Origin of the sequence: Rhizobium sp. GR12, from assembly GCF_036596185.1 — a bacterium.
Lineage (GTDB): Bacteria > Pseudomonadota > Alphaproteobacteria > Rhizobiales > Rhizobiaceae > Agrobacterium > Agrobacterium nepotum.
Genome location: NZ_JASXTH010000001.1, coordinates 343,061 through 397,978, shown reverse-complemented (window position 1 = coordinate 397,978; position 54,918 = coordinate 343,061). Strand labels below are relative to the sequence as shown.

Annotated in this window: 58 protein-coding genes and 2 pseudogenes (2 of these 60 only partly in view); 24 read left to right on the top strand and 36 right to left on the bottom strand. The window is 59.3% G+C overall.

The features are described 5' to 3' along the window. The 3 genes from QSK43_RS01925 to QSK43_RS01915 form a co-directional block, all read right to left on the bottom strand. Nucleotides 1-1,038, bottom strand: partial view of an aminopeptidase gene (locus QSK43_RS01925; protein WP_332302096.1) — the 5' portion only. It extends 201 nt beyond the left edge of the window; only the first 1,038 of its 1,239 coding nucleotides appear in the window; it begins with the start codon at nt 1,036-1,038; the stop codon falls past the left edge of the window. An 88-nt stretch (nt 1,039-1,126) separates the two neighbouring features. Next, nucleotides 1,127-1,603, bottom strand: coding sequence for a Cys-tRNA(Pro) deacylase (gene ybaK / locus QSK43_RS01920; RefSeq protein ID WP_332302095.1), 477 nt, complete (start codon nt 1,601-1,603; stop codon nt 1,127-1,129). 12 nt (nt 1,604-1,615) lie between these two features. Then, nucleotides 1,616-1,963, bottom strand: coding sequence for an ArsC family reductase (locus QSK43_RS01915; protein WP_332302094.1), 348 nt, complete (start codon nt 1,961-1,963; stop codon nt 1,616-1,618). Nucleotides 1,964-2,173: 210 nt separating this feature from the next. On the opposite strand from QSK43_RS01915, the gene QSK43_RS01910 reads away from it, so the two are divergent. After that, nucleotides 2,174-2,341, top strand: a complete 168-nt coding sequence (locus QSK43_RS01910; RefSeq protein WP_003503889.1) for a hypothetical protein — start codon at nt 2,174-2,176, stop codon at nt 2,339-2,341. Between the two features lie 59 nt (nt 2,342-2,400). Here QSK43_RS01910 and QSK43_RS01905 read toward each other — a convergent pair whose 3' ends face one another. From QSK43_RS01905 to QSK43_RS01840, 14 genes are all read right to left on the bottom strand, one after another. Next, nucleotides 2,401-3,117 carry a 2'-5' RNA ligase family protein gene (locus QSK43_RS01905; RefSeq protein WP_332302093.1) on the bottom strand — a complete coding sequence of 239 codons (717 nt, stop codon included), beginning with the start codon at nt 3,115-3,117 and terminating at the stop codon, nt 2,401-2,403. 104 nt (nt 3,118-3,221) lie between these two features. Next, nucleotides 3,222-4,799: a glutamine-hydrolyzing GMP synthase gene (guaA, locus tag QSK43_RS01900; protein ID WP_332302092.1), complete on the bottom strand. Its 1,578-nt coding sequence runs from the start codon at nt 4,797-4,799 to the stop codon at nt 3,222-3,224. Between the two features lie 83 nt (nt 4,800-4,882). Beyond that, nucleotides 4,883-5,521, bottom strand: a complete 639-nt coding sequence (locus QSK43_RS01895) for a 5'-methylthioadenosine/S-adenosylhomocysteine nucleosidase (RefSeq protein ID WP_332302091.1) — start codon at nt 5,519-5,521, stop codon at nt 4,883-4,885. Beyond that, on the bottom strand, nt 5,518-5,967 hold the full coding sequence (locus tag QSK43_RS01890) for a PaaI family thioesterase (protein ID WP_003493408.1): 450 nt from the start codon (nt 5,965-5,967) through the stop codon (nt 5,518-5,520). Before QSK43_RS01890 ends, QSK43_RS01895 begins: the two co-directional genes overlap by 4 nt. Nucleotides 5,968-6,050: 83 nt before the next feature. Next, complete coding sequence (locus QSK43_RS01885) at nt 6,051-6,503, bottom strand: TspO/MBR family protein (protein WP_332302090.1); 453 nt, start codon at nt 6,501-6,503, stop codon at nt 6,051-6,053. A 51-nt stretch (nt 6,504-6,554) separates the two neighbouring features. After that, complete coding sequence (locus QSK43_RS01880) at nt 6,555-7,649, bottom strand: DUF1513 domain-containing protein (RefSeq protein WP_332302089.1); 1,095 nt, start codon at nt 7,647-7,649, stop codon at nt 6,555-6,557. 4 nt (nt 7,650-7,653) lie between these two features. Further along, nucleotides 7,654-8,775, bottom strand: a complete 1,122-nt coding sequence (locus QSK43_RS01875) for an imelysin family protein (RefSeq protein ID WP_332302088.1) — start codon at nt 8,773-8,775, stop codon at nt 7,654-7,656. After that, a complete protein-coding gene (locus tag QSK43_RS01870) occupies nt 8,775-10,298 on the bottom strand; it encodes a di-heme oxidoreductase family protein (protein ID WP_442967767.1) in 1,524 nt (507 codons plus the stop codon). The genes QSK43_RS01875 and QSK43_RS01870 overlap by 1 nt, the downstream gene beginning before the upstream one ends. A 40-nt stretch (nt 10,299-10,338) precedes the next feature. After that, nucleotides 10,339-11,616: an imelysin family protein gene (locus QSK43_RS01865; protein WP_332302087.1), complete on the bottom strand. Its 1,278-nt coding sequence runs from the start codon at nt 11,614-11,616 to the stop codon at nt 10,339-10,341. 154 nt (nt 11,617-11,770) lie between these two features. Beyond that, nucleotides 11,771-13,060 (bottom strand): RsmB/NOP family class I SAM-dependent RNA methyltransferase, encoded by a 1,290-nt coding sequence (locus QSK43_RS01860; protein ID WP_332302086.1) that lies wholly within the window; start codon nt 13,058-13,060, stop codon nt 11,771-11,773. A 60-nt stretch (nt 13,061-13,120) separates the two neighbouring features. Continuing rightward, nucleotides 13,121-13,489 carry a septal ring lytic transglycosylase RlpA family protein gene (locus QSK43_RS01855; RefSeq protein WP_332302085.1) on the bottom strand — a complete coding sequence of 123 codons (369 nt, stop codon included), beginning with the start codon at nt 13,487-13,489 and terminating at the stop codon, nt 13,121-13,123. Nucleotides 13,490-13,917: 428 nt separating this feature from the next. Further along, nucleotides 13,918-14,790, bottom strand: coding sequence for an SDR family oxidoreductase (locus QSK43_RS01850; RefSeq protein WP_332302084.1), 873 nt, complete (start codon nt 14,788-14,790; stop codon nt 13,918-13,920). A 3-nt stretch (nt 14,791-14,793) separates the two neighbouring features. Further along, nucleotides 14,794-15,945 (bottom strand): tRNA epoxyqueuosine(34) reductase QueG, encoded by a 1,152-nt coding sequence (gene queG, locus QSK43_RS01845; RefSeq protein ID WP_332302233.1) that lies wholly within the window; start codon nt 15,943-15,945, stop codon nt 14,794-14,796. 79 nt (nt 15,946-16,024) lie between these two features. Next, entirely contained in the window at nt 16,025-16,717 is a 693-nt protein-coding gene (locus QSK43_RS01840; RefSeq protein ID WP_045018274.1) for a glutathione S-transferase family protein, read from the bottom strand. Nucleotides 16,718-16,875: 158 nt separating this feature from the next. Here QSK43_RS01840 and QSK43_RS01835 point away from each other — a divergent pair, with 158 nt between their 5' ends. Beyond that, entirely contained in the window at nt 16,876-17,682 is an 807-nt protein-coding gene (locus QSK43_RS01835; protein ID WP_332302083.1) for an undecaprenyl-diphosphate phosphatase, read from the top strand. A 607-nt stretch (nt 17,683-18,289) separates the two neighbouring features. Here QSK43_RS01835 and QSK43_RS01830 read toward each other — a convergent pair. From QSK43_RS01830 to dnaN, 6 genes are all read right to left on the bottom strand, one after another. Then, nucleotides 18,290-19,270: a complex I NDUFA9 subunit family protein gene (locus QSK43_RS01830; RefSeq protein WP_332302082.1), complete on the bottom strand. Its 981-nt coding sequence runs from the start codon at nt 19,268-19,270 to the stop codon at nt 18,290-18,292. Nucleotides 19,271-19,403: 133 nt separating this feature from the next. Continuing rightward, complete coding sequence (locus QSK43_RS01825; protein ID WP_045018281.1) at nt 19,404-19,691, bottom strand: DUF1330 domain-containing protein; 288 nt, start codon at nt 19,689-19,691, stop codon at nt 19,404-19,406. Between the two features lie 21 nt (nt 19,692-19,712). After that, on the bottom strand, nt 19,713-20,420 hold the full coding sequence (gene pyrF, locus QSK43_RS01820; protein WP_045018283.1) for an orotidine-5'-phosphate decarboxylase: 708 nt from the start codon (nt 20,418-20,420) through the stop codon (nt 19,713-19,715). A 4-nt stretch (nt 20,421-20,424) separates the two neighbouring features. Beyond that, complete coding sequence (locus tag QSK43_RS01815) at nt 20,425-21,021, bottom strand: histidine phosphatase family protein (protein WP_332302081.1); 597 nt, start codon at nt 21,019-21,021, stop codon at nt 20,425-20,427. A 92-nt stretch (nt 21,022-21,113) separates the two neighbouring features. After that, nucleotides 21,114-21,707 (bottom strand): phospholipid N-methyltransferase PmtA, encoded by a 594-nt coding sequence (gene pmtA, locus QSK43_RS01810; protein WP_045018287.1) that lies wholly within the window; start codon nt 21,705-21,707, stop codon nt 21,114-21,116. A 192-nt stretch (nt 21,708-21,899) separates the two neighbouring features. Further along, a complete protein-coding gene (dnaN, locus tag QSK43_RS01805) occupies nt 21,900-23,018 on the bottom strand; it encodes a DNA polymerase III subunit beta (RefSeq protein WP_045018289.1) in 1,119 nt (372 codons plus the stop codon). A 268-nt stretch (nt 23,019-23,286) separates the two neighbouring features. On the opposite strand from dnaN, the gene rsmI reads away from it, so the two are divergent. The 7 genes from rsmI (at nt 23,287) to QSK43_RS01770 (ending at nt 29,617) form a co-directional block, all read left to right on the top strand. Then, nucleotides 23,287-24,228: a 16S rRNA (cytidine(1402)-2'-O)-methyltransferase gene (gene rsmI / locus QSK43_RS01800; RefSeq protein WP_332302080.1), complete on the top strand. Its 942-nt coding sequence runs from the start codon at nt 23,287-23,289 to the stop codon at nt 24,226-24,228. Further along, nucleotides 24,218-24,586, top strand: a complete 369-nt coding sequence (locus tag QSK43_RS01795; RefSeq protein WP_332302079.1) for a YraN family protein — start codon at nt 24,218-24,220, stop codon at nt 24,584-24,586. Before rsmI ends, QSK43_RS01795 begins: the two co-directional genes overlap by 11 nt. Before the next feature lie 14 nt (nt 24,587-24,600). Further along, nucleotides 24,601-25,161: a sugar O-acetyltransferase gene (locus QSK43_RS01790; protein ID WP_332302078.1), complete on the top strand. Its 561-nt coding sequence runs from the start codon at nt 24,601-24,603 to the stop codon at nt 25,159-25,161. A 133-nt stretch (nt 25,162-25,294) separates the two neighbouring features. Further along, nucleotides 25,295-26,593 carry an extracellular solute-binding protein gene (locus QSK43_RS01785; RefSeq protein ID WP_332302077.1) on the top strand — a complete coding sequence of 433 codons (1,299 nt, stop codon included), beginning with the start codon at nt 25,295-25,297 and terminating at the stop codon, nt 26,591-26,593. Between the two features lie 84 nt (nt 26,594-26,677). Then, nucleotides 26,678-27,652 (top strand): ABC transporter permease subunit, encoded by a 975-nt coding sequence (locus QSK43_RS01780; protein WP_200893616.1) that lies wholly within the window; start codon nt 26,678-26,680, stop codon nt 27,650-27,652. An 11-nt stretch (nt 27,653-27,663) separates the two neighbouring features. Beyond that, nucleotides 27,664-28,506 (top strand): sn-glycerol-3-phosphate ABC transporter permease UgpE, encoded by an 843-nt coding sequence (gene ugpE, locus QSK43_RS01775; RefSeq protein WP_332302076.1) that lies wholly within the window; start codon nt 27,664-27,666, stop codon nt 28,504-28,506. 10 nt (nt 28,507-28,516) lie between these two features. Continuing rightward, on the top strand, nt 28,517-29,617 hold the full coding sequence (locus QSK43_RS01770) for a sn-glycerol-3-phosphate import ATP-binding protein UgpC (protein WP_045018301.1): 1,101 nt from the start codon (nt 28,517-28,519) through the stop codon (nt 29,615-29,617). Here the strand turns inward: QSK43_RS01770 and QSK43_RS01765 are convergent. Then, on the bottom strand, nt 29,597-29,785 hold the full coding sequence (locus QSK43_RS01765) for a hypothetical protein (protein WP_332302245.1): 189 nt from the start codon (nt 29,783-29,785) through the stop codon (nt 29,597-29,599). The genes QSK43_RS01770 and QSK43_RS01765 overlap by 21 nt on opposite strands. Between QSK43_RS01765 and QSK43_RS01760 the strand changes: the two genes are divergently transcribed. From QSK43_RS01760 to QSK43_RS01710, 11 genes and pseudogenes are all read left to right on the top strand, one after another. After that, the gene (locus QSK43_RS01760) at nt 29,727-30,239 is read left to right on the top strand and encodes a cupin domain-containing protein (protein ID WP_045018302.1); all 513 of its coding nucleotides are present in this window, start codon (nt 29,727-29,729) and stop codon (nt 30,237-30,239) included. The two genes, QSK43_RS01765 and QSK43_RS01760, sit on opposite strands and share 59 nt — an antisense overlap. A 243-nt stretch (nt 30,240-30,482) precedes the next feature. Continuing rightward, nucleotides 30,483-31,442: a glutathione synthase gene (gene gshB, locus QSK43_RS01755; protein WP_045018356.1), complete on the top strand. Its 960-nt coding sequence runs from the start codon at nt 30,483-30,485 to the stop codon at nt 31,440-31,442. 186 nt (nt 31,443-31,628) lie between these two features. Beyond that, nucleotides 31,629-32,270, top strand: a pseudogene (locus QSK43_RS01750) (magnesium chelatase domain-containing protein); the annotation flags it as partial. A gap of 176 nt (nt 32,271-32,446) precedes the next feature. Continuing rightward, a complete protein-coding gene (locus QSK43_RS01745) occupies nt 32,447-34,717 on the top strand; it encodes an ATP-dependent nuclease (RefSeq protein ID WP_319322442.1) in 2,271 nt (756 codons plus the stop codon). Further along, complete coding sequence (locus tag QSK43_RS01740; protein WP_319322445.1) at nt 34,710-36,449, top strand: UvrD-helicase domain-containing protein; 1,740 nt, start codon at nt 34,710-34,712, stop codon at nt 36,447-36,449. The genes QSK43_RS01745 and QSK43_RS01740 overlap by 8 nt, the downstream gene beginning before the upstream one ends. Nucleotides 36,450-37,398: 949 nt before the next feature. Next, on the top strand, nt 37,399-38,556 hold the full coding sequence (locus QSK43_RS01735; RefSeq protein WP_332302075.1) for a hypothetical protein: 1,158 nt from the start codon (nt 37,399-37,401) through the stop codon (nt 38,554-38,556). Further along, nucleotides 38,553-39,239 (top strand): hypothetical protein, encoded by a 687-nt coding sequence (locus QSK43_RS01730; protein WP_332302074.1) that lies wholly within the window; start codon nt 38,553-38,555, stop codon nt 39,237-39,239. The genes QSK43_RS01735 and QSK43_RS01730 overlap by 4 nt, the downstream gene beginning before the upstream one ends. Then, nucleotides 39,236-41,203 (top strand): DotA/TraY family protein, encoded by a 1,968-nt coding sequence (locus QSK43_RS01725; RefSeq protein WP_332302073.1) that lies wholly within the window; start codon nt 39,236-39,238, stop codon nt 41,201-41,203. Before QSK43_RS01730 ends, QSK43_RS01725 begins: the two co-directional genes overlap by 4 nt. After that, nucleotides 41,200-41,373, top strand: a complete 174-nt coding sequence (locus QSK43_RS01720; protein WP_332302072.1) for a hypothetical protein — start codon at nt 41,200-41,202, stop codon at nt 41,371-41,373. The genes QSK43_RS01725 and QSK43_RS01720 overlap by 4 nt, the downstream gene beginning before the upstream one ends. Next, nucleotides 41,370-41,648 carry a hypothetical protein gene (locus QSK43_RS01715; protein WP_332302071.1) on the top strand — a complete coding sequence of 93 codons (279 nt, stop codon included), beginning with the start codon at nt 41,370-41,372 and terminating at the stop codon, nt 41,646-41,648. The genes QSK43_RS01720 and QSK43_RS01715 overlap by 4 nt, the downstream gene beginning before the upstream one ends. A 349-nt stretch (nt 41,649-41,997) precedes the next feature. Further along, entirely contained in the window at nt 41,998-42,357 is a 360-nt protein-coding gene (locus QSK43_RS01710) for a putative Ig domain-containing protein (protein WP_332302070.1), read from the top strand. Between the two features lie 299 nt (nt 42,358-42,656). Here QSK43_RS01710 and QSK43_RS01705 read toward each other — a convergent pair whose 3' ends face one another. The 7 genes from QSK43_RS01705 to QSK43_RS01675 form a co-directional block, all read right to left on the bottom strand. Beyond that, entirely contained in the window at nt 42,657-42,968 is a 312-nt protein-coding gene (locus QSK43_RS01705) for a hypothetical protein (RefSeq protein WP_332302069.1), read from the bottom strand. Nucleotides 42,969-42,972: 4 nt separating this feature from the next. Next, complete coding sequence (locus QSK43_RS01700) at nt 42,973-43,302, bottom strand: hypothetical protein (protein ID WP_332302068.1); 330 nt, start codon at nt 43,300-43,302, stop codon at nt 42,973-42,975. A gap of 87 nt (nt 43,303-43,389) precedes the next feature. Further along, entirely contained in the window at nt 43,390-43,626 is a 237-nt protein-coding gene (locus QSK43_RS01695) for a hypothetical protein (RefSeq protein WP_332302067.1), read from the bottom strand. A 31-nt stretch (nt 43,627-43,657) separates the two neighbouring features. Then, nucleotides 43,658-43,954 (bottom strand): hypothetical protein, encoded by a 297-nt coding sequence (locus QSK43_RS01690; protein ID WP_332302066.1) that lies wholly within the window; start codon nt 43,952-43,954, stop codon nt 43,658-43,660. 3 nt (nt 43,955-43,957) lie between these two features. Then, nucleotides 43,958-44,203, bottom strand: a complete 246-nt coding sequence (locus QSK43_RS01685) for a hypothetical protein (protein WP_332302065.1) — start codon at nt 44,201-44,203, stop codon at nt 43,958-43,960. Between the two features lie 249 nt (nt 44,204-44,452). After that, nucleotides 44,453-44,620, bottom strand: coding sequence for a hypothetical protein (locus QSK43_RS01680; RefSeq protein WP_332302064.1), 168 nt, complete (start codon nt 44,618-44,620; stop codon nt 44,453-44,455). A gap of 15 nt (nt 44,621-44,635) precedes the next feature. Further along, nucleotides 44,636-44,878: a hypothetical protein gene (locus QSK43_RS01675; RefSeq protein WP_332302063.1), complete on the bottom strand. Its 243-nt coding sequence runs from the start codon at nt 44,876-44,878 to the stop codon at nt 44,636-44,638. A 719-nt stretch (nt 44,879-45,597) separates the two neighbouring features. On the opposite strand from QSK43_RS01675, the gene QSK43_RS01670 reads away from it, so the two are divergent. Next, complete coding sequence (locus QSK43_RS01670; RefSeq protein ID WP_319323747.1) at nt 45,598-47,049, top strand: hypothetical protein; 1,452 nt, start codon at nt 45,598-45,600, stop codon at nt 47,047-47,049. Nucleotides 47,050-47,248: 199 nt separating this feature from the next. On the opposite strand, the gene QSK43_RS01665 is transcribed toward QSK43_RS01670, so the two are convergent. Next, a complete protein-coding gene (locus tag QSK43_RS01665; protein WP_319323748.1) occupies nt 47,249-48,262 on the bottom strand; it encodes a hypothetical protein in 1,014 nt (337 codons plus the stop codon). Nucleotides 48,263-48,337: 75 nt separating this feature from the next. Between QSK43_RS01665 and QSK43_RS01660 the strand changes: the two genes are divergently transcribed. Then, on the top strand, nt 48,338-48,814 hold the full coding sequence (locus QSK43_RS01660) for a hypothetical protein (RefSeq protein WP_319323749.1): 477 nt from the start codon (nt 48,338-48,340) through the stop codon (nt 48,812-48,814). Between the two features lie 249 nt (nt 48,815-49,063). On the opposite strand, the gene QSK43_RS01655 is transcribed toward QSK43_RS01660, so the two are convergent. Next, nucleotides 49,064-50,818: a recombinase family protein gene (locus tag QSK43_RS01655; RefSeq protein WP_332302062.1), complete on the bottom strand. Its 1,755-nt coding sequence runs from the start codon at nt 50,816-50,818 to the stop codon at nt 49,064-49,066. A gap of 40 nt (nt 50,819-50,858) precedes the next feature. Here QSK43_RS01655 and QSK43_RS01650 point away from each other — a divergent pair. Further along, nucleotides 50,859-51,758 (top strand): annotated as a pseudogene (locus tag QSK43_RS01650) (YifB family Mg chelatase-like AAA ATPase); the annotation flags it as partial. A gap of 116 nt (nt 51,759-51,874) precedes the next feature. Here QSK43_RS01650 and cysK read toward each other — a convergent pair. From cysK to dut, 3 genes are all read right to left on the bottom strand, one after another. Then, nucleotides 51,875-52,843 (bottom strand): cysteine synthase A, encoded by a 969-nt coding sequence (gene cysK / locus QSK43_RS01645; protein WP_045018306.1) that lies wholly within the window; start codon nt 52,841-52,843, stop codon nt 51,875-51,877. Between the two features lie 156 nt (nt 52,844-52,999). Next, nucleotides 53,000-53,617, bottom strand: coding sequence for a LysE family translocator (locus QSK43_RS01640; protein WP_046799448.1), 618 nt, complete (start codon nt 53,615-53,617; stop codon nt 53,000-53,002). 77 nt (nt 53,618-53,694) lie between these two features. Next, nucleotides 53,695-54,165, bottom strand: a complete 471-nt coding sequence (gene dut / locus QSK43_RS01635; protein ID WP_332302061.1) for a dUTP diphosphatase — start codon at nt 54,163-54,165, stop codon at nt 53,695-53,697. Between the two features lie 90 nt (nt 54,166-54,255). On the opposite strand from dut, the gene QSK43_RS01630 reads away from it, so the two are divergent. Then, nucleotides 54,256-54,918 carry the 5' end (the start) of a peptide chain release factor 3 gene (locus QSK43_RS01630; protein WP_332302060.1) on the top strand. 921 nt of this gene lie beyond the right edge of the window, so 663 of the gene's 1,584 nt are visible here — the first part of the coding sequence; the start codon lies at nt 54,256-54,258; its stop codon lies beyond the right edge, outside the window.

Sequence of the window (54,918 nt, the reverse complement as noted above, 5' to 3'; positions counted from 1 at the left end):
GGAGGCGTTTTCGTCGAATAGCGTGTTGTAGAACAGGATGCCGCTTGCCGAGATCGGTGAGGAATGCGGCACAAGCGCCACTTCCCCCAGACGCCGCGCGCCCTCGTCGGTATCGAGCACCTTGTTCAGCACGGCTTCGCCCTTCGAAGCCTTGGCTTCCACGATGCGGCCGGCCTCGAACTTCACCTGGATATCGTCGATCAGCGTTCCCTGATGTGAAAGCGGCTTCGTGCTGGACACGTAACCATCCACGCGCAGCGCATGCGGCGTGGTGAACACTTCTTCCGTCGGGATGTTGGGGTTGCAGGTCACGCCGTTCTTGGCGGTGGATGCGCCGCCATGCCATTCGTGGCCGTCCGCCAGCCCGATTTTCACATCCGTGCCGGGACCGGTGAAATGCAGCGAAGCGAAGTGTTCTCCGTTCAACCATGCCGAACGCTTGGCGAGATTGGCATTGTGCTTCGCCCATGCCGCGACCGGATCCGCCAGATCCACCCGCGAGGCGGCAAAGATGGCGTCCGCGAGTTTGCGGACCGCTTCGTCTTCCGTCACATCGGGAAAGACCTGCCTCGCCCAGGACGGGTTCGGATAGGAGATGATGTTCCAGTTGATGTCGAAGTTGGAGATCTTCTCCAGCGCCGGCTTGTAGGCCGTGGAATTGGCCTTGTTGGCGCGCGCCACCTTGGCAGGGTCCTGTTCGGCCAGCAGCATCGGGTTGTCGCCCGCGATCGCAAGACGTGCCGCACCATTGGCATAGGCCTCCGCCATGCCTTCATAAAGCCAGCCGGAAGCCCGGTCGAAATTCGCGTCACTGGCGTGGCGGTAGCGGGAAAGCGTGGTTTCCTCGTCGGAATAGAAGGTGGTGACCAGCCCGCCACCGGCAAGATAGGCGTGTTTGGTCAAGAACCGCACCAGCGGCAATGCCGCCAGTGGAGCAGTAATCACCAGATCCTGATCTTTCTGTAATTGCAGGCCGACCTTGACGGCGACTTCGGCAAGTTTTTCGAGTTTGACGGGATCGATGGGGGAAACGGTCATGATCTGCCTTCGTATATGTCAATCTGAGGCGCCGACCATAGCCCATTCTTTTCGAAAGCCAAATGCTTTCAAAAGCGGTCTGAGAGCATCAGTCGGCCACAAGCGGCGCGGCGACGGCCTTCAGCGCCGCCTGCGCATCGAGAGGGGAAAGTCTTACCTGCAGGCCACGCTGCCCGCCGTTTATATATACATATTCATGGGCCATGGCCTGCGTTTCGATGGCCGTCGGCACCTGCTTCTTCTGCCCGAAAGGGCTGATGCCGCCGACATGATAACCGGTTGCCCGTTCCGCATCGGCAGGCTTCATCATGCTGGCGGATTTGCCGCCGAATGCTGCTGCGAGCTTCTTCATGCTCACCTCGCGGTCGGAGGGCACGACGACGCAGATCGGCTTGCCGTCCAGCTCCGCCATCAGCGTTTTCAAGACCAGATGCGGCGCCTCACCGATTGCCTCGGCCGCCTGCAAGCCGATCCGGTCCGCATTCGGGTCATAGTCATAGGTGACTGTGGTGAAGCTTATGCCGGCCTTGGTCAGCATCTGTGTCGCGCGGGTTGTCCTGGACATGGCGGGCGGCGCTCACGCAAAGAGGGTCTGATAGGTGTCCGGCTTGAAACCGACGGTTATCTTGTCCCTGGCCTCCAGCACGGGGCGCTTGATCATGGAGGGCTGCTCCAGCATCAGCCCGATGGCCTTTTCACGACCCAGATCGGCTTTCTTGCCGTCATCCAGCTTCTTGAAGGTGGTGCCGGCGCGGTTGAGAACCGTTTCCCAGCCTGCGGCATCGCACCATGTCTCAAGCTGAGCCCGGTCGATACCCGCTGACTTATAGTCATGGAAAGAATAGTCGATGCCGGTGGCTTCCAGCCAGCTTCTCGCCTTTTTCATCGTGTCGCAGTTCTTGATGCCGTAAATGGTGACCGTCATGTTGTCCGCCTCTTTGCCTTGGCCCACCGGCATAACAAAATATGCGTCTTATTCAAGCCGCCGCCTGAGGGTGCGCTTTAAGCTATGCAAAAACGCAAAAGCTGACATCCAAACGAGCGCGAGCAAAGCTGCATGGCTTCCTTGCTACATCATGAGTTGTAGAACAGGCCGAAAATACCCACTATTTGGCTATCAAATATGGAGAGAAAAATGCGTCAGGTTGCAAAGACATCGCGTAACTTCTTCGGCGAAACTTTCGCCGTTCTCGGTGCAGCACTGTCGGTTTCGGCCGCTGTTCGCGCGCATCGCAAGCCGGCCCGCGCCGACCTCGAAGCCCTTGGCATCGACGGCAAGGCTTTCGACAAGGTCCAGCTCTAAGCTGGTTATCGTTTGCAGCGAGGCGACACCGCCTCGCTCGTGCATGAGTTCTGGTGGCGTTACCGTACCGCCAGCTTTCGATTGGACCGTTTTTTGGGGCCGATCACTTTTTCCGGTAAAGGTATCTGGCTTTCAAGCGGCTCGTAACGATCGGCTTTCGCCGAAAGCGCGAAGCGTCCAAGTGACTCGTGCCGTGTTTCGCCATTGTGGCTGAAAATCAGCTCAAAATTGCCAGCCAACCAGCTATAGGGTTTTCCTTCCGGCATCGGCTCTATCTTCCCGCAGCCGTAAATCATGGTGATGTGCGGCGTGAAAGACGATGCGGCGATATAGGGAAGATTTGCCCGCCAAAGCGCGCGCTGTAACATCTTCACCAGAGCGCTCATCTCCGGCATGTCACGATTGCTTCGCAGCACCAGGCTGTTTCGATTGCCGAAAAGCGAGCTTGCATCCAGCGTGATCGGAACGGGCCGTGCCCTGACTTCCCCCAATGCCGCCTTCAGCCTGTTTGTCAGGCCGTGAGGGACGGTATCGAAACATCCGATACACATCAGCGTTATATGCAGAAGCTCCGCAGGATAGGCCTCACGCAGCGTGCGTCCTTCCGCGTGGTGTGATGCATCGGCAAAAATTCTCGCCGCGAGGGTCGGCGGCGGCTTCAAGACCAGCAACAGCTTGCTGAGAAATCGCGGACTGAAGCGCCGTATTTTCTGCGGCTCCAGCCCATCAAAATAGAGCTGCCTTAAAGCTCCTCCATCCGTCAACTCGCAACCCATGACGATGCTCCACAGCCTTATGCCAAGGCCGGGAACCTATCATCGTGCGGCGACGAAATAAAGAACAAAAGAAGAACGAAAGGCGAAATTGCTCCGCCTCGGTTTTATTCCCACTCGATCGTGCCGGGCGGCTTGCTCGTAACATCATAGACGACACGGTTGATGCCGCGGACTTCGTTGATGATGCGGGTTGCCGCGCGGCCGAGGAAATTCATGTCGTAGGGATAGAAATCCGCCGTCATGCCGTCCACGGAGGTCACGGCACGCAACGCACAGACGAAGTCATAGGTGCGGTAGTCGCCCATCACGCCAACCGTCTGCACCGGCAGCAGCACGGCGAAGGCCTGCCAGATGGTGTCGTAAAGACCGGCCTTGCGGATTTCGTCGAGATAGACTGCATCGGCCTTGCGCAGAATATCGAGCTTCTCACGGGTGACCGCGCCGGGGCAGCGGATCGCCAGACCCGGACCGGGGAAGGGGTGGCGACCGATGAAGCTTTCCGGCAGGCCGAGTTCGCGGCCAAGCGCACGCACCTCGTCCTTGAAAAGCTCACGCAGCGGCTCCACCAGCTTCATGTTCATGCGCTCGGGAAGACCGCCGACATTGTGGTGGCTCTTGATGGTGACGGAGGGGCCGCCGGAGAAAGAAACGCTTTCGATGACGTCAGGGTAAAGCGTGCCCTGTGCCAGGAATTTCGGCGCGCCCTTGCCATCTGCGGCAATCTTCGCCGCTTCGGCTTCGAAGACTTCGATGAACAGGCGGCCAATGGTCTTGCGCTTCGCTTCCGGGTCGGAAACGCCAGCCAGTTCCCCGAGGAACATGTCTGCGGCATCCACATGCACCAGCGGAATATTGTAATGGTCGCGGAACATGCCGACGACCTGCTCGCTTTCGCCAAGCCGCATCAGGCCGTGGTCCACGTAAACGCAGGTCAGCTGGTCGCCGATCGCCTCATGGATGAGGATCGCCGCAACAGAGGAATCGACGCCGCCCGACAATGCGCAGAGCACGCGGCCGGTGCCGACCTGATCGCGGATCTTGCGGATCATCTCGGCGCGATAGGCCGCCATCGTCCAGTCGGATTTCAGACCGACGATCTTGTGCACGAAGTTGGAAAGCAGCTTGCCGCCGTCAGGCGTGTGCACCACTTCCGGGTGGAACATGGTGGTGTAATAATGGCGCGTCTCGTCCGCCGCGATGGCGAAAGGCGCATTTTCGGAGGTTGCGATGACCTCGAAACCTTCCGGCAGCTTCGTCACGCGGTCGCCGTGGCTCATCCAGACGGGATAGCTCTCGCCCTGTTCCCAGAAGCCGTCGAAAAGCGGGCTTGCCTTTTTGATGTCGATGTTGGCGCGGCCGAATTCTGCCGCATGGCCACCCTCGACAACGCCGCCGAGCTGGGTGCAGAGCGTCTGCTGGCCGTAGCAGATGCCGAGGATTGGAACCTTGCTGTCGAACACCGCCTGCGGCGCGCGCGGGCTTCCTTCAGCCGTCACCGATGCGGGGCCGCCGGAGAAGATCACGCCCTTGGGCTGAAGCTTCTCAAACGCCTCTGCGGCATTCTGGAACGGATGGATTTCGCAGTAGACCCCGGCCTCGCGGATGCGGCGCGCAATCAGCTGCGTCACCTGGCTGCCGAAATCGATGATGAGAATGCTGTCGGGATGGGCTATCTGGGTCATGGCGAGCCTTTAAAGAAAATGGCGGCTTTAGGCAACCCGGAAGCGGGTGTCAAACAGCGGAAATTTGCGAAAATCGCAAGGTTTCAAAGGGTGATCGCGCCGTCTGCGATGGCGCGGCATAGCCGGTCGATGGCATCTGCGAGCTTTTCATCGATGATGTGCAGATATTCCGTCCAGTCGTCCACATGGTTTACATCGGCCTTGCCATCGGAAATACCGCGCAGGCCGACGAGCGGCAAGCCGAAGCGCTGGCAGGCCCTGAGCACGGCATAGGTTTCCATTTCAACCATATCTGCGTCGATCAGCCCATAGGCCTCGCCCGAGATGACGTTGGCGCCGGTGGAAAGCCGCGCCTCGGCAAGACCGGGTATGCGCAAGGGCAGGGCCACCTCGGCCGGCAGATCGAGGAACGGCGTACGGCCCTTTTCGAAACCGAAGGCGGAAGCATCCATGTCTCGATAGGAAACCGAAATCGCCTGATAGACGCCCGTTTGCTCCAGCGTCCGCGATCCGGCGGAGCCGAGCGAAACGACGAGATCAGGCAGATGGTCTGCCGCATCGAGACCGGCAAGAACGGCCGTGACCGAAATCGCCGCCTCGACCGGGCCGACGCCGGTCATCAAGGGCGCGATGCGCGCCTGGAGATGCGGGCCGTATTCGGCGGAAGCCGCCATGACGAAAAGAACGGATTTGTCCGCAACATGCAAAAGCCGGTAACTCATCCGGTAATATCCTCGCGGCCTTTTACGACCATCATTGTGCCCGTCATGGAGGCGATCAGCTTTGCCGGCCCGTCCGAAAGCGCATAGGCGCGGCCATCGGCCACGATCAGATTATTTCCGGGCTTGATGATTTCGCCACGAAAGAGAAACCGCTCGCCGCGTCCGGGGGACATGAGGTTGACCTTGAACTCGATGGTCAGCAGCGAAGCTTCCGGCTCGATGATCGTATAGGCGGCATAGGTGCAGGCGGTGTCCAGACCGGCGGCGATGACGCCCGCATGCAAGATACCGTGCTGCTGCGTCAGCTTTTCATGAAAGGGCAGCTCGATTTCCACCAGCCGATGTTCGATACGGCTTATCTGCGCATCGATTGCCTGCACCACACCCTGCCGCGCAAAGCTTCTTTCTATCCGCTGACGAAAATCGCCGGGATCCGTGATCTCCATGGTCTACCTGCCTAAATTAAGTCCCCATCGCAAACTGACATGGCGTGTGGCGACGGGCAAGGCAAGGATTGCTCGGGCAAAATTTAGTTCAGCAAGACGATACTCGCGTTCAGCATCGTGGCAAAGGCGACCCAAACGGCATAGGGCACGAATAGCCACATCGATATCCTGTCACGGCTGTAGGTGAGCGTGATGAAAGCGACGATGCAGATCAGCATCGGAATGATGATGACAAGCCCGCCTGTCGGGCTTTGCATGCCGAAAAAGATCGGCGACCACAGAAAATTCAGCACCATCTGCGTGAACCAGAGACGCATGCGCGTCCCCATCGGCTTGCGGATCCATGTCCGCGCCCCGGCGATGCCGATCATCACGTAAAGCGTTGTCCAGACCGGGCCGAAGATCCAGTTGGGTGGATTGAAGAATGGTTTCTGCAGCGATTGATACCATTCGCCGGGCACGTTGTTGACGCCGATCAGCGCTCCAATGGCAACGACTGCAACCACGAAAATAATGTACACGGCAAGGTTTTTCATGACGCATCCAATGCACCGGCCGTGCTTTTGTTCCCGTGCCTTTTCAGTATTTTAGCCGGAGATGCGCACGATGTGCTGATCCCATGCCACCTCGCTGCGAACGGTCTCGAAAAATCCGTCATAGGAAGAAATCGCAATGCCACTCTCGGCAGGGGCGACGCCCGCTGCCTCACGCACCGTCGTCTCCGATACGACACGCCCGGTTTTTGCATCCAGCGTCACGGCGGCGTTGCCGTTGGGCGAGGTCAGGCCCACCAGTCCGTCACGTCGGTTGACGGCGATGGCCCCGACATAATTGGCAAGGCGCACTGTCGTCTCCTCCGGCAGATCGACGAAGGCCAGGTCCTCGCCCTTCGAGAAATGGCCGACGAGCGGCGGAAGGTCGTTGCGCGGCCCCTCATATTGGCAGGCGAACCAGACGCGCCCGTCATCACCGAGATCGACATGGCGGGTGGAAAGCTGACGCAGCTGCTCCGGCATCGCATGTTTCTGGATCAACTGGCCACTGGCAGCATCAAGAAGCACGAGCGACGGCTGCATGCTGTCGATATTGAGTTTGGTACGGCCGAAATCCGGGTGGGTTTCGATGCCGCCATTGGCGATGACGATCAGCCGCCCGTCATCGCTCACCGTCATGTCATGGGTGCCGACGCCGTGAGCGTCGTACTCGCCGATGCGGACAAATCCGTTTCGGGCATCATAAAGCCCGATAACGCCGCGATTGCCGTCGAAATCGTTTTCGCTGGCATAGAGGATCGCGCCGTCGGGGGAAAATTGCCCGTGGCCGTAGAAGTGGCGGTTTTCCGGCGTGTGCATGATGATAGGCTCGCGACGCCGCGCCGGGTCGAAGGCCATGAAGAAGGTGCCGGGCCTGCGCGCGAAGGCCACCGTCATGCCCGTCGCATGGCTCGTCGCCATTCCATGGGCACGGGACGGCAGGGTGACGCGGTCGATGATCTCGCCGCGTTCGCTTACCGTTGCGATGCCGTAGGACCCGTCACGGGCCCGGAAGGCGGAAGCGAAAACGGCATCGGCACGCTCGAGCGCGTGCAGCGAGCCGGGGGCAAGCGCTGCGAGAAAGGGAATTCCCGCCGCCTTGATGAAGCTGCGCCGGTCTATCAGCACCCGCTTTTTGCCTGATATCACCGGTTCAGTCTCCGTCGGCGAAGGAAAAGCCGGAGCTGAGGCCGATTGCGCCGCCATATTGGTCGTTGAGGCGGTAGATCAGGTCTTTGCCGTTGAGCAGTAGATAATCGACCTTGGCGCGCTGCTGATTGTCATCAAGCGCTTTTTCCACGTTGGTATCGATCGTTCCGGCAATGCGGATCATCGATTTGGCGATGAAGTCGATGGAGTTGACGATGGAGCGCTGGTCGGGCGGCACGAGTTCCACCATATCCGCCGTGTGCAGCAAGGTCTGAACAGCCTTGATGTTTTCGGCAATGCTCTTCCAGGTCAGGCCGGACCGCCAGTAAATGGCCGTGCGGGGAAATCTGGCCTTGTCCGGCCCTTTGTAGAAGGTCTCGATACGCTGGTCGCGGATCGCTTCGGAGCCGTGCACGAGAATGCCGAGCAGGGCGACCAGCGCCTCACGTTCATCGCGAAATACGGGATTGTCCGCTCCGGGCTGCGTCCAGTTTTTCAAAGCACCGTCGGGCGCGTTCCAGCCGTCGGAAAGCTCCGCCGCCACATTGGCGACGTTGCCGGCAATCGCTGCACCATAACGGCAACGGAAATCGCCCTTCTTGTCGAGAAGTTCATCGGCACCGGTGCCGTAGAGCACGAATTCCAGTGCGCCAAGGCCCTGCGCAGCGACACTCTTCCCCTTCAGGCTGTCGGCGCTGGTGACGCTTTCATCTTTTTCCGCAAGATAACGCTGTACCTGCTTCAGGCCGAGACCCTTCTTGTCGGGGTAATAGAGCACGCGTTCGAAACGGTTATGTTCGATCACCGGGCCAACGCGCACGATCTCGATGGTCGACCAGCTTGAGACCGTATCGGCAAAAGCTGTCTTGGCCATCTCATCCGCCGTTTTGGAAGGCGCGGCGCAGAAAGCCCTCATGCTGCCTTCCAGCCTGTCGGCTGATTGCCGGAAACGATCATAGCCGGGACGGATGAAACCGTTCACGGCTTTTTCCATCACGCCCCGCACCTGCACCGGGTCGAGCGGCGGCGGCGGCATCAGTTCCACATCCTGCGCCATGGCGGGCTGCATGGTCAAAAACAGCAGCACGGAGATAAGGCCGGAGATTTTTCGCATGGCATTTTTCATCAAAGGGACTCCAGAAAAGCCAGCAAAGCCTGCCGGTCGGATTTTTGCAAGGCGGCAAAGGCGTCGCGCGCGCTCTCGCCTTCGCCGCCGTGCCACAATATTGCTTCTGTCAGGCTGCGCGCCCGCCCGTCATGCAGGTAGAAACCGTTGCCATTTACGCTTTGCGTCAGGCCGATACCCCAGAGCGGCTGGGTTCGCCACTCGCGTCCGCTTGCTTCGCCTACTTGCTGGCCGTCCGCAAGCTCCTCGCCCATATCGTGCAGTAGAAAATCGGAATAGGGCCAGATCAGCTGGAAAGAATGCATGGGGTCGGCGGCGTCCCGGCGAGTGACGAATTTCGGTATATGGCAGGATGTGCAGCCGGATGCGTAGAAAAGCTGCTTCCCCTGCAAAACGGCGGGATCACCCACATTGCGACGTTGTGGCACGGCGAGGTTCTCGGTGTAGAATGTCACGAGATCGAGGATGGGATCAGGGGCTTCCACCGGCCCCAGCCGCGGCTGTACGCCGGTCGGCATGGCAAGACAGTCCTTCTGGGCCTCGGTGCAATCGCCATAGGCGTTTGGAGCGTCCGGCGTGGAGATGCCGATATCGTGGGAAAAGGCGCCGGCGCTTTGATCGCGCACGCTGGCATTCTGGGCTTTCCAGCCAAACCGCCCGAGTTTCACCTCGCCGGTCCGGTGATCCCGCACAAAGGCCGGACGACCGGAAATACCATCGCCATTTTTGTCGTCCGGATCGGCGCCGGCCAGGATGTCGGCCTCGGCAATGGCCTCGATCAGCCCAAGCCCGAGGGTGGGCATGGCGACGCGTGCCGACAATGTGGTATCGGCGCCTAGCGGGCCATATTGCAGGTCCGCCACGGCGTAGTCGGGCTTGCGCAGCATCACCACCTCGCCGTCGGCAAGCCGCACGGGCTTTTCGGCATAGGTGACGAGAGGCTTGCCCTCTGCCGCGAGGCCGGGAATGGCAAGGTTCTGAAGCTGCCTGCCATAGGTCTCGTCGGGAAAATTCAGCACCTCATGGCGCGCAATCGCCGCCCGTTCCGCCTCACTGTGGGCCGGTCGGGCCAGCCGCAGAAACATCGAGACGGCATCTTCTCCGGCACGCGGCGGACGGCCTCTGCCGTCCTTCACATGGCAGGTCTGGCAGGATCGGGCGTTATAGAGCGGCCCCAGCCCGTCCGAGGCCTGTGTGGAGGAGGGGGAAGACACCCAGAGCTTCTGGAACAGCGCGTTGCCGAGCTTGAAATCCTGTTTCCGCTCGAACGTCATCGTGGCGGAAGGATGCGAAAACGCGCCGCTGTCGGGTTTATTGGTGCTGGTCGCCGCCCCGGCGGACATCGCCTCGAAGGGTTCCGGCCGGGTAAAATCCGTCGTCGGCGCGGTCACGGTGTCAACGCGCCTGCGGTCTTTCTCCGTCAGATCGTCACGAAGCGGCGCAGCAAGCGTCATCGATGCCACAAGGCAGGCTGCCCCGGCGAAGAAGAACGGCTTGCTGATCGACGGCGGCAAAAACTGCATGGGAGTAACGGGCCGCAACGGGTTGCGGCCCGTCCGCTGCTTACTTGAAGACAGTGTTCGGATTGTCGAGGCTGTCGGAACCTTCAAGCTCGATCTTGCCGAGATCGAGCGCCGCGATGACACGTTCGACGGTTTTCGTCTGGTCGAGGAGGCCGTCGATGGCTGCCTGAACCACGGCGTTGCCTTCCTTGTTGCCTTCGCCGATCATCTGGTCGTAGGCCTCGACGGTCTGTGCGCGCTTTTCCATCGCATGCATGGCGTCGAGCGTCTTGTTCAGCTTCGCCGTCATCTCGTCGTTCAGCGCCTTGTCCTTGGCGCCCACCAGTGCCGAAAGCGAGGCGCCGGTCATCTTCGTGCCGTCCACGCGGGTATATTCGCCGGTATAGGCCGAAGCGATGCCGATGGCGTCATAGAGATGCGAATTATAGGTGTTGTCGGAGAAGCAATCATGCTCCTCTTCCGGATCGTGCAGCAGAAGGCCGAGCTTCATGCGTTCACCCGCCAACTCGCCATAGGAGAGCGAGCCCATGCCGGTGAGAATGGCCGTGAGGCCCGCTTTCGGATCGGCTTCCACGGTTTTCGCGGCTTCGCCTTCCGGCGCCCAGGCGTCCACCATTTCCTGAAGATCCTTGATCAGCAGGGTGGAGGCGGATTTCAGGTAGTCGGCGCGGCGGTCGCAATTGCCGTTCGTGCAGCTTTTCTTGTCATAGTCGGTATAGGGGCGGTTGCCCGCGCCGGGTCCGGTGCCGTTCAGGTCCTGACCCCAGAGCAGGAACTCGATGGCGTGATAACCGGTCGTCACATTGGCTTCGACATCACCAGCCTCGTGCAGGCTTTCGATCAGTTCGGGCGTGATCTTCGAGGCATCTACCTCTTCGCCGCTGATCTTGATCTTCGGATTGGCGATGATGTTTGCGACATACAGCTCGTTCTCGTCGCTTTCCGTGCCATAGGAGCCATCGACATAGTCGATCAGGCCTTCATCCAGCGGCCAGGCGTTGACCTTGCCTTCCCATGCGTCGACCACAGGGTTGCCGAAACGGTAGACTTCGGACTGCTGGTAGGGAACGCGCGCCTTGATCCAGGCTTCGCGTGCAGCCTTCAGCGTTTCTGCGCTCGGCGTCGCGATCAGCGCATCGATTGCCTTGTCCAACACCTTCGCCGTGGTCAGCGAATCCTCGTATTTCGCATGCGCGACATCGGCATAATGCTTGACGACAGCGGCGGCATCGGTCGCGGCGCGGGCGGGAAGCGCTGTGAAAGCCGCCGATGCGGCCAGAAGCGCGAAAGACGCGCTGAGAATTGTTTTGCGGATCATGATCCCTCTCCTTGGGCAGGCATGAAATAACTTCACGCCGCGGCAAGCGAGTTCTGACCCAATCACAAACTTGTGTCAAACATTCTAGTTTAGAATGCTTTGAAACAAGCTGCGTGGCATTTTCCAAGTAAAATCAGCGCGTGCAAAACCTGTTTCAGGCTTTGCGTTTCATCACGCAGAAGAAGAAACCATCCGTATCTGTGGTTGCAGGCGTCAGCGTCACAGTCTTTCCGTCAGAGGAATGCGGTTTGTTCGCATTGCCGCCAAAAGTCGTCTGCCAGCGTTCCAGTGCCGAGCCGATGTAGAATTGCGGATTTTCCTCGCAGAAGCGCCTGACCTGCTGCTCGTTTTCTTCGGGCAGAACCGAACAGGTGACATAAAGCAGCTCGCCGCCCGGGCGCACGAAACCCTTGGCCTGCGAAAGCGCTTCGCCTTGCTGCTGCACGCGTTCTTCCAGATTGCGTGTCGTCAGCCGCCATTTGGTGTCGGGGCGCCGGCGCCATGTGCCCGTGCCGGTGCAGGGTGCATCCACCAGAACGCGGTCGAATTTTTCATGGAAGGGGACAAGCCCGGCTGCGCGGTCATGAACCTGCACATTGCGGGTGCCGGCCCGCTTCAGCCGCTCGATGATCGGCGCGAGCCGCTTGCGATCGGCGTCGAAGGCGTGGACCTGACCCTTGTTGTTCATGCTGGCGGCCATGGCCAGCGTCTTGCCGCCGCCACCGGCGCAATAATCGAGGATCTGTTCGCCCTCATGCGCGCCGGCAAGATCGGCGACGATCTGCGATCCCTCGTCCTGCACTTCGAACCAGCCCTTCTGGAAAGACAGTTCGGCGGTCACGTTCGGCAGGCGGGAGGCACCTTCGCCGGCGGGGATGCGTACACCCTGACGGGCGATGTGCGTGGCTTCCGCACCGCTCTCCGCCAGCGCCTTCAGCACCTTGTCGCGGGTGGCTTTCAGTGTGTTGGCGCGCAGATCAAGTGTCGGGCGCTGGTTCAGCGCCTGTGCCTCGGCAAGCCAGCCCTCTCCAAACGCCGTCTCGAAAGATGATTGAACCCACTCGGGAATGTCGCCCTGAATATGGGCTGGTGCATCGGAGAGAGAACGGGAAAGAAAGGCCTGTTGCCTTTCTTCGTCGGGCGCGGCGGGGGCGAACTTGTCGCCGTCGAATTCTGCCGCCAGTCCCGAAAAGTTTTTGCCCCATTGCCGCAGCAACACGGCATAGCCAAGCGAGGCGGCGCTGTCGTCATCCATCAGCCAGGCGTGCGACAGTTTCATGCGCAGTGCGTCGTAGACGATGTTGCCGATCGCCGCCCTATCACCGGATCCGGCAAAACGATGCGCAAGTCCCCAGTCCTTCAAGGCATCGGCAACGGGACGCCTGCGTCCCTCGATATCCGCCAATACTTCGATTGCTCCGGCCAAACGCCCGCCTAAACGCATTGTCTACCTCATTTTGCTGATAAGCCGGTTGGTAGACGCGAATGGCGGCAAGGGCAAGGCTCAATCGGCTTTGACGATCTCGTAGCAAACCTTGGCGGTGCCGGAGTTGATCATGCCGATGTTCTTTGCGGCCGCCTTGGAGAGATCGAGAACGCGACCCTTGATGAACGGGCCGCGGTCATTGATGCGCACTACCACGGCCTTGCCGTTGCGGGCGTTCGTTACCTTGACCTTGGTGCCGAACCGCAGCGAGCGGTGAGCGGCGGTCATGTTGGCGGCGTTCATACGCTCGCCCGAAGCAGTCTTGGAGGTCAACGCATACCACGATGCCCCTCCACAACCATTTGCCGCATTCGCCTGAAGAGGCGCGATGATCGAACAGGCGGCTATAGTTGCAGCGGTGAAAGTTATACGACGGATATTCAACAAACTGTGCTTCCCTGAAAATCGGCCCCGCGCCGATTGATTGTGCCCTTGCTAAACGGCCATTGACTGGCCTGAACGCCTTTTGATGCGAGATTGTAGGGCGAGGGAAAAATGGCGAAAAAAAGCTAAGCTCAAATCACGAAGTGTTACAGTCTGTAATATTCGTGATCATTAGCCGGAAAGGCGTCGTCTGGCTCTTCCTGTCACAATTCAGGAAAAATAATGCAGAATCAACGCTCAATGGGAATGCTATTGCAAGTCACGGCTTCGTGAATCCACTTCACGGAATGTGAGTGAAATATTTTTCTAATGACTACGATTTTAGCGAATTTTGTTGGGTTAATAAAATCTTAATTGGCTAAAATGCGACGAAAACCATCCGCAAAACCGGGTTTGGAAGGATTTTTCATCGCTTTCCGTGAGGGGATTCCTCAGCCTCGCCAGAGACCGTTTTTCCACAATTGGGTCAGCGATATTTTATATTCCGGGAACCCGAAATCGAAGCCGAGACCACGGATTTTGGCGTTGGAAACGCGCTTGTTCTCACCATAGAAGGAGCGCGCCATCGGCGTCAGATCGGCGGCCTCGAATGCCTGTTCAGGCGGCGGTTCGACGCCCATCAGCGTGGCGGCGAAGCTCACCACATCCTGCGGTGGGCCGGGTTCGTCATCCGTCACATTGAAGATGCCGTCTTGGTTTTTACCTGCCAGGAAGGCCAGGGCCGCGCCGATATCCTCCACCCGGATGCGGTTGAACACCTGGTCTTTCTTCACCAGCCTTCGCGCAGTGCCCTTCTCGAAATTCATGAAGGCATTGCGTCCGGGGCCGTAAATTCCGGAAAGACGCATGATGGCAAGCGGCAGATCGGCCTTTTGAGCGGCTGCAGCCCAGGCGGTTTCGGCGACAACCCGCTCCATGGACCGGGCGGAGACCGGGCGGCACGGAGTTTCCTCATCCACCCATGCGCCGTCATGGTCGCCATAAACGCCGACGGTGGAGAGATAGGCCAGCCATTTGAGGTTGGGCAGGTGCTTTTTCAGATCGTCGCCCAGAAGCGCAAGCAGCGGATCGCCATCCTTGCCCGGTGCGATGGATTGCACGAGATGGGTGACATTGGCCATTGCGGCGACGAGATCATCATTGAGATGGGCGCCATCGAACAGCAACGGCGTCATGCCCGCCGCAGCCAGGCTTGCGAACTTGTCTTTACTGCGCGTGGTGCCTGATATCGTTGCGGCCTCGGTTTTCAGCGCGTTTGCGATGGCCTTGCCCGAATATCCCGCGCCGAAAATCATCACATGCATGGTTCACGCCTCTGCCAGTAGCCATTCCATTTCCGCCTCCGGATCAGGCTCCGGCGCGCGCCCGGCAGAGTATGTACGGAATTCGTCCCTGTCCATAAGCTGCGACAACGCCCATGCGGCCATGCCACGCACTTCCGGCGAAGGGTCTTTTTCAGCGAGAGATTTGCATTGCTCCACGAATTGCCGGTCGCCAGAGTTTCCCGCCGCGATCAGCACATTGCGGATGAACCGGTTGCGCCCGATGCGCTTGACCGGTGAACCGCTGAAGAAGCTGCGGAATGCAGCATCGTCCAGCGTCAGCAGGAAGGCGATGGAAGGTTCCTGCAAATCCTCGCGCGCCTGCAATTTCATCTCGGAGGCGCTGGCCGCGAACTTGTTCCAGGGGCAGGCGGCAAGACAATCGTCGCAGCCATAGATGCGGTTGCCGATCATCGGCCGGAACTCGTGCGGGATCGTGCCCTTGTGCTCGATGGTGAGGTAGGAGATGCAGCGGCGCGCATCGATCTGATAGGGGGTGGGGAAGGCGGCCGTCGGACAGGCATCGAGACAGGCGCGGCAGGAACCGCAATGGTCCCTCTCTGCCTCGTCCAGACAGAGTTCGGCGGTGGTGAACATGCTGCCGAGAAACAACCAGGAGCCATGGGTGCGGCTGACCAGATTGGTATGCTTGCCCTGCCAGCCGAGACCTGCGGCGGCGGCGAGCGGCTTCTCCATCACCGGCGCGGTATCGACGAAGACCTTCACATCCTCGCCGGCGCGAGCAGCAAAACGGGTGGCGATCTCCTTCAGCCGTCCTTTGATGACGTCGTGATAGTCGCGATTGCGGGCATAGACCGAAATGGCTGCCTTGTCCGGTTTGGAAAGTATCCCGCGCGGGTCTTCCTCAGGCCCGTAGTTCAACCCGAACATGACGATGGAGCGCACGTCGCCCCACAGCGTTTTCGGCTCGGCGCGACGGGCTTCCGTTTCCTCCATCCACGCCATCGTGCCGTGGTAACCCTTGTCGAGAAACTGCCTCAGCCGCTCCGGCGCAAGCGGAATGCTGTCCGGCGCGGTGATGCGGCAGAGATCGAAGCCGAGCGAAAGCGCTTCCTGACGAACAAAGTCCGTCAGTTTACGCGCGCGTATCCGCTGCTTTTCGCTGGCAACGTCGATGGTCGTTTCTCCTGCGGGTTACTCTGCGACATATATATGCGTAGCTACACGCCGCAGCAAATAACCGGGAGGCCGGAATTTAGAAATCCAGATCGGCGTAGTGGGAGGAGGGGGCAAGGCGCGGAATGCGCTCGCTGAGGAACGGCCGGAAGGACGGGCGTGATTTCAGCCGCTGGTACCATTCCTTGGCGATGGGCGCTTCGAGCCAGTTGATCTCGCCGAGATAGTCCAGCACCGAAACACCGGCGGCGGCGGCAAGGTCGGCATAGCTCAACCGGTCGCCGGCAAGCCAGGTGCGTGAACCCGCCAGCCATTCCAGATACTTGATGTGCTGACGAACATTATTGCGGGCGGTGCGCAGAAGCTTGGAATCCGGCGGTCCGCCACCCTGCGCGGCCGTCATCTGCAATTTATAGACCCGTTCCCGCACCAGCGGCCGTGTCACGTCGTTTTCCATCTTCTGCAGAAACCATTCCGTCAGGCGGCGGATTTCCGCCCGCTGAAACGGGTCTTCCGCCAGCAAGCGCCTGTCGCGCTTCAAAACCCCGTGCGTCTCGTCGAGAAACTCGGCAAGCACGTAGGGCCCGCTGAGGGATCGCATATTATCATCAAGATAGACCGGCAGGGTGCCCGCCGGGTTCAGCGCCAGAAACTCCCGCCTTCTTTCCCACGGCTGTTCCTCGACGAGATCGGTCTGGAACCCGTATTCCGAAAGGATCAGACGAACGAACCGGGATGCGGTCGACATCGGAGAATGATAGAGAGTTGGCATCGGTACTCAATTTTTACGATTGGTTGTCATGATCGGCATTTGCCGGAAAACTTTTTCAGTTTCGCTTCATCAAGACGCTATAAGAGCTTGGCTACTTTAAAACAAGTTTAACGCAATTGCTTTCCATTGCCGCTTCCCCCTGAAAAAAAGGATACCTCATGGGTGACCAATCGATCATCAGCGCGCTTCTGCTGGGCATCATCGAGGGTCTGACGGAGTTCATTCCCGTTTCCTCAACGGCGCACGTCCTGCTGGCCGGCCATTTCCTCGGCTTCAAATCGCCGGGCAACACCTTTGCCGTGCTCATCCAGCTCGGCGCGATCCTTGCGATCCTTCTTGTGTATTTTCAAAAGCTTGTATCGATCGCCACGGCAATGCCGACAAGCGCCAAGGCGCGCCGCTTCGTGCTGGCCGTCGCCGTCGCCTTCCTGCCGGCGGCAGTCATCGGCGCTCTGGCGCATGATTTCATCAAGACGGTGCTGTTCGAAACACCGATGCTCATTTGCGTCGTCTTGATTATCGGCGGAGTGATATTGCTCGCCGTCGACCGGATGCCGCTTAAACCGAAATATACCGACATTATGGATTACCCGCCGTCGCTTGCCTTCAAGATCGGCCTGTTCCAGTGCCTTGCGATGATTCCCGGCACCTCCCGGTCCGGCGCCACCATTGTTGGTGCGCTATTGATGGGCACGGACAAGCGCTCCGCCGCCGAATTCTCGTTTTTCCTGGCGATGCCGACCATGCTCGGCGCTTTTACCCTCGATCTCTACAAGAACCGGGATGCGCTGAGCTTCGATGATGGCGCGCTGATCGCCGTCGGTTTCATTGCCGCTTTTGTTTCCGGCCTTTTCGTCGTGCGCTCGCTGCTGGACTTCGTCTCGCGACGGGGCTTTGCACCCTTCGCCTGGTGGCGCATCGTCATCGGCTCGCTCGGTCTGGTGGCACTTCTGGTCTTCGGCTGAGCCGGTTTTAGAAATAGCCGCCCGTTTTCGATGGCCGGACTGAAATAAAAAAAAGCGCCCCGGAAAACCGGAGGCGCTTTTTCTTTGAAGCTTATGAAAGCTGATCAGTTCGCGCTGATCGAAGCCGTTGCGCAAGGGTCGACGCCGTAGGCGGGAGCGCAGCCGCTCTTGCCCGCTGCAACCGTTCCCGGCGCCATGAAAGAACCCGCCAGAACCACCAAAGCCGCACACGCAAAAAAGAGTGCGATAGATCTGCCCATTTTATGATTGCCTTTCAGACGTTCGTTCGCGCGGAACACGCCGCCGTGTGTGAAGTGAGGGTTCGGGATATGTTTGGAATGTGGCGAATATCAATAAAGCAGCTTCTTGAATACCGGGTTAATGCGAAGTCTTTTCCACAGTTGCGCTTGTGCCACGCTTGCATATGGAAACCAGACTGCCGTTAAATTTTACCCGGCTTACCAAAACAGCCCCGGTCGATGCCGCACTTCCCTTTCAGTTGAGGGAAAATGCGCTAATAGCGGATTGGTTGCAATTGGATTGTGCAAAAACAAAAAGCGGGAATCTTCCCGCTTTCGTTTAAATCGTTAAGGCCAGAAAAATGGGTTCAGGCCGCTTTTCCCGCATTGGCGAACTGGCCGTGCTGGCGATACTGCACCATGTAAGACGGCAGGACGGAGGCGACGCGAACGGGTGCGATGCCGATGCCTTCCAGCGTCATGCCATTCTTTTCTGCGTCAGCGGAAACGATATTGTCCTTTTTCAGCATCGTCACCTGATCGACCGTCAACGGCGGCGTAATCAACGGCACCAGCGAAGCGATCTTGCCGATCATTGAGGCGACGCCAAAAGGCAGATTGACGAAGGGGCGCTGACGGTAGGTCGCGGCAAGAACCGCCTCGAGACAGTCGCGGAACGTCATCACATCCTGGCCGCCGAGTTCATAGATCGCGCCGGGCTTCAGCTTGCCGTCGACGCTGCGGGCCACAGCTTCTGCGACATCCTCGACATAGACCGGCTGGAACTTCGTTTTTCCGCCGCCGATCAACGGCAGGAACGGCAGGCTGCGGGCCATCTTGGCGAATTTGTTGAAGAAATCGTCTTCCGGCCCAAAAATGATCGACGGACGCAGGATCACAGCGCCGGGCAATGTGGAATGGATGGCGGCCTCGGCGCGGCCTTTGGTGCGGCCGTAACCGGTCGGCGAATTCGCCTCCGCACCGATGGCGGAGATGTGTGTCAGTGTGGCGCCGACGTCACGGGCAGCTTCGGCAATCGCCTTCGCGCCGAATTCCTGCACGGCGTCAAAGGTGTTGCGGCCACTTTCGGTGAGGATACCAACGCAATTGACCACATGATCGGCGCCTTCGACGGCTTTGACGACGGAAGCGCGATAACGCAGGTTCGCCTGGGCAAACGAGATCTGGCCGACATTGCCGAGCGGCTGCAGGAAGCCGGCAAGATCCGGGCGACGCACAGCCACGCGGATGCGGTAACCGCGCCTGGCGAGCATTCTCACGACATGCCGCCCGACAAAACCCGAACCGCCGAAAACGGTGACGAGGGGGGGAAGGTTGGCCAAAGTCATGGGAGGCTCCTCAGAAGCTGTGAATTAAGCGTTTTTCAGTCTCTTAGCCCAAAGCCGTGCGCGCGTGAAGAGACGTTGTAGCTGGGCTTCGGGCAAGTTTACGGCGCGGTTCCGGAAACCGCGTTGAAGATGATCAAATACCTTCAACAATCATCATATTGGCATCCGCGACTTCCTGACGGATTTTGGCGGCAGCCTGATATTCGGGCGAGTTGTAGCAATCGATGGCGTGCTGCACCGAGGGAAACTCGATAACGACGTTGCGGCCGCGTGCTTTGCCCTCCAGTTCAGTCACCGAGCCTCCCCGGGCCAGAAAATTGGCGCCGAAGCGTTCGAATGCAGGCTTCGCTGTCGTAACGTAGTCTTTGTAGCGCTCATTGTCGCGTACATCGACCTGAGCGATCCAGTACCCCTTGGCCATTTCGTTTCCTCCGATTGGTCTTTATTGGTTTGCCGGAAAGCTGGCGCGCAGCATGTCATCAAGAATGGCGCGGGCAGCCGCTTTCGGGTCTTCCGCCCTGACGATCGGGCGGGCGACGACCAGATGGCTCGAACCGGCCCTGATGGCGTCGAAAGGCGTCATCACACGCTTCTGATCGCCGGCCTCGGAACCGGCCGGGCGGATGCCCGGGGTGACGACGGCAAGATCGGGACCAAGGATTTCACGCACCGCCGTCGATTCCTCCGCCGAACAGACGATGCCGCCCATGCCCGCCTCGCGCGCCTGTTCCGCACGGCGCAGCACCAGCGAACGGGCATCGGAGGCGTAACCGGCCTCGGCAAGATCGGCGTCGTCCATCGAGGTCAGCACCGTGACGCCCAGCAGGCAGAGACCGGAACCTTCGGCTGCCTTGACTGCGGCGCGCATGGCTTTGGGATAGGCGTGCAGGGTCAGCATCGACATGCCCATGCGAGCAATGTTTTCGACGCCGGAGGCGACGGTGTTGTCGATGTCGAGCAGCTTCATGTCGAGAAAGACCTTCTTGCCGCTCTGGACAAGGTCGCGGGCGAATTCAAGACCGCCAGCGAAAACCAGCTGATAACCGATCTTGTAGAACAGAACGTCGTCGCCGATTTTCGACACGATGTCTTCAGCCTGCTGCACAGTCGGAACATCCAGCCCGACGATCAGTTTTTCGCGTGCGGTCATTGTCTCATCCCTGCCATGTTTCCATTGCCGTCCAGTCGCATGTGGGGCGCTGAGCCGCAAGTAAAAATTCGGCGATGGAAAACCGGAAAAGGTTGCCGCCGCCGGGCGGCTGGTCTCTGCTGCGGTTGATGCCGAGCCCTTCGATATGGCATTTCAAAAGCGTACCCACGCCACCATGGCCGACAAAGGCGATCGGCTGTTGCGGATCGTGCCAGTCGAGAACGGCTTTGGCGGCCCCTACGATCCTTGCCTGCGCATCGATCGCCCGTTCCCAGCCGTGAAAGCTTTCCTGCGGGTGTGCGAAGAACCAGTCCGCCGCCTTTTCGAATTCCGGCGGCGTCAGGAAGCCCGTGGCAGACCGGTCGTTTTCGTGCATCGCCTCGACGATCTCTATTTCCGCGCCGGATGTTTCGGCAAGAATGCGGGCGGTTTCGATCGCCTTGGTTTCCGCGCTTGAAACGATCCGCCGTAACGCCTTGGCCCAGGGCAGGCGGCTCGCCTCACGCGCCCGCTGCGCGCCCACATCAGAAAGTCCCCATTGAGGAACCGGAACCGCCGGATCGATCCTGACCTGGGGATGGGTGATATAGAGCGCATGCATGAAAAACGGTCCTCAATGGCGATGGAAAGGGTAAATCAAGACCCTAACCATCTGTCACGACCGGGAAATGACGACATCCGCACTGCCGAACATCAGGCCCGCGTATAGGTCCACAATTGCGCCGGCGGAATGTTGCGCACGATGAAATCGAAATGGCGGATATGATAGAGATGCGGCTGCGCGACGATGGGCGAAATGGGGCCGTAGGAAATCTGTATGACAGGGCGGCCGTGCGGCACGCGCTTCAGCAATTCGTCGAAAAGCTTTATACGGGCGGCCATGGGGAAATTCAGCATCGGCACGGCGGAGATGATACTATCGAACATCTGGCCCTTGTGCTCGCCAAGCGTCGCATCGAGATCGAAAGCGTCGCCATTGATGAAGTTGACGCCCGGATAGTTTCTGAGCAGCTGATTGTAGAAGTCGGTCGAATATTCGATGGCGGTCAGGTTTTCGGGCTTGATGCCCCGCGCTAGAATGGCCTTGGTGATGACGCCCGTTCCGGGGCCCAGTTCGAGAACGGGAAGACCTGAATGGGGATTGATGACACTCGCCATTTTCTTCGCCGTGATGGACGATGTGGGGACGATAGCCCCGACTTTTTTTGGCTGGCTGACCATGCCCTTGAAAAAACGAATTTCTTCCTCGAACTTCTGTTCAAGGCGTTGCTTCAGGTTAAGTGCCATAATTCCCCTCAGATGTATTTGGTCATTGTCAAAAAATTGTTACGCAATGTTGATCCCATTTGGCGCAAAAACAAGGCAAAATGTCGTAACTGGAAAAATTCGCCTGCGGTTTGAAATGCCTTCTTAGCAGAATCAAAAAAGCCGGTGACTCGATCCACCGGCTTTCTTGATGAAATTGAGAAAAATCCCGCTTCAAACGCGCATCGGCATCAAAACATAAAGCGCATCGTCGCCGGCAGTGTCGCGAACGAGCGTCGGCGAGCCTGCATCCGCCAGCAGGAAAATCGCGTCTTCACCGGAAAGCTGCGAGGTGATGTCGAGGAGATATTTGGCATTGAAGCCGATTTCCATCGAATCATTGTCGTAACCGACAGCCACTTCTTCCGTCGCGCTGCCTGAATCCGGATTGTTGACGGTCAGCGTCAACTGGCCGTTGGTCAGCGCCAGCTTCACGGCGCGGCCGCGCTCGGAAGAAATGGTCGATACGCGGTCGACGGCCCGTGCGAAGGTCTGGCAATCGACGCGCATTTCCTTGTCGTTGCCCGTGGGGATCACGCGCTGGTAGTCCGGGAAGGTGCCGTCGATCAGCTTCGAGGTCAAAACGACCGAGCCGATGGTCAGGCGAATTTTCGCATCCGACACCTCGACGGTAACTTCCAGTTCCGGATTATCCATCAGCTTCTGCAATTCGCCGACCGTCTTGCGCGGAATGATGATGCCCGGCATGCCTTCGGAGCCGGCGGGCGCATCCACATCGGCGCGTGCCAGACGGTGACCGTCCGTCGCGACCGCGCGCAGCTTCAGCTCGCCATTGCTTTCAATGGTGTGGAAGAAGATGCCGTTCAGGTAATAACGGGTCTCTTCGGTCGAAATCGCAAATTGCGTCCGGTCGATCAGCATCTTCAGGTCGGTCGCCTTCAGTTTGAAGGTGTGGCTGAAGGTGCCGGCGGTCAGATCCGGGAAATCGGTTTCCGGCAGGCATTGCAGCGAGAATTTCGAACGGCCGGAGGCCACCGTCATCGAAGAGCCGTCCGGGTTGGTTGCCAGAAGCACTTCGGAACCATCAGGCAGCTTGCGCACGATTTCATAAAGCAGGTGTGCCGGCACGGTGGTCGCGCCTGCCTGCTCCACCATGGCCGGTGTCGCCTCGGTGATTTCGAGATCGAGGTCGGTCGCCTTCATGTCCAGATTGGCGCCGGATGCGCGAAGCAGAACGTTGGACAGGATCGGGATCGTGTTGCGACGCTCTACGACCCTGTGGACGTGGTTCAGCGATTTAAGAAGGTTCGACCGTTCAAGAGTAATACGCATGGACGCTACCGCTTTCAACCGTTGCGAGCCGGCCACCGCCGGATCGATAAAGAAGAGTCTTGACCGGCCGGAAAGCCGGATAATGTGGACGGGCAAAATGGCAGAGTTATTGCAGAAAATGCAAGAGCCGAGTTCATCGGCTACCGGTCATTTTGCTGCTATACAGCATGATCCACAGGCTATGGCCACCCGTGGACCTTGTTCGCCGGTTTTCTATTGCCCATAAAGAGGCGAAAATGGAGCGACCGGCCGGAAATGATCGGCCAGAATGATTGGAAGCCGTGTGACGGAAGAAATATCGAACAGCGATGACAGACCGGCAGCAAAGAGCTTCAGGATCGGCACCGCCGCTATTCCGGCGCGGCCGCTGGAGCCGGCGCTTTATCTTGTCGCCACCCCCATCGGCAATCTGGGCGACATCACCATCCGCGCGCTGGAAACGCTGGCCTCGGCCGATGTTCTCGCCTGCGAGGATACCCGCGTCACCCGCATCCTGCTCGAACGTTACGGTATCCGCACGCGCCCGCTCTCCTATCACGAGCATAATGCCCAGGAAGCGGGGCCGAAGCTCATCGCCGCCCTGGAGGCTGGGAAATCCGTAGCGCTGGTGTCGGATGCCGGAACGCCGCTGGTCTCCGATCCCGGTTATCGTCTCGGTCAGCTCGCACTCGAGGCCGGGCATCGCGTCGTGCCGGTGCCGGGGGCTTCGGCGCCGCTTGCGGCCCTTGTCGGAGCGGGTTTGCCGAGTGATGCCTTTCTGTTCGCGGGTTTCCTGCCGGTGAAGGATCGTGGCAAACGAGACCGTTTTGCCGAACTTGCGAAAATCCCCGCCACCCTGATCTTTTTTGAATCGCCGCGCCGCATCGGCACTTCCCTCAAGGTTGCGTCGGAAGTGCTCGGCCGCGACCGCCGTGCCGTGGTTTGCCGCGAACTGACCAAGACCTTCGAGGAGTTCCGACGTGGCACGCTGGGCGAACTTGCGGATCATTACGACGGGGACCGCGTGGTGAAGGGCGAGATCGTGCTCCTGATAGAGCCGCCTTCCTATGACGAAATTCCCGATATCGAGGATGTCGAGAGGCTCCTGAAGGATCTCGTCACAACGATGCCTGCCGCGAAGGCCGCGGCCGAGGCGGCAAAGCTGACCGGCCTGCCACGCAAGGAGCTTTACCAACGGCTGCTGGATATGAAGGACACGAATGGCCGCTGACGGGCAAACGGACAAAAGGCGAAAGGCCGAGCGACGCGGCCACACTGCGGAATATTGGGCAGCGCTCTATCTGCTGTTTCGGGGATACCGCATCCTCGCCATTCGTTATCGCACCCGACTGGGGGAAATCGATCTCATCGCCCGCAAAAAGGATGTCGTCGCCATCATCGAGGTCAAGGCGCGGTCTTCCGGTGTCGGGGCCGTCGACGCGGTCGGGTTTCGTTCGCAACAGCGTATCCGCGCCGCCGCCGATATTTGGCTCTCCCGCCGCAGGGATGCGGCACGGTTTTCGTTGCGTTTCGATATTGTCGCCGTTCTGCCGCGACGTCTGCCGCAGCATTTCATTGACGCGTTTTGAGGGAGGGTAAGCCAATGTCCACCGAGCGGGAAAAAATGGCCGCGGGCGAATGGTACTGCTGCATGGATGCCGAACTGGACGTGCTGCGAGGACGCGCCCGCCGGGCCGTTCACCAGCACAACACCCTATCGCCGGACGAGCGCGGGGCCATGGCGCCGCTGCTGCGGGCGCTCTTTGCCTCGGTGGCGGAAGGGGCATTTGTCGAAGCGTCGTTTCATTGCGCTTACGGCTTCAACATTACATTGGGCACAAATGTCTATCTCAATACCGGCTGCGTCATTCTCGATTCCGCGTCCGTGCGGATAGGGGACGGCGCGATGTTGGGGCCGGCGGTGCAGATCTATTGTGCCGAACACCATCTGGACCCGGTTCCGCGTTCAAAAGGCATTGAAATGGCAAAACCGGTGACGATCGGTCGCGACGTGTGGATCGGCGGCGGAGCGATACTTTTGGCGGGAGTAACAGTTGGCGACGGCGCGATCGTCGGCGCCGGTTCTGTGGTGACGCGGGATGTCTTGGCTGGAGCGACGGTGGTCGGAAATCCGGCCCGTCCGATAAAGCGGAAGGACGCTTGAGACATCCATTTTTGGAAGAACGGAGCCTGTCTCGCCGGTACTGTAATAAATCTGACATGGAACTGTTAAAGAGACGTCATGGAACGTCTCTATTCGCATCCTCACCCCAATAAATGGTGGAGAGGATTTAGTAATGTTGAAGAAGATTTCCATGGCCGCAGTGGCCGTCAGCATTTCGGCAACGTCTTCTATGGCAGCGACCAACATCACTTGGTGGCATGGCATGGGCGGCCGTAACGGCGAAGTCATCAACGAAGTTTCGCAGAAGTTCAATGAAGCCCAGAAGGAATGCGCTCTGACGCCGGTTTCCAAGGGCTCCTACGAAGAAGCTCTGGCAAGCGGCATCGCTGCCTTCCGCTCGGGCGAACAGCCTAACATTCTCCAGGTTTTCGATGCCGGTGCTGCCACCATCATCAACGCCAAGGGCGCTGTCATTCCTGCGGAAGACCTCATCAACAAGGCCGGTTACAAGTTCAACCGCGAAGCCTTCATCAACGGCGTGCGTTATTTCTACGCTGCCGCTGATGGCAAGTTCGTCGGCATGCCGTTCAACACCTCCGCACCGATCATGTATGTCAACGACGAAGCCCTGAAAAAGGCCGGCGTCGAGGCACCGAAGACCTGGGAAGATTTCGAAAAGGTTGCGCCGAAGCTGAAGGAAGCCGGTTACATCCCGCTCGTCCAGTCGCAGCTCACCTGGCAGTTCACGGAGAACTTCTTCTCCCGCAACAACATCCAGTTCGCCAGCAACAACAATGGTTACGACAGCGTCACCGACACCAAGCTCAAGCTTACCGACCCGAACCTCGTCATGATGTTCGACAAGCTGAAGGACTGGAAGGACAAGGGCCTGTTCGCCTATTACGGCGCCGGCTGGAACGACAACCAGAAGCCTTTCGAAGAAGGCAAGGTTGCATTCTGGATCGGTTCGTCGGGTTCGTTCGGCGGCCTGCAGAAGACTGCGGCCATGCCGTTCTCCGCAACCTTCCTTCCTTACTGGGGCTCCATCAAGGGTGCAGGCACCAACTCCTTCATCGGCGGTGCTGCCCTCTTCGCAATGTCGGGCAAGTCCGAAGCCGAAAACAAGTGCGTGGCCGACTTCTTCCAGTTCCTGACCTCGCCGGAAATCCAGGTCTTCTACCACAAGGCTACCGGTTACGTCGCGATCACCAAGGCCGCCTACGAAAAGGCCAAGGCTGAAGGCTTCTACAAGGAAAAGCCGGTCGCCGAAGTCGGCATCCAGCAGCTGTCGCTGCCGTCTGGCGAATGGTCCAAGGGTTATCGCCTCGGCTTCTACCCACAAATCCGCGCCGTGATGGAACGTGAATACAACCGTATCTTCTCCGGTGAAGTTACGCCGAAGGACGCCTTCGACATCATCGAGAAGGAAGGCAACGACCTCCTCGCACGTTTCGCCAAGACGGCCGGCTGATCGCCGGTTTCGAAACCAGAAATCGCTATTGAGCCTCCTTTCCGATGGAAGGGAGGCTCATTCTTGGATTAAGGAGGCGCAAGCGTGGCCTATACATCGTCTCAACCGCGTCTGACCCGGTTTTTGTCCGGTCGGGCCGCAAAGGCTGGAAAACCCGTCAGCGCCGCCGAAGCCGGCATGAAGCGCGTGCAATTCTCCTCGTCCTATGTGCCCTATCTGTTTCTGGCGCCTCAGCTCGCGGTGATTTTCATCTTCTTCTACTGGCCATCCATTCAGGCCGTGCAATCGTCGTTTTACATTGAAGACCCGTTCGGCTTCGGCGCTTCCTTCGTAGGCTTCGCCAATTATTCGGATGCGCTATTCAATCCGGAATATCTCAGCATCGCGAAATTCACGGTGGTTTTCACCGTTCTGGTGACCTTCTTTTCGCTGGCGCTTGGCCTTCTTCTTGCGGTCAAGGCCGATGCGGTCATTCGCGGCAGTTCGGCCTACAAAACAGTGCTGATTTCCATCTATGCCATCGCGCCGCCGGTTGCGGGCCTCATCGGCATGATGTTTTTCGACCAGCATATCGGACCCTTCGTCAGGATGGCCGCGATGCTCGGTTGGGATATGAAGGTCGGCCTCAATTATTTCGACACCGCCTTCGCCATGGTGGTCGTCGCCGTCTGGAAGCAGATTCCTTATAATTTCATCTTCTTCCTGTCCGGGCTTCAGGGCGTCTCCGTCGCCGTGCGTGAAGCCGCCGCCATCGATTGCCGCTCCGGCTTTCGCCGGTTCTGGACAGTCATCATGCCGCTTCTGGCACCCACCGCCTTCTTCCTGCTCATCATCAACATCACCTATGCCCTGTTCGATACGTTCGGGGTCATCGACGTGATGGTGAAGGACAAGGCGGCCAACAATCCGATTACGCTGGTCTACAAGGTGTTTCTCGACGGTTTCCGCGGCAATGACATCGGCGGTTCTTCGGCCCAGTCCGTCATCCTGATGCTGGTCGTCTTCGTCCTGACCGTCATCCAGTTCCGCTTCATCGAAAAACGCATCCACTACAATTGAGGGAAAAGACGATGTACAAGACAAAACCCCTCGATCATCTGGTGCTGATCATCGGTGCGCTGTTCCTGATATTGCCTGTTATCGTGGCATTCATGACGTCCACCCATACGGCGGCGGAAATCCACCGCAGCGGTTTGACACTCATTCCGGGCGACAATTTCGTCGAGACCTATGAAAAGGTCCTGACGCAGAAGGGCGGCTTTACCGGGCAGATCACCGGTCTCAACATGGTGCTCAACTCGCTGATCCTCGGCGTGGGCTTTGCCGTCGGCAAGATCGTCCTGTCGATGACGGCAGCCTATGCGATCGTCTATTTCCGCTTTAGGTTTGCGACGCTTGCCTTCTGGATTATCTTCACGACGCTGCTTCTGCCGCTCGAAGTGCGCATCATGCCGTCCTACGAGGTGATGAGCAAACTCGGCCTCCTGAATTCCTATACCGGCCTGATCGTGCCGCTTCTGGCGTCTGCAACGGGCACTTTCTATTTCCGGCAGTTCTTCAAATCCGTTCCGGAGGAATTGCTGGAAGCCGCCCGTATCGATGGGGCAGGGCCGGTCAAGTTCTTCATCGACATTCTCATCCCGCTTTCCCGCACCATGATGGCGGCGATCTTCATCATCATGTTCGTGTACGGCTGGAACCAGTATCTCTGGCCCATGCTGATGACGACGGATGAGAAATTCTTCACCCTGATGCGCGGCATCAAGTCGATCCTACAAGTCTGGGTCGGTTCGCAAATCCCCGATTACAACGAAGCTTTCGCGCTTGCCGTTCTGGCCATGCTGCCGCCTGTGATGATCGTCGTGATCTTCCAGCGCTGGTTCATCAAGGGCCTCACCGAAAGCGATAAATAAGGAGACCGAAATGGCCGCGATCGAAATCAGTCAGGTCTGCAAGGATTATCATGGCGGCGTGCGCGCTGTGCATCACGTCGATATCGACATCAGGGACGGCGAGTTTATCGTTCTGGTCGGTCCCTCCGGCTGCGGCAAGTCCACGCTTTTGCGCATGGTCGCCGGCCTTGAGGATATTTCCGAGGGCACGGTGAAGATCGGCGACCGGGTGGTCAACGAGACCGATCCCGCCGACCGGGATATCGCCATGGTGTTCCAGAATTATGCGCTTTATCCGCATATGTCGGTGCGCCAGAACCTGGAATACGGGCTGAAGAACCGCAAGACGCCGAAGGCGGAGATCGATGCGCGCGTGGCCGAGGCCGCCCGCATGCTGCAACTGGAACCCTATCTGGACCGCAGGCCGCGCGCCCTTTCCGGCGGCCAGCGCCAGCGTGTCGCCATGGGCCGCGCCATCGTGCGCAAACCGGCGGCCTTCCTGTTCGACGAGCCTTTGTCCAACCTTGATGCCAAGCTGCGCGTATCCATGCGCGGCGAGATCAAGCGTCTGCAAAAGCGCCTCGGCACCACCTCCATCTATGTCACCCATGACCAGCTGGAAGCGATGACGCTGGCTGACCGTCTGGTGGTGCTGAATGGCGGACGCATCGAACAGATCGGCGCGCCGCTCGAGGTCTATCACACCCCGGCTTCCACCTTTGTCGCAAGCTTCATCGGCTCTCCCGCCATGAATCTGCTGAACGCGGAACTGCATGGGGATTGCCTAGCAATCGGTCCTTCGCTGATCGCGCTCAACGGTTTCGCCCCTGCCTCCGGCCCGGTTACGGTGGGCATGCGGGCGGAAGATTTCCGGCTCGCGGCCGCAGACGAACAGGGCATTCCCCTGCGCATCGACTACATCGAGGAGCTTGGTTCGCAACGCCTCGTGCACGGCATGCACGGCGACCAGAACCTGACCGTGGCCTTTCCACCTGACGTGCAGGTTCCCGACGCGCTTTCGGTAACGATTTCGCCGGACAAGCTGCACTTCTTCTCCAGCGAGACCGGCAAGCGCATCGCCGGCAAAGCGGAGCAGGCCGTAGTGCAGCCCTCACAGATGGCGACCGCCTGAGCCATCGGAAAAAATCGGCGCGATGGCTAAAATTGCGCCGATTGTCAAAACCGCTTCGTTACGATCCCGATGATAGAAGACCTGCAATAATTCATGGGGGTTTTCTAATATGCCTTTAAAGATGATGTTCGCGGCGGCGGCAACCATGGCGATCCGCACGGTGCCCATGTTGCCGGCCTCTTTTCGCCGTGCAAAAGACGAGGCCGTCGTCAGCGCATCCTGCACGGATTTGCGGCTTCAACCCGCGCCCATCAACCCGGACTGGATCATTTCCGGCGACCCTCAGGCGCGCGCGGCGGATCATTCCAGAAGCGGCGACCGCGCCTCCAGCACCGCCATGTGGGACTGCACGGCGGGTGAGTTCCGCTGGTTCTTCGGCTGGGACGAGACCGTCTATATTCTCGAGGGCGAGGTGCATGTGACGGCGGAAGACGGTTCGGTCAGCATCCTGCGGGTCGGCGATGTCGCTTATTTCCGCGCGGGAACATGGGCCACCTGGCGGGTGGATGAATATGTCCGCAAGGTCGCCTTCATGCGCCGTCCTTTCCCCACGGCTCTGGCTCTGGCCTATCGGGTCAAGAACAAGCTGTTTGCCGGTCGTTCCTATAAGCTGGCGGCCTGAACCGGTAAAACACTCTGGCAGGTGGGGTCAGCGCAGCTCCACCAGCGGAATTGTGAAGGTTCAATAAAACTCACAAAAAGCCCCCCTCGCAGCAGTTGCGTTTGAATGGTCGCTGCCCTACATCTTCAGGGTTTTCTGAAGCATTTCCGGGTCTCTTCCGGTCCTGCCGGGAATCGCGAAAAGACGAGGCAATGGGCACGGCGGACCGGCAAGGCGTCCGCATGCTGCAAGAGGAACATGCGCATGGCGAAGATCAAGAACGTCGCGATCCAGATGGATCATGTCTCCGGCATCAATATCGCCGGTGACTCCACCTTCGCCATGAGCCTTGAGGCGCAGGCGCGCGGATACCGGCTGTTCCATTACACGCCCGAACGTCTCTCCATGCGCGATGGCAAGATATACGCTACCGTCGAGCAGATGGAATTGCGCGACATCAAGGGCGACCACTTCTCGCTGTCGGAGCCGGAGCGTGTTGACCTCGCGACCATGGATGTCATCCAACTGCGTCAGGATCCGCCATTCGACATGGCCTACATCACCTCGACCCACCTGCTGGAACGCATTCATCCCAGAACGCTGGTGGTCAACGATCCCGCTTGGGTCCGTAATTCGCCGGAAAAGATTTTCGTCACCGAATTCGCCGATCTGATGCCGAAGACGCTGATCACCAAGGACGTGGCCGAAATTGCCCGGTTCCGCAATGAAATGGGCGATATCATCCTGAAGCCGCTTTATGGCAATGGCGGTGCGGGCGTTTTCCATTCGGCGCGTGACGACCGCAATTTCTCTTCCCTGCTGGAAATGTTCGGTCAGATGTTCCGCGAGCCTTATATTGCCCAGGAATATCTGCCGGATGTTCGCAAGGGTGACAAGCGTATCCTCCTGGTGGATGGCGAGCCGGTGGGCGCGATCAACCGCGTGCCGGCGGAAAACGATGCCCGCTCCAACATGCATGCCGGTGGCCGCCCGGAACCGACGGAACTGACGGCGCGCGAGAAGGAAATCTGCCGCCGTATCGGTCCCGCCCTGCGCGAGCGCGGTTTCCTTTTTGTCGGCATTGATGTGATCGGCGATTATCTGACGGAAATCAACGTCACCTCGCCGACCGGCATTCGCGAAGTGCGCAAATTCGGCGGTGCCGATGTGGCAAGCCTGTTGTGGGACGCGATCGAGAAAAAACGCGAAGCGCAGGATATCTGAGGCGATTTCGGAGCCGTCTCCGGTTTGTTCCACGAGTACAACTCGATACAACTAAAATACACTACGCGCGTGAAATTGTTCACTGGATGTTCTTGTTTTATTCTTTGCGCTGTGGCAGGTTGCTTGCGGGTGGCCGCCATCGAGGCATGATGCTTTGATATTGCGGCCGGTTTGCGGGGGCAGGCCATGGTGGCACGGGTCAATACGGTTGCATTTCAGGGCATAGAGAGTGTGCCGGTTGAGGTGCAGGTGATGGTCGCACCCGGAAAGATCGGCATCCAGATCGTCGGCTTGCCGGACAAGGCGGTGGCCGAAAGCCGGGAGCGGGTGCAGGCCGCGCTGCACGCCTCGGGTCTGGCGCTGCCGGCAAAAAAAGTCACCGTCAATCTGGCGCCTGCCGATCTACCGAAGGAAGGATCGCATTTCGATCTTCCCATCGCCCTTGGTCTCATGGCTGCCTTGGGAGCCATACCGGGGGAGGCGCTCGGGCAATATGTGGTTCTCGGCGAACTCAACCTTGATGGCACCATCGGTATGGTTTCGGGCGCCCTGCCTGCGGCGATCGGCGCCAATGCGCTCGGCAAGGGATTGATATGTCCGGCCGAGAGCGGGCCGGAAGCGGCCTGGGCCGGGCCTGACATCGATATTCTCGCCCCGCGCAGCCTCATTGCGCTTGCCAATCATTTTCGAGGTACCCAACTTCTCTCCCGGCCAACGCCCGCCATCCGGACCAATCCGGTGAATTTACCGGATCTGGCCGATATCAAGGGGCAGGAGACCGCCAGGCGCGCGCTGGAGGTGGCGGCGGCCGGCGGCCACAATCTGCTGACATTGTGCTACATTAATTAAGGGGAGTTAAGTCCGTTATCGGCCTGTTTCAGACGTTTCGCGCGACGGCTTTAAGCAGTGCATCGAGCGCAAGCGGCTCCCAATTCTTTACTATCGCTAGCTGCATCCGGAGTGTAAGTTGCCCACCGGTAATGTCTTTCAGATGGGGCGGTTGCGTGAAGCTAAAGACAATAAAAATAAAGAACTTCCGCTTACTGCACGATATTTCTCTGCAGCTTGAAGACGAGACCACAGTCGTGGTCGGGCGCAACAATTGCGGAAAGACCTCGCTCTCCGACGTTATCCGCAAATTCCTCTCGGAAAGGAGCACATTCGAGATCGAGGATTTTTCGAGCGCTTGCTACGATCAATTCTGCGCGGCGCATCGCGCGCACCTAAAAGGTGCAGACCTCGAAGAGGTTCGCGGGCTCGTACCGTCAATCGATCTGCGGCTTCACGTGAGCTTTGACCCGACAGTTCCCGAGTTCGGCCCGCTCCGCGAGTTCGTCATAGATACCGACGTCAACTGCACAGAGGCCGTCATCGTGTGCTCGCGAAGCCTCGCCGATGGCCGGATTGCAACTTTGTTCGAGGGGCACGAAGAAACCGTATTGCAAGGAATCGACGAAGCGCACTCAGACGAGGATCGCTTGGCACTCTTCCGCAGCTTGGCCGACCGCGTGCCGACGCTTTTCACAACGCAGATGTGGGCCGAGGACCCACAGGACGCGACCAACACGCGCAACGTGACCCAGAACGCTGTCATGAAGCTGTTGTCGCTCGGCTTTGTGAACGCGCAACGTGCGCTCGACGGCACGGGTAGCCGTGACACCGACGTGTTAGCAAAGGTGCTTGAAGGCTTATTCCAAAGCGCCTCCGTCTCGACGGCGGACGGCTCCCAAAAGAACATCGCTGATGGGCTCCAGAAGGCTGTCGAGGAAATCCAGTCGAGCATGGACACGGATTTCAAGAAAGAGCTCGCGAAGCTCATGCCGACGATTGAGTATTTCGGGTATCCGGGCATGGACAACGCGCCACTGCAGCCGGAGACGAAGCTTGAAGTCGGCAAGCTCCTTTCCAACTTCACGAAGGTTCAGTACGCCGGTTACAGCGGCGTGCAACTACCAGAGTCCTACAACGGACTCGGGTATCGCAATCTTCTCTATATCCTCCTCAAGATTGTTGGTTTCTTCCGCGAGTACCGGGCGCATGCGAATGCGCCCGGCTTGCAGCTCATCGTGATCGAAGAGCCTGAAGCCCATTTGCATCCGCAGATGCAGGAGGTCTTCATTCGGCAGTTGCCGGAGATCGTTAAAAAGCTCTGTGCCTTGGAGGGAGAGGACGTCTCGTGGCCGGTGCAATTCGTCGTCTCGACGCATTCGCCGCACGTCGCGAACGAGGCCCGCTTCGACACCATCCGCTATTTCGCCGTGACGTCAAAGGATCAGCCGGTAGGCGTGCGTTGCACTCAGGTCAAAGACCTCAGTAGTGAACTCGCTGGATTGAAGGGGCCAGCCTCTGACTTCCTGCACCAGTACCTGACGCTGACGCGTTGCGACCTTTTTTTCGCGGATAAGGCGGTGCTGATTGAAGGGACTACGGAGCGGCTGATGTTGCCGCAGGTGATGCGCGCCCTCGATGCTGTCGATCCGTCCCTGAAGCTTGGCGGCCAATACGTCACGATCATGGAGGTAGGAGGGGCCTATGCACAACTCTTCATTCCGCTCCTGGAATTCCTGGGCCTGCGCAGTCTGATCATCACCGATCTCGATGCGGTTAAACGCAACGCCAAGAAGAAGCTCGAAGCTTGCCTAGTCTACGAGGGAGAGACCACCAGTAATTCCTGCATCAAGCACTGGTTCAATACGAACGATGCTGCGGCTCCGGTGTCCGTAACTGTGACCGAAGCGCCTCCCGAGGAACGGGCCACAACGCCCGTAGCCTCACCGCAAGCAGCTCCGGCGATGGCAGACACGACCGCAGCCGAGATTGCTAGCGATGACGAGGAAGAAGTCACGGATGGGGAGACTTTGTTCCCACTGTCGACGGCGGTGGCGGCCGATAACGCCGCCAAGACCCGAGGCAATCTGCGTCTCGCATATCAGGTGCCAGAAGCGTCGGGCAGGCCGTGTGGCCGGACGTTCGAAGACGCGTTCATTCTCGCGAATCAGACCTTGTTCGGCATCACGGGCGCGACTAATGACGCGCTTGCGAAGGCGGCACACGACAAGGCCACGAAGCAGAAAAAGTCGAAGTTCGCGCTGACATACGCGATTACGAAAACTGAATGGGTTACGCCGCGATACATCGAAGAGGGCGTACGCTGGCTCGCCGCGGGTAACGCCGCTGTCGTTGATCCTGGTGTGACGCTTGCCGCCGAAGCGCAGGTCGTCAATGCGATCGATGCGCTCACTGACCATCAAGCTTCGGTGAATCCGAATGATTGAGGCAGCTCAACCCAATCCGGCTGAGGCCGCTGCGGATGCCGCATGGGAAGCACTGAAAAGCTGCCTCGACGACGGGTCGAGCTTCGTGTTCGAGGCAGGCGCTGGCGCTGGTAAGACCTACTCGCTGATTGCTGCGCTTCGCTACATCCTGAAGGACCGGACACGAGAGCTTCAACGTGCGCACCAGCAAGTCGCCTGCGTTACCTACACCAACGTCGCGCGGGATATGATCATAGCGCAGACCGATGGCGATCCGGCGATCTACTGCGACACGACCCACGCGTTCGCATGGATGCTCGTCAGCCCGTTTCAGAAGCGGCTTCGCGGGCTCGTCCGCACGCTGCCGGGCTGGGCGGATCGCATCGAAGAAGTCGATGCCGCGAACATTACGGCGGTCGGATACGCGCTCGGCCGACGCTCCATCGAAGATGGTACGGCGAACCTCCACCACGACGACATTTTCCCGGTGTTTATCGAGCTGATGCAGTCCGCGAAGTTCCGCAACGCAGTGGCGTCGCGCTTCCCGATCATCCTCGTGGATGAGTACCAGGACACGAACGCCGAGCTCATCGAATGTCTCAAGAACCAGTTCATGGGCAAGCCGATGACGCCGCAGTTCGGGTTCTTCGGTGACCACTGGCAGAAGATTTACGGCGATGGCTGTGGCTCGATTACACATGAGGCGCTGAAGCGGATCGATAAGAAGGCGAACTTCCGTAGCTCGAAGCCAATCGTCGACAGCTTGAACTTGATCCGCCCGGAGCTCGCGCAGGCGGTGAAGGACCCGGTTGCGCCGGGCGAGGTCCACGTCTTCCACACCAACGGATGGGGCGGTGTACGGCTTACGGCAAACCACTGGCAGGGCGATCTCCCTGCGGCCGAAGCGGCGCGAGCGCTCCGGAGTGTCCGTGCCGAGCTCGAGAGCGTTGGCTGGGATTTTGCTGGCGACACGAAGGTCCTGATGCTCACCCACCGGGCGCTTGCGACAGAGATGGGTTACGGCTCGATGCGAACCGTCTTCGCGTTCAACGACTCCTTCACGCGTAAGGCCAACGAGATCATCGCGTACTTCCACGAGCACCTTGAACCGGCGGCGCGTGCCTACGTCGCCAAGCGGTTCGGCAAGATGTTCGAAGCGATTGATGCCGCGCGTCCAGTGATGAATGGGCCGGCCGACAAGGCGAGGTGGGCGGATGCCATGAGGCGGCTCTGTGAACTTCGTGACACGGGCACGGTCGGCGACGTGATCACGCACCTGTCCTCTACGGGCCTGCCAATCCTCTCAGATGTGGTCCTGCGTCAGGAGAGAGAGCTTTCGCACGCACTCGCGGGTGGTGAACCGCTGACTGGACGCGTCAAGGAACTCCATGCGCTTCACGCAGTGTCCTATCAAGAGGTCATCGCGCTCTGCGAGTATCTCGACGGTCACTCTCCGTTTGAAACCAAGCATGGGGTGAAGGGCGACCAGTTCGAAAATGTCCTCGTAGTGTTCGGGCGCGGCTGGAACGAGTACGACTTCAATCTCTATTTGAAGATGGCTGGGAACCCTAGCCTGATTGGTACTCGAACGACGGCCTACGAGCGATGTCGCAACTTGTTTTATGTTGCGGTCTCGCGGCCGAAGAGGCGCTTGGCGCTCATCTTCACTCATCAACTTGAGCCCGGTGCGATGGCGACACTGTCAAGGTGGTTCGCGGACCACCCCATCAGTGATATTGGCCCGGCGCTATGATGGCTGACTCTGGGTAATGTTTAGGTTTAGCACTCTGAGGCTATCTCTCGCGTAGGTCAGTTTTGGGCGCGAAAAAGACGAATCGATATCCGGTATGTCCCTCCATTGTTCCAACGCCGAATCAGCCTCAGAATGGGCTGATCGCGATAATGTTAGGCAAGCAGTGTAGCCGCGTCAGATTTCGAAGAAGGGTTCAAGGCATGCACGAGCATGATTGGAGGGGCAGCGATGGTCAGAATATCTTTGAAATGTTCGTTGCCGCCGATGGGCCGGGGTTCTGGATAAGCCGGACTACATGGGGCGGGACGCTGGCACGCATCATCCGCGTTGGGGTGTTCACGAAGCCGGCTCCTTATTTCGGCAATCCGTCGGTCCTTATGGATGTGTACGGACTTGAGGGCGGCCTGAAGGAAGGGCTTGCGATGGTTCCGGTCCCTGGTACCTACAAGACTTGGCGAAGAATTGAAGCGCCGCCATGGGCGGAGCAGGCGAGGTTGCGACCGCTCGACGATCCCGCAATCGACGTAGCGTTGGCGGCGCTCGACCGAAGACGTGGTAAGGGGGCCGCAAAACCCCGCAGACGGAATCCGCTCCGGAAGTAGTACGAATCCCCACTTAGTCCCATACGCGCGCAAGGACGAAGCTAAGGGCATAGGGGCACGCTGGTCTCCGACGGAAAAAGCTGGTGGCTGCCAGCGGACGACAGCTCGGCACTGTCGAAGGCGCAGGCTCTCGGTTTTCTTGAAGTTTAAGGGCAACCACTCGGTCGCCTCGTCGCCAGAGCGACGACATGGCCCCCCAGGTCTCCATGAAATGGCTATGCGGCGCGGCCCTCGGAGAGCCGCCATCATGACGCAGGAATGATGATAGTCGGTCACTATCATGGTACTTTTGCCTTCCTTTCCTTTCCGCCGGCAGGCACGCTGGGGTATTCCTTCGAGTGCCCGTCATGGCCTTCCAGTTCGTCCACCTCGAACCCTGGTGCCGACGTCCCGATGCCAAGGGGCGCAACACCACATTCGTTTTCGATGAAGCTTCGCGAAAGCCGATAGCGTCGGTCCACGTTCGCGATCCCAAGCCGCCGACGACAATTTGGGGCGTCGGCGTGGAGGAGGTTCGGGCGATGCACGACGCCGCGGCTGAGGTGGCGATGACGCCCGGAGCACGGGGCAAGCTACGGAAAATCCAGAGTACTCAGAAGACACTCCACACCGTCGTCGCCTCGCACCCCTACACCGTCGAAGAGGTCCGTGGCGACAAGTCAAAGCTGGCCGAGGTTCGGCAATGGGAGCGTTTGACGATCGATTGGCTGAGGCAGCAGTACGGGTCGGCGCTGAAATCCGTCATTCGTCACACCGACGAACAGCAGTGGCATATCCACGCCTATGTGCTGCCGAGTGAGGACCGGGAACTCAGGGCCGCCGTCTTCCATCCCGGCATCGTCGCGAAACGGGCGGTGATGGCCGAGGGGCGGAGACCAGGCGAGGACGGAAAGGCCCTGAACAAGCGGTCCAACGCCGCTTACAAGGGCGCGATGCGCGAATGGCAGGACTCGTATCACGAGGCCGTGGCCGTGCCATGCGGGCTTACCCGTATCGGTCCTAAGCGCCGCCGGCTGACCCGTGAGGAATGGATGGCGGAACGGACGCAGGCGCAGGCGCTCAAGCGGGCCGTGGAGAGGGCGGCTATCGTGGAAGCGAAGGGCCGCGACTACATTGATCGCACCAAAGCCGAGGCCCGCGCCGTCAAGGCACATGCAGAGAAGCTCACGGCGGCCGCCGATCGCCTGAAAGGCGTCGGGGGTGCATTCCGGGCGGTTGTCGATGGCATTCAGGAATCCCGCATCCGCGACCAGGTCCGCAAGGAGTTCGCTCGCGATCTCGCCGCGGCTAAGGCTGCCGTAGAAAAGGCCAGAGCCGCCGCCGGCAGAGAGCGCAACTCACGCCGTGAGTTTGAACGAAAGGCTGCCGATGCGGGCTATGCATTCCGCCAACAGCGGCAAAGGCTCCTCGCTGCACAACAGGAAATCCGGACCTTGTCGCGGGCGCTTGCCGCCGCGCTGGACGAACCGGGTCCGACACCAACACCGGGAGGGATGACGCCATGAAGGACGGCGGCGAAGAGATTTTTCGGCAGAACGCCCGTGCAGTCTTGCGCGATATCGGGATGTCCCACCTCGATCCGGCACACGGGGCGGCAGTGGACGTAGTGCGGTGGTGCCTGCTGGTTCGCGGGCGACCGACACACCATCGGCAGGCATTCCTCGAAGAGGAGTGTCCGGCGCTCCTGGCATACCTCGAAAAGCTGGCGTCCAGCGGTGATGCGGCGGGCTGGCGCATGCTGGAAGAACGCATCCGATACCGTGCTGAACTCCTGCGGGACGGCGACATGCAGCCGTGTCCCCGTCCCTGGCTGGCTGCGATCTGGCACACGCTCCCCGAAATCGCGGGGATCGGACAAACGATCCTTGACGGCGCGGATGAACTCAAGAGCGTGGCTGACTTCGAAGTCGTACCCGCGTCGACCGATACCGACGCGAGGGCGGGCGACGGCGGCGACGACAACGGCAGCGCGGGGAAGTCGGGATCGGCTGGAGCCACCGCAAGGCCGAAACCCTCGCCTCGGCTGTCTCTGCCGGTCGTCTCCGTCGTTCTGACGGAAGCCGAAAAGAAGACGCTCGGCCTCGACAAGCGCGGTTCGGACGCCGACACGAAGAACGAGGCCACGCCTGACGATCCAGATGGAACGAGCGGCCCAACGGGACCGAAAATGCCAGGAGGTTCTAAATGATTGATCTGTTGGCTGAACCGCCGCCCACCGATATCGCATGGCAAATCGTCAACGCGGTGTTGCCGAGTGAGGCGACGACGATGTACGGCCGCGTCCTCCAGGTTTTCACGTCGGTCCTCGCATTTCTTGGCGGTCTCCTCGTCGCCTATCAAACCTTGCAGGCGATAGTTGCCTCAGCCCGCACCGGAGAGGCTCTCGGCGGGCGTTGGCACCACATCTGGACGCCCCTGCGGGTTGTCTTCGCAATAGGGCTTCTGATTCCCCTGTCTTCGACCGGGTTTTCCAGCGTTCATTACATCCTTCGGGATTTTGTTGCCCGGCCTGGTGTCAATCTCGGCAATGCCCTGTCTAATACGGGCATCACCACCGTCGTCAAGGAGGGCGTCACCATTACGCCCGCATCCTCGAACGGGTCGAGCATCGCGATGACGATATTGCGGCACGAAGTCTGCGCGGCGGTCTACAATCAGGCCGGAGACGTGTGGGGTTGGAATGCGCGTCTGCCCGATCCCGAGGGTGAAGAGACGGGTATGGGCATCCTCGGGTCCGAGCGCCGCCACACGTGGGCCTATGGTCCGACGTGTGGGCAGTTTTCCCTCAGCGCCCTCGACGATCGCCCGTCGTTCTCGAAAGCGCGGCGCGAGGAAATAAAGGCGTTTGTGGTTGCCTTCCGGGTAGAGGCGGGCCGATACGCGCGCCTTGCCGCCGAAACCTCGGGGCTGTCCTCGGCGGGTGCAGCGGCGAATGCTGTGACGTCCAAGGTGCTGTCACCCGATCTCGTCCAGAACATTCGTTCCATGGGTGCCGCCTACGACCGTGCTATAACGGCCGCGGCCAAGGAGGAGGCCAAGACCATCGCGGCCGGCTCCCGTGACGCCCTCGTTGAGGGTGCCCGTCACGAGGGGTTCCTAGCGACTGGCATGTATTGGAGAACTCTGGCGCAGGTTTCGGAAATCACGACGGCGATGACAAACGAGCGGCCCGAAGATACCCCGCCGCGCGTCGATGGGGATTTCGGCGAAGCGATCCAGAAAGCATTCGATGCGCTGCGGTTGCAGGTGTCGGGCGAAGCCGAACGTCAGGCGCTGAGTGCCAACGATTTCGCCGCGGCGGGCGACGAGACGGCTGACCCCGCCACGAAAATCCTCGCGCCGGTATCCCGCTCGATCGTTGAATGGGCGGCGAAGCCTGCCGATGACAGGGAGCCACGCGACGAAATGGGCTCGCTGATTTCTTCAGGCCACGCGATGATGGCGGGTGTCTACGCTGCTATCGCCGCCGGCGGTATAGTCGCGGGTGTTGCAGGCAACCAGATCGTGGAGTTTTTCGGGGCGGCGGCGGTCGACTACTTCCTCGACTGGTCGAAGTTTGCCATCATTCCCGTCTGGATCATCGGCGCGCTGAGAGCATACGTGATCCCCTTCATGCCGCACGTCTTCATGCTTGTGTCCGGCGTTGCCCTGCTGGCTTCGCTGATGGAGGCAACGATTGCCTTGCCGCTCTGGTGCCTGCGTTGGCTCAAGATGGACGGCAGCGATGATTTCGCTGGGGACAGCGTCAAGCTCGGCCTGCTCTTCACCGTAAATATTTTCTTGCGGCCCGCATTGGCCATGCTCGCGATCTTTGCCGCGTATGGAGTCTTCAACCCCGTCCTCGGAATGCTGGACCGGTTATGGGCAACGGCATTCATTGCGCAGTCGGGTGGGCATGTCGTCGGGCTTCCTGGTTACATCCTGCTGACCTTCGGACAGACTTACATGATCTGGTACGTCGTTCTGAGGACTTACGGGCAGATATGGGCTCTCCCTGACCGTGTGCTGGCTTGGTTCGGTCAAAGCACTTCTTACGGCGAGGCCGGGTTCGTCTCTGGCGCGTTCGGCGGAATGTTGGCGCTTGCCGGACGCGGCACATTGCCCAAGACTGGTCTTCCAGGGCTTTCGAAAAAGGGAGGGAAATCGAAATGAAAAAACTCATGATCTGGACTACGGGCGGGTTTGGTCTGGCGATGGCCTGCGGATTGGCGGGACTGCCGCACCTGTCGGCCACGCTCGTCTCGCTGACGGTGTTCTGCGCTGTGCCGGCGCTCATCGTCGTGGTGATCGATGCCCCGTCCCGCAGGAGGGCAAACATATGAAGATAGAGTCTCAATCCAGAGGCTTCTGGCTCGCGGTCCTAGTGGGGAGCTTGGCGGCCCATGGTCTCCTGACCGCCGCGTTCGTCGTAAGTGCGGTGACCCTGATCGCTGTCTCTTTTGGCGCATTTGCATCAGGATCGCCCGGTTACGGAATACTCCAAATGGCGGCTATTCCAATGCTGCTCGCGGGATATTTCCATGCGGGCAACGTTGCCAGCGCCGAAATCGCTCGGGTAATGACCTGGCTCTTCTACGGCGAGTGGGTGCCGAGATGAGGTGCTCGCCGATCACCGCCGTTGTGCTGGCGGCATTCGCGGCGGGGAGCGCAAGCGCCGAGACCTTCCGGTTTCCCGCGGCGGACCGGGCGGCTTACGGTGTGCCGCAGGTCGACATTGCGATGTCCGTGTACAGGCATCCTGATTGCGCAGGCCGCTGGTCCGTTGATTACCCGGCAGGCTTCGCGTTTCGGCGCGGGGGACCTAACGGGGGGAACCTCTACGGTAACCCTGGCAGGGGTTCGTATGACGTCGCCATAAAAACAGACGCCTGCCCGTCGCGGGATTCCGATTACGTCGAACCTGCGCGCACGACCTGGCACAAAGTGGTCGTTTACTGAAAGGCCCCATGAAAACGCTCCTGACCACCCTTTTCCTCGCCCTGGTGACCCTACCGGCTAACGCGGGATCGCTCCTGCAGCCGCCCGCCGACGCGCTACGCGTCGAGTTCACAAGTACCGATACGTCGCCCGCCGATCGTCTCAAGGCAGGCCAGCCGCTGACCATGGGCGTCGTGGTTTCACGGTCGACGGGGGCCGTGGAGGTCATGCCGACTTCGACGCCGGAATGGATGACTTACGATGCCGCCAACCGCCAGTTTTCGGGGGTTCCCGTACCGGGTGAGCATGAGCTTTCTGTGCGTGTGACGGACACTGGTACGGGGCAGACGGCGACGGGCGTCTTGTCCTTCAACGTCGAAGCGAGGTGAGCATGAGGCAAAGTGAGAAAATCGAGCGACTGCAGCCGTTCGTGCGTGCGATCCTCGACAGCGAAAATCAGTATGCCGCGCCGGGAATCCGCGCAGCACGGTTCATTGACCTGTGCGCGCCGGTGACGGACACTTTCCTTGTCCGGTCGATCTGAGAGCCACAGGCGCGGTTTGGAGATAGATGGGGACAAGGGCGGCGGGCGGAAAGCGATGTGAAGCCAATCCGCCGGGACCGGAACCGCCAAGGGAAGGGTTCAAGAGAAACACATCAGAAAAGGGTGGCAGAAATGCCGCCCTTTTCACTGTTCGGTCATGGACGCCAACTTGTCCCTGATCTGGCCGAGATCATAGCCCTTGTCGAGAAGGACGAGGACGGCGACGGATCGCACCAGTTCCACGGCGTCCCGAGTTCGGGCGTCCACGTCGCAGTCTGGCGCGAGCTTTCCGATGTAGACGCGCATCATCCGTTCCAGGCCGCCGCCTTCGACGGCTGCCATGTAGGCGTCTGCGATCGCACGAGCGTCGGGGCGGCGGAGGGCTTTCGCCTTCCGCCTATTCTTGGCCGCATACGCTGCCTGTCGCTTTCTGTGGTCCTGTGCGACTTCGGCCATCGTGCTACTGTCGCAGGATAGCGAGGGCGACCGCCGTGGCGTTGTCGCCGTGGGTATAGTCCAGACGCCTCCAGGTGCGTTCCTCGGCAATTTCGTCGGCCTGCCGCGAGAAGTCGGCGGCGTGCAGCATCGCTTGCAGGACGGGGAGTTCGCCTATCGAAAGGACGCCGGCGATCTCCTTAGCTCGCTTGACCAGATGGCCCACGTCCTTGTCGTTGGTAGCCTGGAAGCAACTGCTGTAGTCGTCCCAGCTTCGGCAACTGCCGATGTCGAACCCGAGTTTGCGGGCGATGTCCTCGACGGGATCGAGGGTTTTCCAAGTGCTGAAATCCATTCTGTTACCTCGTGTTTTCAATCTATGTTTATGGTCTCACGGCGTGAGATCGGCGGCAAATAAAAAATCACGCCGTGAGATATTTTGTCAGGCAGCGCGGATGAATGCGCGACGGCCGGCGGCTTCGGCAGCGCGGCGGGCCTCGGCGGCGCTGGCGGCAGTGCCAGAGTCGATGCCGTCGCAACCGTCTACGACTTCCCACGAGAATGTCCCGTCCGCACAATACGTCACTACGAGGTCGAGCACGCGGTCGTCACACATCATTCCTGCGGCTTCGCCGTATACGTCAGCGTCGCGTTTCCAGGGCATTACATACAATTCCATATCTTTCTTCCTTTTCCTGATCTTGAGTTTCTCAGGCGAATGCCAGTCCCGCGAACTCGGTGAAATCCGCCGAATCGCGCACTCGTTCCGATCCCGTCATCACGTAGATGCGGTGGCGGTCCCCGAGGCCGTATTCCTCCCTGACATGGATTTCCGTGTCGCCGATCTTGTGCTCTGAAACGAATGCACCCATCCGCCGATCCGTCATTTGTCTACCTCGACGATCGCCGTCGCGCTGTTGCGCGTGTGCGTTCGGCAACCGCTCAAGAAAGCCGATGTTGTCTGATGCGCCGATTACGCCGGCGCTCACGAAAACTTCGCTGGTCATGGCTTACTCTTCCTCGAACCCCGAAATTGCCTCACGGGCTCGCGAGTCACCGTAGACAAGCATCGACCGCCCGAGGAAACCCAGTTCCTCGACCGAGATAGCGTTGATGGTAGAATAGGCGACCATACCGAGTGCCGCCTCCATCTCTTCCAACGGCATAGGGGTAATCGGCACCATGTAGTGCCAAGCCTGAGCAATCCGCTCCTTGCGCGTCTCTTCATCGATTACCGTGATGTTCGTATTCCTCACATTCTCTCTCCATGTTCGTGACTAAGTCTGTCGCTGTGACGAGGTCCAGCATACAGAACGAATGAAAATATCCAATACGGCAGACGGCTAACCTATTGAAATAATTTATTAAAGAACTCATTCAGCCGAAATTGGATCGAGTTCTTTGATTTCGAGCTAATTGAAGACGCCGTCACCCTCTGAGTTCTTCAATTATGGCGAAGCGGACGTGAAAGCGGTTCCGAACTGGTGAAGTCTTGGAAAAATATTTCACTTCCAAATGCGTCTCGCACCCTTTGCGATGAGTACCGCAGGCAGCAGGAGCCAAAGGATGATATTCGTCATCTCGACGGCTTCGGGGGCCTTGGTCGCGACGACGTAAAGGACGGCGAAGGCTGCCATGGCGAGCGGCAGGGAGAGGATACGGAGCGCGATCATTGGCGTTTCCTTCTTTCAGGCCGTGGCTTCGAGGCGACGGAATGCCTGGATGCCGCCCTGTTGAAATTCACGTTTCATGTCGTCGGCAGTGCCCGGGATGCGGGAACGCCGGACAAGGTGTCGGGCTGAGGTCTTGGGATCGAGCCGGTAGAGGGAAGCAAGGTAACAAATGAGGCCGCCAAACTGGTCACGGTGATTAACTTCCTCGACTTGAATGGAGAACGTCAATCCCGGAATGGTTGTTGTGGTGACCTGCATCGAAGTGCCTTTCGCCTCTGATTTCACTACCCTTTCTTTTTATCACAGCGTGAGAATCGAGCCCAGGCAATAACGCGGAATGGTTGAGTTGTGCCGGAGGGGCGGTTAACGGGATCGGTAGAATTTTAAGGTTATGGAGTGAAGGGCCTGTTCCCTGTTCGATCCTTCCGGAGGGGATCGGACCCGCCCGCAGGGCGGAACTCTTGATGTTCCCCGTCCCGATGCCTCCAAGACGGCCGGCACGCACAGCGGCAGTCACCCGGAGGGCCGCAGCACCGCGGAGGATGCCCGTGGGCGTTGACATAGCGAGCATGCTGGCAGGCTCGGCGGTGAGGGTGGGGAAATGGATTTAGGGGTATCTTGGCCCATCTGAACCGCTAAATGTGCTGTACGGGCGCGTGTAGAGCCTCGTACAGCACGTTTGACTTCAAAATGGACCCGTGGTCCATCCGAATGCGGGAACCGCATCCGTGGTGAAGAAGAGCGTATCGGAGCGCCCAGCATAGTGTTCCTCGATGTCGAGGAGGGCGCGGGAATTCGCGCATGTGACGATCGGTTAGAAGGGCTGCCGCAGGAGGTTCAGCATAGCGCCGCCGGCTCGGCGGGAACCGGGACCGACTGCTCCCGACGTCACATACCCTATTGGCGGTTCGGACTACCTTGTTAGCGGTTGCAGAAAAATGTTACGCCTCGCGTAATGGGCGATTGGGAGGCTTGGGATGGGCGAGGCAAAAAGGCGGGCAATGGCGCGGGCGGAAAATGAGAAGCTTATAAAGGAACTCACTCCAGCCCGGTTTCACTTGCTCTCTATCGGAGTTCGGATGGCCGTCAGCCGTTTGATCTCGGGTGAAGTGTCATATTGGGCCGACAATGAGGAGCGCATTCTTGGTCTGATCAGCTTTGACTTCACGGATGAGGACTTTGCCTGGATGATCCTTGCGCGGGACCGAATTGGACGTTTTCGATGCTGTCAGGTCGATGCCAGTATCAAGAGTGAACCGCTGGCCACGGAAATCCTGCTTAGCGAAATGGCTAAGCTAGTGAGGGAAGGCATCCCAGCGGACTTCGGTTGGCAAGGTGACGAGCCAAACGCGCCGTTCGATCTGCTCAGCGTTACCCATGATCAGAAGCTGCACCCTTACTTCGAGGTATTGAACGATGCTGGACATATGCCAGCCCGGGCGGCGCTAAAAGAGATTGGCCCATGGCTCGCTCCGTCTGATCCTCACTTCGTAAAAGAGTTTCAAACGACGGCATTCGATCAGAGAATTTGGGAGCTTTATCTGTGGGCAGCGTTCAGAGAACTTGGGTTCGACGTCACTCAGCCTGAAGCGCCAGACTTTTCGTGTCGTGCGCCTGGTATCGCCTTTACCGTGGAGGCTACGACTGTCTCGCCATCCACATCGGGGCCACTCGCAGTCCATCCGGAGCCAAAAACGCCAGAAGAGCAAGCTGAGTTTCTCCAGCATTATATGCCGATGAAGTTCGGCTCCAGCCTGACCAGTAAGTTGAATAAAAAGAACGTCGCTGGGGAGCCGTACTGGGACCGCGCGGAAACGAAGGGAAAGCCATTCATTATTGCAGTCGCCGACTTCCACAAGCCAGCGGACCTGGAGAACCTTGGTTCAATGACGTACAGCCATTCGGCTCTGTGGCCATATCTCTACGGCAAGCGCGTCGTTTTTGAAGCCAAGGAGGGCGGCGGCTATTGGCGAATGGTGAAGGGAGATGAGCATGTCTACGGTGGAAAAACGGTCCCGACAGGCTTCTTTGATCTCCCGGGCGCGGAGAACGTCTCGGCAGTGCTTTTCTCCAATGCAGGTACCTTGCCGAAGTTCAATCGAATGGGACTTCGGGCCGGCTTTGTGCCAGAGAACCATATGTATATACGCCAAGGCTTCCGTTACGATCCCTCCCCGGATGCCTACGTCGGCATTCCGTTCCAAGAAGACATTCTATCTCCCGGGTATGAAGAGTACTGGTCCGATGAATTGCAGGTGTTTCACAATCCAAACGCTCGAAATCCGATTTCCCCGGATACGTTTGGAGGGATCACGCAGTATTTGTTCAAAGACGGCGATCTCCATTCAATTACACCAGAGCGAGCGGTGATCGCTTCCTTCACAGCGGTGTTCCGTTTCGAGAAGGACGAGGCGGTGGCTGTTGCTTGAGGGCACGTACTCAGCATGCCTGTGGCCAGTTCGCGGCTCAGTGGATGCGGCGCGTGTCGAGGTTAATAAAGAACTGGATCATTTCATAAGAACGGGCGGGGGTGCAAGCACCCCCAGGCCTACGGCCTCCCCCAGGCGTTGGTAAACACCATACACCGCGACGAATCGTGACCGAGGCAGAATTGCCAAGGGGTTCCGTTTATCGTTCGGATGCCTTCGCTTCCGTCATTGCCTTGGAAATCTGGCCTGTCGATACGCCGAAGTGCTCGGCGAGTTCGGCGCGGTTCATGCCGTCCTTTGCCGCAAGATAAAGGCATTTCTGTCCGAGTTCGAGGCGGGCCATCTGTTGGGCGGATCGATCGGCAGCGCCGCGGCGGTGCCGGCTCTCACGGGTTCTCTCTGTGTTAAGCTCTCTGCGACGGTCTTCATCCACGAGTGCCCGAAGCCCAGCCGCACGCTGTTCGGCCGGCTCAATACCCAGCCATTCGACGATCGTGGATGCCTTGAACTTGTATCGTGGATCAACTTCGCGACCGCCGAACTCCATCTTGAGGCCATCTGCGGCTTGTTTCGCTCGCTTGACGACCGCGCTGAGGCGGGCGTCAGTCTCCGCATCCGTCCAGTTCGTCGCCTGCTTTGCGAGGGTCGTAATTTCGCGGCCCATGACATCCGGAACGTCAGTCCAAGACAAAGCATTGGCGGCAAGGAATATCCACACGTCGCGCTGACCAGGAGGAAGTGCTCCAGTCTCTGGACTCCGATGTTTACGGAGACGTTGAAGGTCTTCGAACACCGTTCCCCACAGGGTAGCCTGAGAAAGGCGCTGTGCGGGCCTGATGTGGCTATCCAGCCCCTCGGCCTTCCGGGTGGCGCGCGCAGCGCGCAGTGATACCAATTCCGCTTGGGTGAACGGCAGCACCTCGTCGGCCAACGTCGCGAACTGATGGCGTGTCGGCGCTTCAGGCGTTCCCTGACACCAGATCATGCCGACTTGACGCCGATCCCATTCGGCGCGCGAGTTAGTGCTCCCCGAAAGCCGAAACACCCTAGCGGCATCAAGGGCACGCTTGTCCGCGCCGAACTCCGTTAATGCCTCGGCCAATGCTTTCTGCACCAGGTTCCAGCGGGGGAGTACTGCGAACGGCAAAAGCTCCGTCAGCCAAACACATACCAGACCTCGGCCAGTGGACAGGATGTAGGATGGAAGCGGCAAGCCATCCTCCTCCAGTTTGTACAGTACTGCGGCGGCGACGTCGGCCGCGGGGCGTCCCTGCCACCGTTTCCGGTTATGATAGTCAAGGTCGACGTAATTGGAGCCGAGGGCAGTAAGGTCAGCGATGCCGCGCCACCGGCCAAAAGCCTGCTGACTGACATAGACATCCTCGCTGCCGGTGCGGCGAAAGATGTCTTCGGCATGGAGAATGGCGTCTCCGCCAATCGGGACAGTCCATTCTTTCCAGTTCTTACCGCCGTCAGCCACGCGCTGCGCGAAAGATACGACACCTTTACGAACACCGTTGCGGTTCTGGTTTTCTGGGTGAAGAACCCGGAGATGCTGGCTGGGGCCGAAAGCATCGTACTGGAACGTTGCGGGACGCGCCGAACTTACGTGCGCGTCCGAATTGTCAACACTGAAACTTTTATGATGGTGCTCCGGATCGGCTGGGATATGTCCCAGCCTCGGGCTCAACCTTCAGAAATGGGGGTCTTTACAACAATCGCGCCGTTGGCAATCATGGACTTGTCCTTGAAAAAGCACCACTGAGGGTTCCCGCCCTGTGACGTGGTGTTTTTTTATGGTCATGCGCGACGGCGGACAGGTCAAGCGCCGAAAATACGTTCCGCTTCCGAAACGATTTGGCGCTGCAGTCACGTACAAGTACGTGATGCTTGCAAGCCCCCACCCCGCCCAAGGGCGGTGCTGCGGCCCTCCCCCAGGGAAGGGCCTCACGCCCCTCGCGGGGGCGACTTGGTTTCATCGCCGTCGCGCAGGCGCTCGGGCGATGCCGTCTGTTCATTTTTGCCGTGATTTAAAGGCGTGTGGCGACGGGAAACCCTTGATCCCGTCTGCAGCCATCACCTGACCACCCTTACCTTGATAGAAGGCATCACGCGCTTCATCGTTAGGGTTCTTCACTAGCAGGAAAAGAAAACGAGGAGGAGGCGCGTCAATCGCTCGCGGCTGGAGATCAAGTTGATAGGCAAATGCGCCCTCGGTGGGAGCATTTACGCGCCAGATTTTCGTGTCGATTGGCAATACCATGTAGGCTCCCCGGACTGGATCGCATTGAATGAGGTCCACGATCCGGCGGATAAGGGATGAAAGACGGATTCGACTTTCCAGTTTCTCCTCACCTTCTGTTCTGAAAAAGTCTGTCGACAACTGGAGAATTTCTGCTAGGCGGACGGCGTCGCCAGGGTCGCTTTGGTGTGTCGCCAGTTCCGCCTCGGCCGCCGCTAGTTCCGTTTTCTTGGCCTTAATTTCCTTGGCGTTCTCAAGGAAGCGCGCTTCTGCCTGTTCGTCTTCGGACTCCGCCAGCCTCATGAGAACTTTGTTCCTGCGATTGAGGTCATCCAACTCCGCCCGGAGCGCGTCGACTCTCTGACCCTGATTAACGACAGTACCGTTTAAACTCTCGAAGGATTGCGTTTTGAAAGAGGTCAGACACAGAAGAACGGCTTCCTCAAGTTTGTCCACGCGCCAAGCTCGGCTATTGTCGCATCCAGTGTTTCGTCGGTTGGCAGAACAGACGAGATAAATTCCGCCTTTGGGCGGCTTGCCTTTGTTCATGACGTGCATTGGACCGCCGCAAGCTGCGCACTTCGCCAGCCCTTGGAGAATGTGAGCCCCGTTGTTTCCGCGCCGGCCACCAGTCTGCTGTCGCCGGTTTTCAACGGAGGCCTGGGCACGCCAAAATACGTCGTCCTCCACAATCCGGGGATAGTAGTCTTTGATGGGGTCTCCCTCTGGCTTTCTGTTGCGCGCTTTATGTGTGCCGGTGTGAGGTTGGTACTCGCCCATCACTGCGCGGTTCTGCACGATCTTCGCGACACTCGAAGTCTGCCACCCAGTGGAAGGCTTTTTCCGCTTCTCGTCGGCTTTGAACGGCAGCTTTCCTTCGCCGTTTAACCGGCATACGATCTCTCGTCGCCCAAATCCTTCGATCGTTTCCCGAAAAATACGGTGCACGATTTTGACCCTTTCCTCGCGCTCAATGAACTTTCCGTCGCGGACTTCGAGCCATTCTGGGCATCGTGGCGTAATCGGCTTTCCTTCTGCACGTGCAGCCGCCTTCTTCTGCCGCCATGCTTCCCCGACGCGCTCGCTCTTCACGCGACTTTCATCATGCGCGCGTGCCATGACCGCAAGTGATATGACCAGAGGCGTCCAGTCTTGCCTGAGGCGAGTGGCCGAATATTCCTGACCATCGCTGAGGGTGACGACGACGACGCCGGCTTGAATGAGGGCGAAAAGCTGAGTCGCAGCATCAATCACGGTTTCGCGCGATAGGCGGTCCAGGCTCTCCACGATGAGATATGAATCTCGTTCGATCCTGCCCTCCTCGACCATCTGAAGAAACGATCGAAGGGCACCATTCGTCCGGTTCGCTCCGTGATAGGCGCTGATACCAAGGTCGCGATGGGAGTCGTCCAAGATCAGGCCGCGCCCTTGCGCCCAAGCTTCCGCTTTCGCGACTTGGCGGCGTAGGGAGTCCCCTTGCGCTTGTTCCGGCGTGGAGAATCGAATGTATGAATAAGCTTTGGTCATGCTGCATTCCATATCTGAGATGATAGAATTAATGTAGCAAAATCTGCTGATGGTCGGCCCGCCCGGCTCGGGAAAATCCATGCTCGCCGCGCGGCTGCCGTCAATCCTGCCACCGCTCGAGGCGGCGGAACTGCTGGAAGTTTCCATGGTCCATTCCATCGCCGGACAATTGTCCGGCGGCAAGCTGTCGGACCGCAGGCCGTTCCGCACGCCGCATCATTCCGCCACCATGGCGGCGCTGATCGGCGGAGGGTTGCGTGCCAAACCGGGAGAGGCCTCGCTTGCCCATCACGGCGTTCTTTTCCTGGATGAATTCCCGGAGTTTTCGCCGCAGGTGCTGGATGCTCTGCGCCAGCCGCTGGAGACGGGTGAATGCATCATCGCCCGCGCCAATCACCGTGTTACCTATCCGGCGGAGATCCAGCTCGTGGCCGCGATGAACCCTTGCCGATGCGGCAGGGCAGGGGAGCCGGGTTTCACCTGCGCCAGAGGCCCGCGTTGCATGGCTGATTATCAGGCCCGCATATCCGGACCGCTGATGGACCGTATCGATATCCGCATCGACGTTCCCGCCGTTTCCGCTGCCGATCTCATCCGCCCCACGGTGGCTGAGCCAAGTGCGGCGGTTGCCGCCCGTGTTGCCCGCGCCCGTCATGCCCAGCAGGAGCGCTATGCGGCGGCGGGTTTTTCCGGCATCCGCACCAATGCCCGCTGCACGACGACGCTGATCGAAAAATATGCCGAGCCCGACCCGTCGGGGCTGCAATTGCTGCGTGACGCGGCCGAACGGTTGAAGTTCTCCGCTCGCGGTTATCATCGCATTCTCAAGGTTGCCCGCACGCTGGCGGATCTGGACGGCAAACAGACGGTCGGGCGCATCCATATGGCGGAAGCCATTTCCTACCGTATCGTTGGCGAAAGGCTGACGGCGGCGATGTAAGAGGCCTTGCTGCATCCTCTTGCCGGTTAAAACAATTGTGCCGCCGGCGGGCGGCCAGCGGCATAATAGAACATTTGCGGTTCGAGGCGCAGTCGTCTGCGCTCCAATAAGGTAGCTTAAAGCCCGAGCCCTTCGAAAAGCGCGGTCGAAAGGTAACGTTCCGCGAAGGAAGGAATGATGACGACGATATTCTTGCCGGCATTTTCCTCGCGCGAACCGACTTTGATCGCCGCTGCCAGTGCCGCGCCCGAGGAGATGCCGACGGGCACACCTTCCAGTTTCGCCACCAGACGGGCGATTTCGAAAGCCTCATCATTGGTGACGGTGACGATCTCGTCATAGATTCCGGTATCGAGGATCGCGGGCGCAAACCCTGCGCCGATGCCCTGGATTTTGTGGGGACCGGGGTTGCCGCCGGAAAGAACGGGGCTGTCGGCGGGTTCGACAGCAATGACCTTCACTTCCGGCTTGCGGGATTTCAGCACCTGGCCCGTGCCGGTGATCGTACCACCCGTGCCAATGCCGGAGACGAGAATATCAACCGTACCCTCGGTATCGTTCCAGATTTCTTCCGCCGTCGTCCTGCGGTGAATATCCGGATTGGCCGGATTTTCGAACTGCTGGGGAATAACGGCGTCAGGCAGGGTTTCGGCCAGTTCCTGCGCCTTGGCGATTGCGCCCTTCATACCCTTCGGGCCTTCGGTCAGCACCAGTTCGGCGCCCAGCAAGGCCAGCATTTTCCGGCGTTCGACCGACATTGTTTCCGGCATGGTCAGGATCAGCCTGTAGCCCTTGGCGGCGGCGGCAAAGGCGAGCGCGATGCCGGTGTTGCCGGAGGTCGGCTCAACCAGCGTCGTTTTGCCGGGGGTGATTTTGCCCTGCGCTTCCAGCGCGTCGATCATGGCGACGCCGATGCGATCCTTCACGGAGGCAATGGGGTTGAAAAACTCCAGCTTGGCGAGAAGGTTGGCCTTCACGCCCTTTTCCCTCGCCAGCTTGTCCAGCCGCACGATCGGCGTATCGCCGATTGTTTCCGTGATGGAGGAATAGACGCGTCCGCGTCCGGGCTTTCTGGCTTCGGGCATGATGTTCTCCTGTATGAAGGCCACATGATATGCGACCGCAAGATTTCAGCGGCAGAATAGGAGCAATAGTCTCGCCAGACCAGCGAACGTTCGTCCTAATATCATCCGATTACCGGAAAAAATTCACGATAAGCCGGCCAAATGCACGAAATCGTTTCAGGTGCTGCGGATCGCGATCATGGTCGCCGTTCCGGCCAGAATTCCTGCCGCCGTGCGGTTGAGGATCGTCAGCGCGCTTGGCCGTTTGAGCAGGTTGCGCGCCTTGGCGGCAAGCAGGATGTAAGGCAGGAGAACGGCCATCAATACGACGAAGGTAAGAGCCAGAAGTGTCGCATATTCAGACGGGCCGATCATGCGGATGTCGATCAGCGTCGGCACCAGCGCCACATAGAACAGCATGGTTTTCGGATTGCCGAGCGTGATCAGCAGGCCGGACAGGAACGACATGGGCATGCTGGTGCTTTTTTTCGCCTTCAGGTCCTGCGGCAACAGGCCGGCGGTCCACAGCTTCCAGGCGATATAGAGAAGATAGGCCGCGCCCGCGAATTTCAGGACCATAAAGGCCTCCTGAAAGGTCTGCGCCACGAAGGCAAGGCCCAGTATCACGCCGGTGAGGTAGATCATGTCGCCCAGCACCAGCCCGAGGCCCATGAAGAAGGTTTCCCGGAAGCCCGACCCGAGCGCCCGCGCCACGATCGCCGTCATGCCGGGGCCGGGAATGGCGGCGGCGATGAAGAGTGCGGTGGCATAGGCAAGAAGGGTCGTCAGCGTCATGGTCGTTTCCCCCGAAATCCGCCAAACCCATAGCGAAAATCAGGGACAAAAACAATCGGCCATAAAGGCTGGGTTGGTCAAAGCCCCGTCGAACCGAAACCGCCGGCGCCGCGCGCGGTCTCGGATGTTTCGGTCACTTCGCTCACGGCAACCTGTGTCACCGGCGCGATCACCATCTGGGCGATGCGCATGCCGCGCTCGATGACGAAATCGTCCTGCCCCAGATTGGCGAGAATGACCTTCACTTCGCCGCGATAATCGCTGTCCACCGTGCCGGGAGAATTGAGGCAGGTGATACCGTTCTTGATGGCGAGACCGGAGCGTGGGCGGATCTGCGCCTCATACCCTTGCGGGACTTCGAAGACGAAGCCGGTCGGCACCAGCGCCCGGTCGCCCGGTCGCAAGGTCAGCGGTTCACCGGCCAGTACTGCGGCGCGCAGGTCCATGCCGGCGGCGCCGCCGGTTTCGTAAGATGGCAATTCGAGGTCAGCGCCATTGGCGAGACGGACGAGCCGGAGGAGGGGTCTATTGTCGTTTTGAACGGTCATGCGGCATTAGTTTGCCGAGATCGCGGCAAGGTCAATTGCAAAACCGGCCCTGAAACGCTAGATACCCCGCAATTCCACAGGATTTGTCAGATGGCCGAAACACTTGCCGAGGCGGTCTCCCGCCGCCGCACCTTTGCTATTATCGCGCACCCGGACGCGGGTAAGACCACGCTTACGGAAAAACTGCTGCTGTTCGGTGGAGCGATCCAGCTGGCCGGCGAGGTGAAGGCGAAGAAGGATCGCATCCAGACCCGTTCGGACTGGATGAAGATCGAGCGCGAGCGCGGTATCTCGGTCGTCACTTCGGTCATGACCTTCGAATACAACGATCGCGTCTTCAACATCCTCGATACGCCCGGCCACGAAGATTTCGCGGACGATACCTACCGCACGCTGACGGCGGTTGATGCGGCGATCATGGTCATCGATGCCGCCAAGGGTATTGAGCCGCGCACGCTGAAACTCTTTGAAGTCTGCCGCATGCGCGATATCCCGATCATCACCTTCATCAACAAGATGGACCGCGAAAGCCGCGATCCCTTCGAGATTCTGGATGAGGTCGAGGAGAAGCTGGCGCTTGATACTGCCCCGATTACCTGGCCGGTCGGGCGGGCGAAAAGCTTCTGTGGTGCATACAATCTTGCTGAAAACACCTTCCGCGGTAACGACACGCAGGTTGACGGACTAGCCGTCGACGGCCCCCAGGCAATCGCCGATCGTCTGCCGGAAAATGAGCGCAAGGTTTTTGTCGAG

What these genes read in the sequence shown, in the direction of transcription:
- ybaK (WP_332302095.1), bottom strand. Translation starts at nt 1,603, where the DNA reads ATGTCCAGGACAACCCGCGCGACACAGATGCTGACCAAGGCCGGCATA.
- QSK43_RS01915 (WP_332302094.1), bottom strand. Translation starts at nt 1,963, where the DNA reads ATGACGGTCACCATTTACGGCATCAAGAACTGCGACACGATGAAAAAG.
- QSK43_RS01910 (WP_003503889.1), top strand. Translation starts at nt 2,174, where the DNA reads ATGCGTCAGGTTGCAAAGACATCGCGTAACTTCTTCGGCGAAACTTTC.
- QSK43_RS01905 (WP_332302093.1), bottom strand. Translation starts at nt 3,117, where the DNA reads ATGGGTTGCGAGTTGACGGATGGAGGAGCTTTAAGGCAGCTCTATTTT.
- guaA (WP_332302092.1), bottom strand. Translation starts at nt 4,799, where the DNA reads ATGACCCAGATAGCCCATCCCGACAGCATTCTCATCATCGATTTCGGC.
- QSK43_RS01895 (WP_332302091.1), bottom strand. Translation starts at nt 5,521, where the DNA reads ATGAGTTACCGGCTTTTGCATGTTGCGGACAAATCCGTTCTTTTCGTC.
- QSK43_RS01890 (WP_003493408.1), bottom strand. Translation starts at nt 5,967, where the DNA reads ATGGAGATCACGGATCCCGGCGATTTTCGTCAGCGGATAGAAAGAAGC.
- QSK43_RS01885 (WP_332302090.1), bottom strand. Translation starts at nt 6,503, where the DNA reads ATGAAAAACCTTGCCGTGTACATTATTTTCGTGGTTGCAGTCGTTGCC.
- QSK43_RS01875 (WP_332302088.1), bottom strand. Translation starts at nt 8,775, where the DNA reads ATGAAAAATGCCATGCGAAAAATCTCCGGCCTTATCTCCGTGCTGCTG.
- QSK43_RS01870 (WP_442967767.1), bottom strand. Translation starts at nt 10,298, where the DNA reads ATGCAGTTTTTGCCGCCGTCGATCAGCAAGCCGTTCTTCTTCGCCGGG.
- QSK43_RS01865 (WP_332302087.1), bottom strand. Translation starts at nt 11,616, where the DNA reads ATGATCCGCAAAACAATTCTCAGCGCGTCTTTCGCGCTTCTGGCCGCA.
- QSK43_RS01860 (WP_332302086.1), bottom strand. Translation starts at nt 13,060, where the DNA reads ATGCGTTTAGGCGGGCGTTTGGCCGGAGCAATCGAAGTATTGGCGGAT.
- QSK43_RS01850 (WP_332302084.1), bottom strand. Translation starts at nt 14,790, where the DNA reads ATGCATGTGATGATTTTCGGCGCGGGATATTCGGGCAAGGCCATCGCA.
- QSK43_RS01840 (WP_045018274.1), bottom strand. Translation starts at nt 16,717, where the DNA reads ATGCCAACTCTCTATCATTCTCCGATGTCGACCGCATCCCGGTTCGTT.
- QSK43_RS01835 (WP_332302083.1), top strand. Translation starts at nt 16,876, where the DNA reads ATGGGTGACCAATCGATCATCAGCGCGCTTCTGCTGGGCATCATCGAG.
- QSK43_RS01830 (WP_332302082.1), bottom strand. Translation starts at nt 19,270, where the DNA reads ATGACTTTGGCCAACCTTCCCCCCCTCGTCACCGTTTTCGGCGGTTCG.
- QSK43_RS01825 (WP_045018281.1), bottom strand. Translation starts at nt 19,691, where the DNA reads ATGGCCAAGGGGTACTGGATCGCTCAGGTCGATGTACGCGACAATGAG.
- pyrF (WP_045018283.1), bottom strand. Translation starts at nt 20,420, where the DNA reads ATGACCGCACGCGAAAAACTGATCGTCGGGCTGGATGTTCCGACTGTG.
- QSK43_RS01815 (WP_332302081.1), bottom strand. Translation starts at nt 21,021, where the DNA reads ATGCATGCGCTCTATATCACCCATCCCCAGGTCAGGATCGATCCGGCG.
- pmtA (WP_045018287.1), bottom strand. Translation starts at nt 21,707, where the DNA reads ATGGCACTTAACCTGAAGCAACGCCTTGAACAGAAGTTCGAGGAAGAA.
- dnaN (WP_045018289.1), bottom strand. Translation starts at nt 23,018, where the DNA reads ATGCGTATTACTCTTGAACGGTCGAACCTTCTTAAATCGCTGAACCAC.
- rsmI (WP_332302080.1), top strand. Translation starts at nt 23,287, where the DNA reads ATGATTGGAAGCCGTGTGACGGAAGAAATATCGAACAGCGATGACAGA.
- QSK43_RS01795 (WP_332302079.1), top strand. Translation starts at nt 24,218, where the DNA reads ATGGCCGCTGACGGGCAAACGGACAAAAGGCGAAAGGCCGAGCGACGC.
- QSK43_RS01790 (WP_332302078.1), top strand. Translation starts at nt 24,601, where the DNA reads ATGTCCACCGAGCGGGAAAAAATGGCCGCGGGCGAATGGTACTGCTGC.
- QSK43_RS01785 (WP_332302077.1), top strand. Translation starts at nt 25,295, where the DNA reads ATGTTGAAGAAGATTTCCATGGCCGCAGTGGCCGTCAGCATTTCGGCA.
- ugpE (WP_332302076.1), top strand. Translation starts at nt 27,664, where the DNA reads ATGTACAAGACAAAACCCCTCGATCATCTGGTGCTGATCATCGGTGCG.
- QSK43_RS01770 (WP_045018301.1), top strand. Translation starts at nt 28,517, where the DNA reads ATGGCCGCGATCGAAATCAGTCAGGTCTGCAAGGATTATCATGGCGGC.
- QSK43_RS01760 (WP_045018302.1), top strand. Translation starts at nt 29,727, where the DNA reads ATGCCTTTAAAGATGATGTTCGCGGCGGCGGCAACCATGGCGATCCGC.
- QSK43_RS01765 (WP_332302245.1), bottom strand. Translation starts at nt 29,785, where the DNA reads ATGGGCACCGTGCGGATCGCCATGGTTGCCGCCGCCGCGAACATCATC.
- gshB (WP_045018356.1), top strand. Translation starts at nt 30,483, where the DNA reads ATGGCGAAGATCAAGAACGTCGCGATCCAGATGGATCATGTCTCCGGC.
- QSK43_RS01740 (WP_319322445.1), top strand. Translation starts at nt 34,710, where the DNA reads ATGATTGAGGCAGCTCAACCCAATCCGGCTGAGGCCGCTGCGGATGCC.
- QSK43_RS01735 (WP_332302075.1), top strand. Translation starts at nt 37,399, where the DNA reads ATGGCCTTCCAGTTCGTCCACCTCGAACCCTGGTGCCGACGTCCCGAT.
- QSK43_RS01730 (WP_332302074.1), top strand. Translation starts at nt 38,553, where the DNA reads ATGAAGGACGGCGGCGAAGAGATTTTTCGGCAGAACGCCCGTGCAGTC.
- QSK43_RS01725 (WP_332302073.1), top strand. Translation starts at nt 39,236, where the DNA reads ATGATTGATCTGTTGGCTGAACCGCCGCCCACCGATATCGCATGGCAA.
- QSK43_RS01720 (WP_332302072.1), top strand. Translation starts at nt 41,200, where the DNA reads ATGAAAAAACTCATGATCTGGACTACGGGCGGGTTTGGTCTGGCGATG.
- QSK43_RS01715 (WP_332302071.1), top strand. Translation starts at nt 41,370, where the DNA reads ATGAAGATAGAGTCTCAATCCAGAGGCTTCTGGCTCGCGGTCCTAGTG.
- QSK43_RS01710 (WP_332302070.1), top strand. Translation starts at nt 41,998, where the DNA reads ATGAAAACGCTCCTGACCACCCTTTTCCTCGCCCTGGTGACCCTACCG.
- QSK43_RS01705 (WP_332302069.1), bottom strand. Translation starts at nt 42,968, where the DNA reads ATGGCCGAAGTCGCACAGGACCACAGAAAGCGACAGGCAGCGTATGCG.
- QSK43_RS01700 (WP_332302068.1), bottom strand. Translation starts at nt 43,302, where the DNA reads ATGGATTTCAGCACTTGGAAAACCCTCGATCCCGTCGAGGACATCGCC.
- QSK43_RS01695 (WP_332302067.1), bottom strand. Translation starts at nt 43,626, where the DNA reads ATGGAATTGTATGTAATGCCCTGGAAACGCGACGCTGACGTATACGGC.
- QSK43_RS01690 (WP_332302066.1), bottom strand. Translation starts at nt 43,954, where the DNA reads ATGACCAGCGAAGTTTTCGTGAGCGCCGGCGTAATCGGCGCATCAGAC.
- QSK43_RS01680 (WP_332302064.1), bottom strand. Translation starts at nt 44,620, where the DNA reads ATGATCGCGCTCCGTATCCTCTCCCTGCCGCTCGCCATGGCAGCCTTC.
- QSK43_RS01675 (WP_332302063.1), bottom strand. Translation starts at nt 44,878, where the DNA reads ATGCAGGTCACCACAACAACCATTCCGGGATTGACGTTCTCCATTCAA.
- QSK43_RS01670 (WP_319323747.1), top strand. Translation starts at nt 45,598, where the DNA reads ATGGGCGAGGCAAAAAGGCGGGCAATGGCGCGGGCGGAAAATGAGAAG.
- QSK43_RS01660 (WP_319323749.1), top strand. Translation starts at nt 48,338, where the DNA reads ATGATAGTCAAGGTCGACGTAATTGGAGCCGAGGGCAGTAAGGTCAGC.
- QSK43_RS01655 (WP_332302062.1), bottom strand. Translation starts at nt 50,818, where the DNA reads ATGACCAAAGCTTATTCATACATTCGATTCTCCACGCCGGAACAAGCG.
- cysK (WP_045018306.1), bottom strand. Translation starts at nt 52,843, where the DNA reads ATGCCCGAAGCCAGAAAGCCCGGACGCGGACGCGTCTATTCCTCCATC.
- QSK43_RS01640 (WP_046799448.1), bottom strand. Translation starts at nt 53,617, where the DNA reads ATGACGCTGACGACCCTTCTTGCCTATGCCACCGCACTCTTCATCGCC.
- dut (WP_332302061.1), bottom strand. Translation starts at nt 54,165, where the DNA reads ATGACCGTTCAAAACGACAATAGACCCCTCCTCCGGCTCGTCCGTCTC.